Raw genomic sequence first — 56,987 nt, 5'->3', positions numbered from 1 at the left:
TGAGCCTGGCCTTCATGGGCTTCGCCGGCCTCGACAAGTACCGCTAACCCCCCGCCATTCCGTTCCCGGCCCCGCCATGCTCACCGCCCTTCTCGTGATGACCGCCGTCGCCCTGGTGCTCGGGGCGCTGCTCGGCTATGCCTCCCTCAAGTTCAAGGTCGAAGGCGATCCGCTAGTCGAAAAGATCGACGCCATCCTGCCGCAGACCCAGTGCGGCCAGTGCGGCTTTCCCGGCTGCCGCCCCTACGCCACCGCCATCGCGTCCGGCGAGGCGGACATCAACCAATGTCCGCCCGGTGGCGAGGAAGGCATCCGCAAACTCGCCGACCTGCTCGGCCGCGAGTTCAAGTCCTTGTCCGAAGAACACGGCGTCGAAAAGCCCAAGTCCGTCGCGGTGATCGACGAGAACACCTGCATCGGCTGCACCCTGTGCATCCAAGCTTGCCCGGTGGATGCCATCGTCGGCGCCGCCAAGCAGTTGCACACCGTCGTCGCCAGCGAATGCACCGGCTGCGAGCTGTGCGTTGCCCCGTGTCCGGTGGACTGCATCGCCATGGAGCCCATCGTCGACACCCTCGACACCTGGAAATGGCGCTACCCGGTCATCCAGATCAAGCAGGCCGCCTGATGCTGCGCAAACTCTTCAAGTTCCACGGCGGCGTCAAGCCGCAGACCCACAAGGCCGAATCCACCACCCAAGCGATCGCATCGATACCGCTGCCGGATCGGCTGGTGATCCCCCTGCACCAGGCGGTCGGCGGCCATCCGCGTCCTCTGGTGGCGCCCGGCGACAAGGTTTTCAAGGGCCAGCGCATCGGCGGTGCCGACGGCAGCCTGTCCTCCGCCGTGCATGCATCGACGTCCGGCATCGTGCGCGACGTGGCCCCGGCCCTGATGCCGCACACCTCGGGCCTCAGCACGCTATCGGTGATCATCGAACCCGACGGCGAAGACCGCTGGGGCGAGCTGGACAAGGTCAATTACCGCACGACGCCCCCCGACGAACTACGCGACTTCCTGCGCGACGCTGGCGTCGTTGGCCTCGGCGGCGCCGTCTTCCCCAGCTACGCCAAGCTCAAGCCCGGCAAGGAAGGCCGCCTCAAGACGCTGGTCATCAACGGCGCCGAGTGCGAGCCCTTCATCACCTGCGACGACCTGCTGATGCGCGAACGCGCCGCCGACATGCTGAAGGGCATCGTCGCCATGCGCCACATGCTGCAGGCCGAAGAAGTGCTCATCGGCATCGAGGACAACAAGCCGGAAGCGGTCGCCGCCGTGCAGGCCGCCATCGCCGCAAGCGGCCAGACCGGCATCGAGGCCGTCGCCATCCCCACCCGCTACCCCGCCGGTGGCGCCAAGCAGCTGATCCGCGTGCTCACCGGCATCGAGGTCCCCCACGGCCGCCGCTCCACCGATTTCGGCGTGCAGTGCTTCAACGTCGGCACCGCCTACAGCATCTTCGAAGCGCTGGAATTCGGCCGGCCGCTGATCTCCCGCGTCGTCACCGTGGCCGGTAACGTGGACCAGCCGCGCAATTACGAAGTCCTCATCGGCACGCCGATGGACCACGTGGTGCGCCAGTCCGGCCCACGTCCGGATACCGACCGCTACATCATGGGCGGCCCGATGATGGGCGTGCGCCTGCCGGCCTTCGACGTGCCGGTGGTCAAGGCCACCAACTGCATCCTGGTCGGCAGCCCGGCCCTGTTCCCGCCGCCGCCGCCCGAAATGCCGTGCATCCGCTGCGGCGAATGCGCCAAGGCCTGCCCGGCGGATCTCGCCCCCTTCGAGATGTACTGGTTCTCCCGCTCGAAGAACTTCGGCAAGGCCCAGGAATACCACCTCTTCGACTGCATCGAATGTGGCTGCTGCAGCTTCGTCTGTCCGTCCCACATTCCGCTGGTGGACTACTTCCGCTTCTCCAAGAGCGAGATCTGGGCACGCGAGCGCGACAAATCGGCCTCCGACGCCGCCCGTGACCGCTTCGAGTTCAAGAACTTCCGCCAGGAACGGGAAAAGCAGGAGAAGGCCGAGAAGCTCGCCGCCAAGGCCGCCGCGACCCGCGAGAAGGTCGCCGCCGACAGTCAGGCCGGTACGGCCAGCCCTGCCGCGGAAGCACCCGACACAGCCAAGCCGGCAGCCCCGTCTGCCGAGGACACCAAGCGCGCGCTGATCGCGGCCGCGATGGAGAAAGCCCGCCAGCAGAAGGCCCAGGTCGCGCCAAAGAATACCGAACAGCTCAGCGCCGAAACCCAGGCCGACATCGACGCGATCGAAGCCCGCCGGGCGGCTACAGCCACGCCTCCGACTCCGGACGCCTGATCCAGGCCACGCACACCGATGATCAACTCACCCTTCGTCCGCAAAACGGCCAGCGTCCAGCAAGTCATGCTGCAGGTGCTGCTGGCCCTCGTGCCCGGCATCGCCGCCTACGTGTGGTTCTTCGGCGCCGGCATCCTCGTGCAGCTCGCCCTCGCCTCCGCCGCCGCACTGGCCGGCGAAGCCGCCATGCTGGCGATCCGCGGCAAGCCCAAGGCGCTGTTCCTCAGCGACCTGTCGGCCATCGTCACCGCCTGGCTGATCGCCCTCACCTTCCCCCCCATCGTGCCCTGGTGGCTCACCGTCACCGCCACGCTGCTGGCCATCGTGGTCGTCAAGCAGCTATACGGCGGTCTCGGTCAGAACCCCTTCAACCCGGCCATGGCGGCCTTCTGCCTGATGATCGTCGCCTACCCGGCGCTGATGTCCCAATGGCCGGCCACCGGCCAGTTGGATTTCTCCAGCCAGCTGCAACTGATCTTCGGCGGCGCCCGTCAGGTGGACGCGATTACCGGCGCCACGCCCCTCGACGCGCTGCGCACCGCGCTGCGCGCCGCCGCCAATCCCGACTCCCAGCTTCACGGCCTGCGCGCGTCCCAGCTGATGGACGGCCCAGCCTACGGCATGCTCGGCGGTAAGGGCGGCGAATGGGTGGCCCTCGGCTTCCTGCTCGGCGGCCTGTGGCTGCTGCAGCGGCGCATCATCACCTGGCACATCCCCGGCGCCTTCTGCCTGGCGCTGGCGGCGTCGGCCGGCCTGCTGTGGGCGGTCCGCCCAGAGGGCTTCGCCTCGCCGGTCTTCCATCTGGCTTCCGGCGGCGCCATGCTGGGTGCCTTCTTCATCCTCACCGATCCGGTCTCCGGCGCCACCACGCCCCGCGGCAAACTACTGTTCGCCGCCGGCGCCGGCGTGCTGACCTTCGTGATCCGCGCCTTCGGCGCATACCCGGACGGAGTCGCCTTCGCCACGCTGCTGATGAACCTGTGCGTGCCGCTGATCGACATGAACACCCAGGCTCCGGTCTTCGGCCACAAGAAGGATTGAGCATGAGCCAGCCGACCATCCTGGGCCTGTCCACCCGCACCGCCGGCGTGATGATGGCCTTTACCGCCGCCTTCACGGCGCTGATGGCCTTCACCTACGAAGCCACCCACGAGCAGATCGCCGCCTCGGCCAACGACGAGAAGATGAAACTCGTCACCGAGGTGCTGGCGACCGATGCCTACGACAACACGCTGCTGGACGACTACGTGCAGCTCGGCCCGACCCACGAACTGGGTCTTGACCACGGCGGCCGCGTCTATCGGGCCCGCAAGGCTGGCGCCCCCGCCGGACTGCTGCTGGAGGCCACGGCGCCCGACGGCTACAGCGGCAACATCGACCTGATCATCGCGATCCGCCCGGATGGCAGCGTAAACGGTGTGCGCGTCGTGTCCCACCGGGAAACCCCCGGCCTCGGCGACTACATCGACCCGAAGAAGGACAAGGACAAGAAGTCCCCGTGGATCGGCCAGTTCTCCGGCCTGAGTCCCGCCGCGCAGCCTCTCGACGCCTGGAAGGTAAAGAAGGACGGCGGCCAGATCAACAGCCATGCCGGCGCCACCATCAGCGCCCGCGCGGTGACCAACGCCGTCGCCCGCGCCGCCCGCTATGCCGCCGCCAACCGGGACCGCCTGTTCGGCGCGGCCACCGGCGCATCCCTCTGATTAAGGAGCGACAACCATGGACTTGCGTGCTTATCGCGACATAGCCTGGAACGGCTGGTGGAAACAGAACCCCGGCGTCGTGCAGATCCTCGGCATGTGCCCGACGCTGGCCATCACCACCAACATCGTCAATGCCGTCAGCCTGGGCCTCGCCACCGTGCTGGTGATGGCCATGTCCAACCTGGCCTCCTCGCTGCTGCGCAACTTCATCCCCTACGAGATCCGCATCCCGGTGTTCATCCTGATCATCGCCGCGCTGACCACCGTGGTGGACCTGGCGATGAACGCCTACCTGCACTCCCTGTATCTGGTGCTTGGCATCTTCATCCCGCTGATCGTCACCAACTGCATCGTGCTGGCCCGCATCGAGGCCTTCGCCGCCAAGAACGAACCCCTGGCCTCCACGCTGGACGGCGCCGCGATGGGGCTCGGCGCGACGATGGTGCTCACCGTGCTCGGCGCGATGCGCGAACTGATCGGCAACGGTACGCTGTTCTCGGGCATCGAGATGGTCATTCCCGGCGCCCATGAAATCCAAGTCTTTGGCGGCGACTACCCGGGCTTCCTCACCTTCATCCTGCCGCCCGGCGCCTTCTTCGCGCTGGGCTGCCTGATCGCCGGCCGCAACTGGCTGGAGGCCCGCCGCCAGGCCCGCGCACGCAGCAATCCGCCGGCCCCGCAGGCGCCCGAACCCACTTCCGCCGAGCCTGCCTGATGCCCGACATGCGCCTGGCCGCCGTTGCCGAAGCCTTCCGCCGCCTGCGCGAAGCCAACCCGAACCCGACCACCGAGCTCGAATACGCGACGCCCTACCAGCTTCTGGTCGCCGTGGTCCTGTCCGCTCAGGCCACCGACAAGGGCGTCAACATCGCCACCCGCAAGCTCTTCGCACTGGCGCCAACACCGGAAGCCATGGCCGATCTGGGTGAAGAAGGCATCGCCGAGCAGATCAAGACCATCGGCCTGTTCCGCAACAAGGCCAAGAACACCCTGGCCCTGTCCCGCCAGCTGCTGGAGCGCCACGCCGGTGAAGTGCCCAACGACCGAGACGCCCTCGAAGCCCTGCCCGGTGTTGGCCGCAAAACCGCCAACGTGGTTCTCAACACCATCTTTGGTGAGCCGACGATGGCCGTGGATACCCACATCTTCCGCCTCGCCAACCGCACTGGCCTGGCGCCGGGCAAGGACGTGCTGGAAGTGGAGAAGCGCCTGCTGCGCCGTATCCCCAAGGAGTACATGCGCGACGCCCACCACTGGCTGATCCTCCACGGCCGCTACGTGTGCATCGCCCGCAAGCCCAAGTGCGGCGAGTGCATCATCCGCGACCTGTGCCTGTACCGCGACAAAACATAGGGGCGAATTCATTCGCCTCCACAGCAGATTCACCTCCAGTGAAATGCCCTTCCACATTCCAACACCCGAGGGCGGATGAGTCCGCCCCACAGCCCCAACAACACGCATACCACCATGTTCGATCCCTCCCGTAACCAGGCCCGACAGTTCTTCGTCAGTGCCTGGAGCAAGCACAAGAACCGCGAAGTTCTGACCCAGCTCGAGATCATCGCCGCCGACCTGGTGGCCCATCACCCGGAATACCACGGGCTGCTGGAAGACCCGGATGCGGTGATGAAGGACTTCAGCCCCGAGGACGGGCAGGTGAACCCTTTCCTGCACCTGTCCCTGCACCTGGCCATTGAAGAGCAGCTGTCCATCAACCAGCCGCCGGGCCTCCGCGAAGCCTTCGAGCAATGCCAGGCTCGCCACGGCGACCGTCACGCGGCGCTGCACGACGTGCTCGAATGTCTCGGCGAGACCATCTGGAAAGCCCAGCGCGACAAGGCGCCGCTGGACGCCCGCGCCTACGTGGAAGCGGTGCGCAAGCGCGCTACCCGCTGACGGACTACGGGCGGAAAGCGCACGCCCCCTCTTACCGTTGTGGGGGCGAATGAATTCGCCCCTACGGCAGTTCCTTCCACAGAAAGCCCCGCGAAAATCCGGGAGGGAAGCCTCCTTGGGACGCGGCACGAGGTCAAGCCATTTCAGGCGGCCCAGCGCAGGCACTGTCGACGCACGAGTTCGGGGAGCAGAGGATCGGCACGGTATTGCTCCCTCAGCCATGCCGCGTCGTTCCAGCGCGTGGCGGCATCGTGGGCCAGGGCGGCGCAGGCGGCCTGGGTGCCCAGCACTGCGGCGTGAGGCCCGATGCGGTTCACCAGCGCAACGATCGCATCGCCGAGCACATGGCGCTCGCCACTTTCAGGATCCACCCACACCCCCTCATAGCCGAAGCGGCAGGCCTGGAAGCGGTTGAAGGCATAAACGAGGTAGTCGTCCTCGGCGGGCGTGAAGGGCTTGTCCACCATCAGCCAGCGGGCGATGGTCTGGATCAGCGCGGCCAGACGCGCTGCCCGCTCCACGCTCAACGGCGTATCCAGCACCCGGACTTCAATCGTTCCGTACTCGGGCTTCGGGCGGATGTCCCAATAGAAGTCTTTCATGCTCTTCACAACCCCGGTCCGCGTCATCTTCTCGAAGTAGGCCTCGAAATCGGACCAAGTGAGCACGAAAGGGGCTCGACCAGATAGCGGAAAGGCGAAGATCGAGTTGAGCCGCGCCGAATCGAAGCCGGTATCGTGTCCCTGCACGAAAGGCGACGAGGCCGACAAGGCGATCAAGTGCGGGATGAAGCGCGACATACCGTGCAACAACTGCAGCGCCTCGTCGGGGCCCGGGCAGCCGATGTGCACGTGCTGCCCGAACACTGTGAACTGCTTGGCCAGGTAACCGTACAGATCGCTCAAGTGCTTGTAGCGGGCGCCATCGGTGATCCGCCGCTCCCCCCATAGCTGGAAGGGATGGGCGCCGCCGCCGCAGATGCCGATGTCGAGGCGGCGGGCGCCTTCCAGCAGGCCATCACGCAGGGCCGTGAGCTGCGCCAGCACGTCGCCGTAGTCCTCACAGATGCCGGTGGCAATCTCGATCATGCTCGACGTGATCTCGGGCTTCACGTCGCCGACGAAGCCCTGCTGCTCAAGCACCCGCAGCAGATCCGGCGCCGCCGCGACGAGGTCGAAATCATGGGTGCCCACCAACTGGAGCTCCAGCTCGACCCCCAGGGTCAGCGCACGGGAAGTGGAAAAGGCTTCAAGCGGCACGGGAGGCCTCCTTTCCGGCTGTGGTCTCGCCGCAATGGCGCAACGCCCACTGGGTCGCGATGGGACCGGCGATCTCCATGACCGCGGCGGCACCAGCCAGCGCGGCCGCCACGTGCCGGCCCAGGTCGGGGAAGGCCAGGTACAGGCTGGCGGTCAGCAGGAAGGCCGTGCCCGACATGGGAAGCAGCGCAATGCCCAAGGCCACCGACTGCCCCATCGACAAGCCCGACAAGCGCCCGAAGAGCACGCTGCCGCCGACCTTCGCCGCCGCCCGCAGGACAACGATCGTCACGCCGGCGATACCACCGCCGACGATCATGCGCCAGTCGGCCGCCATGCCGTTCACGACGAACAGCAGCACCACCAGCGCCCCGCCGGCCGTGCCAAAGTGGCGCGGCCACAAGCAGGGCCGCAGGTCGCGGCTGCGCAGCACCATCCCGGCCAACAACGGCACCAGGATAGGTGATGCACCGGTCAGGCGGACCAGCACCAGCGCCAGGAACAACAGGCCGATGAGCAGCAGCACGCTGTTCTCGTTGGCCAGGTCGAGACGCCGGCGCGCAACGCCAACCGCCGCCGCCAGCAACAGCGCCAGCACAAAGGTACTCACCAGATAGCGCAGCGGCGCCTGCAGGGACTGCAGTACGTGCTGCCCGTGGGCCTGCCCGAGCAGCGCGAGCAGCACCTGCACGGCGAGCACCGCATAGATCGTGTTGAGGGCCGACAGCATCAGCAGGCGCTCGGTGACCTGGCCGCGGGCGTTCAGCTCGGAAGCCACGCGCATCACCACCGCCGGCGAGCTGACCATGCACACCGCACCTACCGCAATTGAGCTGCCGACGCCGAGGCCGAGGTAGTGGCCGATGCCGAACACCATCACGAAGGTCATGCCGGCTTCGGCAAGGCTGGTGGCGATCAGCCACGGATTGTCACGCAGCCAGTGCAGGTGCACCCGGCTGCCGAGTTCGAACAACAAGACCGCCATCGCCACCTCCAGGCCATGGCGGAAACCCTCCGACAAGGCCAGCCCGCCAGCGTCGAAATGACTCGCCGAGGCAAACAGGCCAACCAGGGTATAGCCGACGATGCGCGGCCAGCCGAGCAGGCGGAACACCGCCTCACCTGCCAATGGTGCAATCACCAGCAACATGGCCAGCCAGAAGCTGGTATCGAGGGGAGCAATCCAACCGGGGAGAAAAGAAAGATCAGGCGCCATGCAATCTCCTTCCGGACAATCACACGGCCGGCATCAGACGCAGGCGCGGACCGTCGAAGAACGGCGAGTCATGAATCCCCACACCAGCCTTTTTGGCTGCGCTGGCGCGGGGGGCGTTCTTCGTAGAGGCAGCACGACACGCTAAGTTCCGGCTTGCGTACCCCAAATTGGGCTTCAAAGGGCGGACGCGCGCCCCGGATGCCGCAAGCTAGCCCCAGCCTATTCGTGACGCAGGGCTTCGATGGGGTCGAGACGCGCGGCCCGACGCGCCGGCACATAGCCGAACAGCACACCAATGGCCGCCGAGAAACCGAAGGACAACAGGTTGATGCCCGGGTTGAAGAGATAAGGCACGTGCATCAGCGCCGCACCTCCAATGGACGCCAGCGTGGCCAGCACGATGCCGACGATGCCGCCCATCGAGGCCAGCACTACCGCCTCGATGAGAAACTGCAGCAGCACTTCCCGCTCCAGCGCGCCGATGGCCAGGCGGATGCCGATCTCGCGGGTCCGCTCGGTGACCGACACCAGCATGATGTTCATGATGCCGATGCCGCCCACCAGCAGGCTCACCGCCGCCACCGCGCCGAGCAGGCCAGTCATCACCTTGGTGGTGCCGGACAGGGTCTCGGCGATCTGGCGGGTGTCCATCACCGCGAAGTCATCGTTGTCGCCCAGGCCGATATGACGGCGCTCACGCATCAGCCAGGTCACCTGCTCCTTGGCGGTGTCCATCGACGCATCGTCGCGCACCGACACCATCAGCGTCGCCACGTCCACCGAGCCGGTGAGGCGGCGCTGCACGGTGCGCAACGGCATCACCACCAGATCATCCTGGTCGTTGCCCATCGTAGACTGCCCCTTGGACGCCAGCAGGCCGATGACCTCGCAGGAGAATTGCTTGACGCGGATCTGCTGGCCGACCGGATCCTGTCCGCCGAACAGCTCGCGCCGGATGGTGTCGCCGATCACGCACACCGCCGCGCCAGCACGCTCCTCCGCCTCGTTGAAGATCCGCCCCCCCGCCATCTGCCACTTGCCTGTAGCAAACCAGTCGCGGCTGGTGCCAGTGACGCCGGACGACCAGTTGCGCGACATCGCCACCAGGGTGACGCTCTTGCTGCTCAGCGGCACCACCGCCGCCAGCCCGCTCACCTGATTGCGCAGGGCGTCCACGTCGGCCACCTTGAACTGGGCCGCGCCGGCCGAATCCCGGCCGGGGCCGAGGTGCTGGCCGGGGCGGATGATCAGCAGGTTGCTGCCCAGGCTGGCGATCTGGTCCGACACCGCCTGGGTTGCCCCGTTGCCAAGGGTGACCATGGTGATCACGGCCGACACACCGATGACGATGCCGAGGATGGTCAGGAAGGAACGCATCAGGTTGCGGCGGATCTCCCGCAGCGCGAGCAGCAGCGCATTCCAGATCATCGCGCCCCCTCCTCGGCTGGCGCCGCCGCTTTGCGCGTGTCGCTGGCGATGCGCCCATCGACGAGCCGCACGATGCGGTGGGCGTAGTCGGCCATGTCCGGCTCGTGGGTCACCATCAGCACCGTGATGCCCTGCTCCCGGTTGAGGCCGGCGAGCAGGTCCATGATCTCCCGACTGCGCTCGGTGTCGAGGTTGCCGGTGGGCTCATCGGCGAGCAACAGGGATGGCCCGGTGACCAGCGCTCGGGCGATCGCCACGCGCTGCTGCTGGCCGCCGGACAGCTCGGCTGGTGTGTGGTGCTCCCAGCCGGACAAGCCAACGGAGGCCAGTGCGGCGCGCGCCAGCTCATGCCGTCGGGCCGCTGGCTCGCCGCGGTAAAGCAGCGGCAGCTCCACGTTCTCCTGGGCCGAGGTACGCGCCAGCAGGTTGAAGCCCTGGAAGACGAAGCCCAGCGCATGGCGGCGCAGCATGGCCCGCTGATCGCGGTTCAGGCTCTCCACAGCAAGGCCACGGAAGCGGTAGCTACCGCCGCTGGGGGTATCGAGGCACCCTAGGATGTTCATCAGCGAGGACTTGCCTGAGCCACTGGGACCCATGATGGCGACGAAATCCCCCTCCTCAACGGTCAGATCTACGCCGCGCAAGGCCTGGAATGCCGCAGCCCCGCTGCCGAAGCTGCGAGTGACGCCGGAGAGGGCAATCAGCGGCTCGCTCATTTCTTGGCTGCCAGCGCCTCGGTGATCACGTCGGCGCCGGGCGGCAGCGCCGCATCCCCATCCACCGGACGGACCTCCGACACCTGGCCGTTGGTACCGAGCACGCTCACCTTCACGGCCTGCGGCTGGCCGTCCTTGAGCAGCCACAGGGTCTGGGTGCCGTCCTTGGTGGCGGCGTCCGACGCGGCCTTGGGGGGCGGTGCAGGGGGACGCGGCATGAGGCTGGCCAGCAGGCTGCGTTTCTGGGTTTCGTGCTGCACCGGCGGCGAGAAGCGCAGCGCGGTGTTGGGCACCAGCAGCACGTCCTGGCGACGGGCGGTGGTGATCTCGGCGGTGGCGGTCATGCCCGGGCGCAGCATTAGCTCATCATTCTTCACGGCGAGGATGGTGAGGTAGGACACCACCTGGTCCTTGGTCTGGGAGCCCCAGCCGACCCGCGTGACGGTCGCCGGGAAGTTCTGCCCCGGCCACGCATCGACATGGAAACGCGCGTCCTGCCCCTCCTTCACCTTGCCCACATCGGCCTCATCCACATCCACCTGCAGCTCCATGCGGCGCAAGTCCTCGGCCAACGTGAACAGCACCGGCGCGGTCATCGCCGCCGCCACGGTCTGGCCCGGTTCCACCTTGCGGGTCAGCACGATACCGTCGATCGGCGAATGGATGGTGGCCTTGGACAGGCTGATCTCGTAAGTGCTGAGCAGCGCCTTCGCCGACGCGACGGAGGCCTCGGCGGCCTTCTGGTCGGCCACGGCGCGCAGCGCAGCAGCCTCGCCGCTGTCCAGCTCGGCCTTGGACGGCACCTTGCCGCCGGACAGGCGTGCCACCTCGCGCAGGCGGGCCAGGCTCGCTACGGTTTCAGCCACCGTCGCCTGGGCCTGGCGCACCTTGGCCTCGGCGGCCGCCAGGTCGGCCTTCGACTGGCGCACCTGATCCTTGAGCTTGGAGGTATCGAGGCGGGCGATGACCTGCCCCTTCTTCACGTGGTCGTTCACATCCACCAGCACCGTCTCGATGATGCCGGACAGCTCGCTGCCCACATCCACCGAGTTGGTCGGCTGCAGGTTGCCGGTGGCCGACACGTTAATGACCAACTCACCCTTGCGGACCGGCTGGGTCCGGTAGCGCGGCCCTTCGTCGCCACCGTTGCCGAACAGGGCAATGCCAACCGCCAGCACCAGCACAGCTGCGGTGCCGCCAACCAGCAAGCGACGGCGCCCACCGAAGCGGCCCTGGCCGCTGCTGAGGACGAGTTCGCGGAGCGTATCCACGGACGGGGATTCGGGCTTGTTCATGTGTCTTTTCCGGATTGGGGCGCGGCCTCGCTACCGTCGGCGGACCAGCCGCCGCCGAGGGCCTTGTAGAGCTGGATCAGCGCCGTCACGCGCTCGGCCTCCGCCGAAGCCAGGCTGTCTTCGATGCTGAGCAGGCTGCGCTCGGTCGTCAGCACGGTCTGGAAGTCGATCAGGCCGGAAGCGTACTGGTAGCGCGCCAGCAGCGCCGCGTTGCGGGCCGCCTCGGCAGCCGAGGCCAGGGCTTCGCGCCGCTGGCGGCTGTTGGCCAGCGCAACGAGAGCGTTCTGGACGTCCTCCAGCGCGGTCAGCACGGCTTTCTCGTAGGCGGCCAGCTGCTGTTCGCGCACCGCGTCCTGCACCTCGACCTGGGCGCGCAGGCGACCGGCATCGAACAAGGGCCCGCTGACCGCTGCGGCCAGCGAGCGCGCCACCTGCCCGCCGCCGCTGAAGGTGGACAGGCCGAGGGCTTGCAGGCCGATGGAGCCCGACAGGCTGAAGGATGGATACAGCGCGGCCTCCGCCTGCCCGACGCGGGCTGTCTCGGCCGCCAGGCGCCGCTCGGCGGCGCGCACATCGGGGCGCTGGCGCAGCACCTCGGCGGGGATCAGCAGTCCGGTGGCCTCCGGCAGTTGCGGCAGCAGTCCGCTGCGCACGCCCTCCGCTACGACCAGCCGTTCATGCAGGCTGCCTGGTGTGTGCCCGGTGAGCAGCGCCAGTCGGTGCTCGGCCTCGGCGCGGCCGGTGTCCAGGCTTGGAATCACCGCGCGGGTGGTTTCCCGGTTGCTGCGCGCCTGTTCCACGTCGAGGCTACCAACCAACCCAGCCTGGGCGCGCCAGTCGGTGATCTGCAGGGTTTCCGACTGGCTGGCCAGATTGTCGCGGGCAATCGCCAAGCGCGCCTGGAAGGCCCGCAGCTCGACGTAGTTGAGAGCCACTTCGGCGGTCAGGCTCACCTGAGTGGCGTGCAGGTCGGCCAAGCCCGCGTCCAGATCTGCCTCGGCGGCCTCTAGCGCGCGGCGGGTGCCGCCGAAGACGTCTGGCTCCCACGCGGCGTCGAAGCCCGCTTCATACAGCGTGCGGGCAGCACCGAGGGCGGAGCTGCGGCTGGTTCCGGCAGACACATTTAGGGTCGGGAAGCGCCTGGCCGAGGCCAGGTCCCGGCTGCCCCGGGCGGCACGCAGCGCGGCACGGGCGCTCTTCAGGTCCGGATTGGCCTCCAGCGCCTCGTCCATCAACGCACTCAGCTGCGGGTCGGCCAGCTGGGTCCACCAGCGGGCCAGGGCTTGCGGATCGGCCTGCCGCATACCCTCCACCGGCACGGACTGCCAGACAGCCGGCACAACAGGCTGGGGCGCCCGGTAGTCCGGACCAACGCTGGCGCAGGCGGCCAGCAGGCAGGCCATTAGCACCGGCACGCGGCGCAGGGGTTCGATCGACATAAGGAGAGCGGAAGGGCGGCACACGCTGTGCAGCGACCGGCCGATCATTGCCTTTCTGCGGGTAAGCCGCGGTTAGCCCGCCGTAAAGCTGCGTTAAGGCGGCGCACCGAGAGTGGATTCCACCCCGCAAATGTAAAGCGGGCCGCTTGGGCCCGCTTTGATCGAACGCATATTCCGGGGGCGCGCCCCCGCAGGATCAGACCACCACGGTCTGGGCCTGGCCTTCGGCGCGTGCTTCGATGGTGCCCAGCTCGTACACCGTCTCGCCGGTGGCGCGCAGCTGCTCGGCTGCCGCGGCCGCGTCTTCCTTGGCAACGATGACAACCATGCCGATGCCGCAGTTGAAGACGCGATACATTTCCTGGGCGTCCACGTTGCCGGCCTGCTGCAGCCACTGGAACAGCGGCGGCAGGGTCCAAGCGTCCTTCTTGAGGACGGCGGTCAGGTTGTCGGCCAGCACGCGCGGCACGTTATCGAGCAGGCCGCCACCGGTGATGTGGGCCAGGCCCTTGACCAGGCCGTCACGCTTTTCCATCAGGGCCAGCAGGGACTTCACGTAGAGCCGAGTCGGCTCCATGATCACGTCCTTCATCTTGCGGCCGTGGAAATCGGCTTCCAGGTCGGGCTTGCTGACCTCGATGATCTTGCGGATCAGGGAGTAGCCGTTGGAGTGGGCGCCGCTGGAAGCGAGACCCAGCACCACGTCGCCCGGACGGATGGTGGAGCCGTCGATGATCTTGGACTTGTCCACGGCGCCGACCGCGAAACCGGCCAGGTCGTACTCGCCGTCCGGGTACATGCTCGGCATCTCGGCGGTTTCGCCACCGATCAGCGCACAGCCGGACAGCTCGCAGCCGCGGGCGATGCCCTCGACCACGGTAGCGGCGGTATCCACGTGCAGCTTGCCGCAGGCGAAGTAGTCGAGGAAGAACAGCGGCTCGGCGCCCTGCACGAGGATGTCATTGACGCTCATCGCGACCAGATCCTGGCCGACGGTGTCATGCTTGTTGAGCTGGAAGGCCAGCTTGAGCTTGGTGCCGACGCCGTCGGTGCCGGACACCAGCACCGGCTCCTTGAACTTCTTGGAGATCTCGAACAGGGCGCCGAAACCGCCGATGCCGCCCAGCACCTCCGGGCGCATGGTGCGCTTGGCAAAGGGCTTGATACGGTCGACCAGGGCATCGCCGGCATCGATATCCACACCGGCATCGCGATAAGTAAGGGAGCTCATGGGTTCTGTGATCTTCTTTCAAGAAAATTGCGGGGCGGCCCGGCAGGCATCCGGCACGGAAGGAATACGCTCTTCGGGTTGAGCGCCCCGCCGCGACCGGCTACATTACAGGCCTTGCGGCGCTAAAGACCGGTTTCACCCGCCCTGCGCACGCAAATAAACCCGAATTTTAGCCGAAATGTCGCCCGACCGCCCCTTTCAGGTGCGGTCCCGCGAGAGCGCCCCGTGAAGCAACTCACTCTCGATCTGCACTCCGACACCCCCCCGCTGCTGGAGAACTACGCCGCCGCGGCCAATGCCGACCTACTCGCCTCCCTCTACGAGGCGGTGCCCGTGTCGGACGTGCCCCAGCACCTGTTCCTGTGGGGCGACCCCGGCAGCGGGCGCAGCCACCTGCTGCGCAATGTCGTCAGCGCGGCGGCCCAGGCCGGCCGGCCTGCCTGCTACCTGCGCGCCGGCGACGTGGACAACTACCTGCCGGAAGCACCGGGCCTGCTGCTGGCCATCGATGACGTGGAAGCTCTTGGCCCCGAGGCGCAGATCGCCCTGTTTCGCGCCTTCAACGCCTCCCGCGGCCTGCGCATGACGCTGATCACCAGCGGCTGCGCGGCGCCAATGCACCTGCATGTGCGCGAAGACCTGCGCACGCGCATCGGCCAGTGCCTGATCTTCGAGGTCAAGGCCCTGACCGACGAGGACCGCCATGCGATCCTCGACGCCCAGGCGGCCACCCGCGGCCTGCGCCTCGAACCGGAAATCGTGCAATACCTGCTGCGCCACGGCCGCCGCGACCTGGCCAGCCTGCTGCGCACCCTTGACGCCCTCGACGCCGCCTCGCTGGAGCGCAAGCGCCCGATCACCCTCCCCCTGCTGCGGGAAATCCTGCAGCGGGACAGCACACTATAAGAACCTTCCTGAACAGAGCCCCCGATGGAACTCGTACTTTTCGACCTGGACAACACCCTGCTCGCCGGCGACTCGGACTTCGAGTGGGCCCAATACCTGATCTCCCGCGGCGTGCTCGACAAGGAAGTCTATGAAGCCCGCAATCAGGAGTTCTTCGACCAGTACAAGGCCGGCACGCTGGACATCTTCGAGTTCCTCGACTTCCAGCTGAAGCCGCTGGCCCGCCACAGCCGCGAACAGCTGGACGCCTGGCATCGCGAGTTCATGGACACGCGCATCCTGCCGATGATGACGCCCCAGTCGGTGGCGCTGGTTAACAAGCATCTGGACGCTGGCGCCATCGTCGCCATCGTGACCGCCACCAACAGCTTCGTGACCGGCCCGATCGCCCGCGCCTTCCGCATTCCGCACCTGGTGGCCACCATTCCGGCCCAGCAAGACGGCGCCTTCACCGGCAAGCCGCGTGGCACGCCGGCCTTCAAAGGCGGCAAGATCGAACGTGTGGAGGCCTGGCTCGAGAGCCTCGGCCTGTGCTGGGGCAGCTTCCAGCGCAGTTGGTTCTACAGCGACTCCCACAACGACCTGCCACTGCTCGGCAAGGTCAGCGACCCGGTGGCAGTCGATCCGGACGACACCCTCCGCGCCCACGCCAGCGCCCTCGGCTGGCCGGTGATCAGCCTGCGGAACTAAGCCTCGCGGTCTTCGCGCCGGCGGTCACAGGCCGTTGGTGCGGAACCACTCCAGCATCCGGACCCAGCCATTGGCGGCATCCGCCGCACGGAAACTGGGCCGGTAATCGGCATGAAAGGCGTGTCCGGCCTCCGGATAGACGGCGATCTCGGCCCGCTTGCCGGCGCTGGCGATCGCCTCACGCATCGCTTCCACATCCTCCTGCGGAATACTTGCGTCATTGCCGCCATACAAGCCCAGTACCGGCGCCTGCAAGGCGCCTGCAAGCTCGACGGGATGACGCGGCGTCATCGGTGAGGATTTGCCAGTCAGGCGGCCGTACCATGCTACTGCCGCCCTCAAGCAGGGATTGTGTGCCGCATACAACCAGGCAATCCGTCCGCCCCAGCAGAACCCGGTCAGGCTCAAGCGTTGCGGATCCCCCCCGTTCGTCGCGGCCCACGTGGCGCATGCATCGAGGTCGCTGAGCACCTGGGCATCGGCAACCTCGGCCACAATGTCCGTCATGATCTCCTGAACAGTGGGGATGCCCATCGGATCGCCATAACGCTGGAACAGATTGGGGGCAATGGCCTGATAACCCTGACGGGCCAGGCGACGACAGGTGTCACGGATGTACTCGTGGATGCCGAAGATTTCCTGCACCACCAGCACCGTCGGGAACGGGCCCTTGCCTGCAGGTTGCACCCAGTAGGCACGCACGGCGGTCTTGTCGACACCCCTGATATGAATGTCACCGGAAACCAGGCCATCCGCCGAGGTCTGGATCACGGATTGCCCGCTGCGCGGGCGCACGGCCAGCGCATAACCCGCGGCCAGCGCATTGTTCACAAAGACCTGGCGACTGAGAGGAAGTCCCGGCACCGGGCAGTCGAAATCCGAATCCTCGACCAGCATCCAATTCACCTCGTACTTGCACAAGGCGGCAAGGATACCCCATGCCCTGGGTGGAACAGAACGCTGCTCTGGAGTCTGGCCGAGCTCAGCCCCAGGCGACCATTCCGGTCACGCCGGGGGCCGGAGCGCGATCGCGCCAGTTCCCGACCGGCCGCTCCGCCCTACGGGGGGTGACCGCAGCCAACCGGCGCACGCCCGGGCGGGTCAGGTACTGACGGGAAAACGCCTCCATCAACGTCACCTGCTTGCCATGGACGTGGATCATTCCGGCGTCGGAGAGCTCCCGGAAAATACGGGACAGCGTCTCGGGCGTGAAGCCGAGACGCGCCGCCAGCACATGCTTCGGAATCTCCAGTTCCAGTTCGACCTGGCCGGCCTCGCAGCCGTGCTCCACAGCAAGGCGCGCCAGATAGGCCACGACCTTCGCACTGCCGCTCTGGAAGCAGTCCGCGGCAATATCCCGCTCGATCGACGACTGGCGCTCGGCCATCGCGCTCAGCATGCGGCGGGCGACTTCGGGCTCCTGCTCCATTGCCCGGAACACGCCATCCCGACCCACCGCCATCACGACCACCGGCGTCACCGTTTCCACGGTGGACACACAGGCCGCATCAGCGAACAGCTCGGCAACGCCAAACACCTGGCGCGGCGACAGGATCTCGATGACCTTTTCACCGCCCTCCGGTGAAGACACCACCGTCTTCAGGTGACCCGACATCACGTAATACAAGCCGCGGGGCCGGTCACCGGCAGCGTAGATGACTCGCCCCTTGGGCAGGCTGAGCACTTGCGAAGCCCGCGCCACCTCAGCTATCACGGTAAGGGGCAACCCGCGGAACAAGGCTATTTCACCCAGCATCAGGCTCAGGTCATCAAAACTGGTATGCATCACTCACCTCGCCAATCTCGTGTTGGGGGCGCCAGAAAAACAACTGCGCCTCGTTTGATATGAAGCGCAGTCTAGAAGCTGAATCCGGCCCAAAGTTTGATTTAGATCAGAGTCGCCAAGTCAGCACAAACGCGTAAATTACCTCCAAAGTGGTAATCAAAAAATAGACAAAAAATCAGATTACTTCATTGTTTTTAAAATGTTTTACTCCCCGATCCGGGCAGCAATGGGAAATTCGGCGGAAAGCCCGGCGGCATCATTCCCTACTACCATTTTCCAGCCGTCCCCCAAAACCGGCTGTCGCGCCCAAGGGCCCGGCGGCCCCACAATCCCGGCTATCGCCCTGAGCAGGAGTCCTCACCTTGAATCTCGCCCGTTCCGCCGCCAGCCCGGCGGGCGCTCCGTCCGTCGTCCGCCGCCTGGGCTTGTGGATTGCCGCGATCGCCTGTCTTGCCGTGGTGTCCATCGTCGCCTCAATCACCGTGGCGGAGCTGTCGTCCGGCGAAGCCCGGGCGATCAACCTGGCTGGCTCCCTGCGCATGCAGTCCTACGTCGTCGGCGCAGCGGCGGGCCGGCGCGACGACCCTGAGCGTCTCGCGGCGGCGCTCACCGAATTTGAAGCCCGGTACCGCAGCACCGACCTGACCCAGGTGCTTCCCTCCCGCGCCGATGATCCGGTGCGGCGCGCCTACACCATCGTGGGAACAACCTGGCAGCAGCACTTCCGCCCCGTCGCCCAGCGATCGGCGGCAGGCCATGCCAGCGACCGGGAGGTCCAGTCCGCCACCGAAGACATCGTTGGGCAGATAGATCGCCTGGTCGCCCTCGTAGAGCAGGGGCTGGAAGCCAAGCTCCAACTCCTGCGCATCGTCCAGGGCATTTCCCTGATCCTGTTGCTGATCATCGGGGCCAGCACGGTCTTCCAGTTGAAGCGGCACGTCGTGCTGCCACTGGCGCATCTGCTCGCCTCGGCGCGCATCGTCCGGCGTGGCGACTTCGGGGTGCGCGTTCCGCAACGGGAACAGGACGAACTGGGACAGCTCGGCGAAGCCTTCAACTACATGGTCGAGGATCTGTCCCAGCTCTATGCCCAGCTTGAAAACCGGGTTCAGGAGAAGACCGAAGAGCTGGCCCTCAGCAACCAGTCCCTGCGCCTCCTGTACCGTACCACCCGCGCCCTGTCCGAGAAGACCGCAACCCGGGAGACCCTGTTGCAGGTCCTGCAGGAGGTCGATGAGGTCATCGGCATCCGGGCGGTAGCCCTGTGCCTGAAGAAGGCCGAATACGTGGACGTCGTGCCGGTGGATGACAGCTTGACGCCGACCGCTATCGAAGCCCTGACCCGCGCCGCGGACGACGCGGCGGACGGACAGGTGCGCCGGCTGGGGCCGATACCGGGTCGCGCGCCGCTGATCTCGGTACCGCTTTTCGATGGCACCCTCAGCCACGGCGCAATGCTGCTGGCCCAGGCCGCCAACCAGGCGCTCGCGCCCTGGCAGATCGAGCTGCTGGAAGCCGTGGGACGCCATATGGGCGCGGCCCTCGCCACCAGCCAGCGCAACGAGGAACAGCACCGTCTGGCGCTGCTGGACGAACGCTCGGTGATCGCCCGCGAGCTCCACGACTCCCTCGCGCAATCCTTGTCCTACCTGAAGATCCAGGTCACGCGCCTGCAGACCATGCTGGGCCGCAGCCCAACCCCCGAGCCCGTCCATGAGGTGGTGCGGGAACTGCGTGACGGCCTCAACGAGGCCTACCGGCAACTGCGCGAGCTGCTCACCACCTTCCGCCTACGCATCGACGGGCGCGGCCTACCGGCCGCCATCGATGATGCGGTCCGCGACTTCCACCGGCGCACCGGCCTGACACCAGCGCTCGACAACCGCATCGGCGGCATCGCCCTCTCCCCCAGCCGGGAAATCCACGTGCTGCAGATCATCCGCGAAGCCCTATCCAACGTCGAACGCCACGCCGGCGCCGGACACGTGCGGGTCCGCCTTGAGAACGCAGCGGACGGACTCCTCCACGTCTGCATCGACGACGACGGCGTCGGCTTCGACCCCCAGGCCCTGCCCTTGCACCGCTACGGCCTGGTGATCATGCGCGACCGCGCCCAGAGCCTGGGCGGCGAACTCACCATCGCCCCCCGCGAAGGGGGTGGAACCCGCGTCGAGCTGCGCTTCCCCGCCACTCCCCCGATCAACGAGAACCAGGCCTCCGGCCAAGGAACGCTTCCATGACAACCCCTGCCCTCAGCTCCGTCATCATCATCGACGACCATCCCCTGTTCCGCAAAGGCGTGTCCCAGCTGATCGCTCTCAACAACGAACTGCACCTCATCGGCGAGGCCTCCAGCGGCGAAGACGGGCTTGAACTGGCCAAGGCCCTCGAACCCGACCTGATCCTGCTCGACCTGAACATGAAGGGCATGAACGGGATCGAGACCCTCAAGGCCCTGCGTGACGCCGATCTGGCGGCCCGCATCCTGATCCTGACCGTCTCCGATGCGGCCGACGACCTGGTGGCGGCCATCCGGGCCGGCGCCGACGGCTACCTGCTGAAGGACATGGAACCCGAGGAACTGCTGGCGCAAATCGTCGAGGCCCAGCGCGGCCGCATCGTCATCAGCCCGAGCCTCAATGGTTTGCTGGCCCGCTCCCTGCGCGAAGAAGCCCAGGCCGCCGAACGCAGCCTGGCGCCGCTGACCGAAAGGGAAAAGGACATCCTTGGCTGCCTGGCCAGCGGCCTGTCCAACAAGCTGATTGCCCGCGACCTCAACATTGCGGAAGGGACAGTCAAGGTACACATCAAGAACTTGTTGAAAAAGCTGAAGTTTCGCTCGCGACTGGAAGCCGCGGTATGGGCCATCGACCAGAATTTACGGTCCTGAGGAAATAGACTTCGGCCAGTGAGAAATAAGACCGCACGACGTCAGCCGATTCCATTCAAAATTAAGTCGTAGCTTGAAGGGCCAGCCGCCGGCCGATAGCAATCAACGGCTAGGCATGAGGTGGCCCGGGCGGCTCCCCGAATAGCGATCCCAGTGTGAAACATTGCATGACGCGCGCACGAAACCGCCTCTTGCGATATAAGGAATCGGCGACGGGAGCCGCTACCAGGTACATGAAAACAAACTGAATTCATGCCAGCTGGGGAACTTTGGTGGAATCCTTGCTGCGCGAGGACAGAAAAATGCCGACGGTAATTTCGGGATCAATATCAAGCCCCGCAAACAAGCTTTGGATCTCAAAGGGAATTCAGTCGATCACAATTTAAATGAGCTAGTCCATTTAAATAAACAAACGCAATATAAATAAAATGAAATCGCGCCTTGCCGGATTTACGCTGATCGAACTGCTTGTAGCCATCGCCATTCTCGGCATCCTCGCTTCGGTCGCCATCCCCTCCTACCAGAGCTACATGCGCAAGAGCCGCCGCGCCGACGCACTCGTCGCCCTCAGCCGCATCCAGCTCGCCGAGGAGAAGTGGCGCGCAAACAACCCGAGCTACGGCAGCCTGGCATCCATCGGCGTGTCCGCAAACTCGGATCAGGGCTACTACTCCCTGAGCGTCACCAACCCGTCGGCCACCAGCTACGTCGCCACCGCCAATGCGGTCAGCGGATCCTCGCAGGCGTCGGATACCGGCTGCACGTCCATGACGATCACCGTCAGCGGCGCGCTGTCCCCCACCTACTACGGTTCCGTCGTCACGGGCCAGCCCGGCCTGTACTACGGACCAAGCCAGACATGCTGGGCAAAATGAAAAACCTTCTCCGGCACCGCCAATCCGGTTTCACCCTCATCGAAATGATGGTGGTGATCGTCATCATCTCGATCATCGCGAGCGTCGCGATCCCGTCGTTCAGCAGCTTCTTTGACCGCTACCGGCTGCGCGGCGCTGCCGATGCCCTGTTCGGCGACCTCCAGGCCGCCCGCATGGAAGCCATCCGTAACAACAGCACCGTCTATGTCAATTTCGCGACCGGTGCAAACTGGTGCTATGGGATGAAGCTGGGCAGCAGCTGCGATTGCACCAAGCCCGCCAGCGATGCCAACTACTGCTCGCTGAAGCTGGTCAATGCCCAGACCAACACGGGGGTCACGATGGCCTCCAGTGCCTTCACGGCCGACCCGACCATCGACCCCCTGCAGGGTCTGGTGTCCCAGGCTGGCAGCGTCACCTTCCAATCCACCGCGGGCACCCAGGCGCAAGTCGGCCTCAGCCTGCTGGGCATGGTTTCGATCTGCACCCCCAGCGGTTCGAGCTCCGCAGGATATTCGTCATGCTGAAATCCGCCGCAGGCCAGCGGGGCATCTCGCTGACCGAACTCATGATCTCCCTGAGCATCGGCGTCCTGCTGATGCTCGGGCTGACGACCTTCATGAGCGGCACGGTGGTCAACAACACCAGCTCGATCAAGACCATCCAGTTCAACCAGGAGATGCGTGCCGCCATGACGCTGATGATCCGCGACCTCCGGCGCGCTGGCTACTGGGGCAGCCCGAACTACACCTCCGGCGCCCTGTCCGGCGTTGGCTACGGCACGGCTTATTCGAACCCCTTCGCGAACGTGGATACCGGCACCGCCGGCTGCATCCTCTACCGCTACGACAAGAACGGCAACGGCACCCTGGAGTCCGGCGAATACTTCGGCTTCCAGTTGAGCGGCACCGGCATCCAAATGCTCAACAACGGGACCAGTGGCAGCGCCTGCGGCGGCTCGAGCGGGTGGACCAACCTTACCAATCTGGCCAACCTGAAGATCACCGGCCTGACTTTTGCTGAAACCGATTCGTCCCCGGTCTACACCAACGGAACCTCTTCCGGGCCGAACATCAAGGTCCGCTACGTGACCATCACCCTCACGGCCCAATGCGCCACCGACAACAAGATCCAACAGACCCTGCAGGAAACGATCAGGCTCGGGAACGACTTGTTCAGCCCGAGCTGAGAGGCATGACGTCCATGATCCGCGCACATCAACCCAGCATGTTCCCGCGACGCCAGCGCGGCGTGGCGACCCTTTTCGTTTCGCTGGTCGCCCTGGTCCTGATCACCCTGGCAACCCTGTTTGCCAACCGGAACGCCATCTTCGAGCAGGTGACCTCGGCCAACCACTATCGCTACAGCCAGGCTTTCGAAGCGGCCGCCGGCGGCCTCGAATACGCCATCGCCTGGCTGGGCACCAATGGCAATCCGAACTGCAACGCAGACCCGGCGACCTGCCCTTATAACGTGCCGGTGGGTGGCACAGGAGCAGCTTGGGTCGTCGATACCACCACCCATCCGCCCTACAACCAGAAAAATACGGTTTCGGTCGCCGCCCAGACCTTCAACGGCTACACGGCGACGGTGACCCTGTGGCGCAACAGCGCCTCGCCCCTGCTTGTCGAAATCGTGTCCGTGGCCACGGGCGACGCGACCGCGACGGTCCGCCAGATCGTCAGCGTGAATGCCCTGATGTTCACCTCGCCCGCACTGCCGCCGGTGACCGTCAATGGCTGCATCAGCAACGTGACCGGCAACCCATCGATCAATGCCCAGAACGCCGTCTCCAACGCGATCGTTTCCTCCACCGGGCCAGTCGGCAGCGCGTGTATCGATCCGGGTCACTTCGCAATTACCGGTCAGACCGTGGCCAACGGCTTCAGCGGCTCGGCATGGGACCAGACCTTCTCCACCCCCAAGGATAAGATGCTGGCATTGGCCAAGCGTCAAACAGGCGGCGCGATCGCCGGCCCCATTTTCTACTACGACTACGTCGTCAATTCAGTCGGTAACGTCTGGAACCCGCCGGCTGGCTCAACCGGCTCCCCTACCTCGCCGGTGATCGTCATCTTCGACAACCCGCCTGGCAGCGACTGCCCCAAGCTCAACGGCAACATGACCCTCTACGGGATCGTCTATTGCAACAATGGTCTGGACATGCAGGGCTGGGGGAATACGAACATCTACGGATCGCTGGTTTCCGACAGCGCGATAACAAAATTTACAGCCAACACCACCATCAACTTCAACGCCGCGGCGGATAATCCGATCAACTACCCGGTGCAACCCATCATCTCGCGCGTCAGCGGATCGTGGCGCGACTTCTGAGCCAGGGCAGCCCCCACAAACAAGGCAGCGGATCATGAAAATCAGCACCCCCCCTGCAGTCCGCGGCTTCACCCTACTCGAAGTCCTGGTAGCACTCGTCGTCCTTGCCACAGGCCTCCTCGCGCTGGCCAAGTTCCAGGGCACGCTGATGCAGGACAACGCGCTGTCCAAGCAGCGGACCGAAGCCACCATGTATGCGCAGCAGAAGATCGAGATGCTGCGCTCCTACTCGCTGATGTCCACCTACACCGGCATGACGTCCGGCAGCGACACGATTACCGGCACCAGCTCGTCCTTCACCCGGACATGGACGATCACGCCGCATAGCACGTCCACCGCCCCGCAATACACGACCGTCGCGGTCACCATCACCTGGACCGACAACGGTGGGGGCAGCCAGTCCTATACGCTCAATACCAATATCGCCGCGAACGATCCGGTGAATACCGGGCAACTGATCGCCACGACCACGACCACCACCGTGCCGACGTCGACCACCAGCAGCACCTCATCGACGAGCTCCTCCTCGACGAGCAGCAGCACGACAAGCAGCACATCGACGTCCACCTCGAGCAGCACGACGACGACAACCACGACGACCAGCACCACAACCACCACCCAGTGCGTGACTACCATCTCCGGCAATACCGCAAAGAACAACGATTCGGTTTCGAGCAGCCCGGCTGGCACTTGCACCCACGACAACAAGACCTACAGCTGTAGCGTGACCGCTGCACGGGGCACGACGATCACCCTCACGGAACTGAACGGCTCGTCGGTACAGTCCACAAAGACCACAACCGCCAACTGCAGCACCGTCACCCTCAACATGTAAGCAGCTGCCGGCAAGCGGGTCTGTCCTCGCCGGACAGGCCCTGGCACCCCGGGCTTGCGATGGCATCCGTATTCCCTCAACCAGCCCATCCTGACGCATCCCGGCCCAGGCCGGATTCGCTTTTTGTCGACGTGCTGGTCGCGCTGCTGTTTGCGGGCCTGCTGGCGCCACTATTGCGCCTGGATCTGGTAAGCAGCCCGGCACTGCCAACCGGCGGCGACACCGCCTCCCACGTCCTTTACGCCTGGCTGTTCGACCAGGTCGTGTTACCGCGCGGACAACTGACCACCTGGATGCCCGAGGTGTTCGGCGGCTACCCGCTGCATGCCTACTATTTCCCGCTGCCTTTCGTGATCGCCAGCCTGCTCGGCAAGCTTGTCGGCCTGGCCGCCGGCCTGAAATGGGCCATCGTCCTGCCAGCCCTGCTGCTGCCCGGCACGGTGTTCCTGCTGTCACGACACGCATTCCGCCTCACGCCGCTGGCTGCGTTCGGTGGCGCACTGGGCGCGCTGTCCTTCCTCACCCATGAGCAGAACTCCATCTGGGGCGGCAACCTGCTAAGCCTGCTCGCCGGTGAGTTCGCCTACAGCTGGGGGCTGTGGCTGGCCTTCGTCACGCTGGCGGCATGGATGCGGGCCGTGCACGGCGGGCCGCGCGGCTGGATCCTTGCCGGCGCGCTGGAAGCCCTGACCACCCTCAGCCACGGCTACCCGCTGCTCGTTTGCGGGTTCGGGAGCTGGCTCCTGCTCATCGATGCCCCGCACCGTCGCACGGCGGCCCTCACCCTGCTCAAAGGACATGCCCTCGCCTTCCTGCTCGCGGGGGGCTGGCTATGGCCGCTGCTGGAAATGCATGGCTTCACCATCGCTAATGACGGCAGCAGCACCAACGCCCCGTGGACTAGCCTGATTCCCGCAAGCCTGTGGCCAGTCCTCGCCGGTGGCCTGCCGGCGCTTGCCGGGCTCCTGCGGCGGGTCCGCCGCACCAGCACGCCTCAGCTCCATGTCATCTTGTTCTTCATGCAGCTGGCGTTCCTCGCCGTCATTCTGTGGATGACGGCAGACCGCATCGGACTGGCAGATATCCGCTTCCTGCCGATGGCGTGGTTTTTCGGTGCAGTCGCCGCCGGCTGGGCGATCGGCGCCATCGCGAGCCACCTGCCGGTGCGCAGTCATGCCCTCGTGGCGGCCCTGCTGCTGGCCGGCCTCTTGGCCTGGCTGGCCCCACACGCTCGACAGGCAGCCGAATGGGCACGCTGGAACTTCAGCGGCACCACGGACAAACCCGGCTGGCAGGCGCTGGCTCCACTGCTCCCGGCCATGGCCGGCCATCCCGATTCTCCACGCCTGCTCTTCGAGCACGATCCAGCCAACATGGACCTGGGCTCCACCCGCAGCCTTGAGGCGCTCCCGATGCTGCTGGGCGGACGCCCGGTGCTCGAGGGGCTGTACATGGAGTCCGCACTCCTCAGCCCGGCGATATATCAGCTGCAATCGGAGGTCTCCGCCCGCCCCTCGTCACCGCTGGTCCGCTTCCCCAGCGGCCATCTGGACCCCGCCATGGCCGCCATCCATATGCGCATGCTGCGGGCCGATCAGGTTCTGCTCAGGAGCGCCGAAGCCAAGCGCAGCCTGCTCGACAGCGGCCTCTTCGAGACGGTGGCGGACAGCCCGCCCTTCCTGCTGCTGCGCCCCCGCTCCCTTGATAACCGGCTGATCGATGGCGACCCGCATCCATGGCAACTGAAACCCCGTGTGGACTGGATGCAGGACAGCCACGCCTGGTTCAGGTCGCGCTCGCGACTGAATACGGAGTGGCCCGTTTACATCGACGCCCCCGGGCCGGCGCTGCGCAGCGCATTCAGCCCTCGCCCGCAGCCGGCACAGATCAGCAACCTGCAGGTCGAGCGGGAACGTATCAGCTTCTCCACCTCCGCACCGGGACAAGCCCTCCTGATCCGGATGAGTTACCACCCCCGCTGGCAACTCGAAACCCGGGGCAGCGTGCACCTCGCCGCGCCAGGCTTCCTGCTTGTCGTGCCGGAGGAAACATCCGTACGGCTGGTCTTCGGCACCACTCCGGCAGGACACCTGGGAGAATGGGCCAGCGGACTGAGCCTGCTCGGCGCCGGCCTCCTCCTGCTCTTCAAGCGCCGCAAGGAAGGGTCCAGCCACCCCGCCGACAATCCACAGCCACGCTGGCGCATCCACCTCGCGCTGCTGGCGCTCATTCTAGGCATGGGCGTCTGGCTGTACACCAGCGCACCAGAGCGGATCTACGCAAGGGCGTGGTTGGCGATGAACGCGGAACGCCCCGCCGACGCCGCGCCGCTGTTCCTTGATGCGCACCAGCACCGCCGCAACGCCCCCGCCAGGGAAGAAGCGCTGTTCTGGGCAGCCAAGGCCTTCGAGCAGGCGGGCCAGCGCGACCAGGCCCGCGCTGGTTACCAGGAGCTCTTCGAAAACAGCCATGGATACTGGGTTCCAGAAAGCCTGTTCACCTACGCCCGCCTGATGCGGGAAGACGGCAAGCCGGAGCAGGCACGAACCGCCGAAGCACGGCTGCTGCAGGAATACCCCGACAATCCATGGAGCCGCCGACTCGTCACCGGAGAGGCCCGGTGAATGGTCACCCTGCCAGCGGCCGCGGCGCTCAGTCCGGCTTCCGGTAGACCAGCACCTTCAGGGCACGCTCGCTCGAAACATCTGCAAACGCGGGCGGATTGGTGAGCCGCCCGACAAACTGCAGCCACGGGGCGCTCTCCTGCATCCGCTCCTGCAGGAAGGCGACCCCCAGCTTCGGCGAGTTGAGGCACAGCAGGGCATGCCCGCCGGGCGCCAGCAGGTCCGGCAGGCGCCGCATCAAGCGGACGTAATCCTTCTCGGCGATGAAGCTGCCCTTCTGGTAGCTCGGCGGATCGAGGACGATCAGATCGTAGGGCCCACTCCGCCCGATCTTGCCCCATGAGCTGAAGATGTCGTGGGGCAGGAAGCGGGCACCTGCGGTGAGCCCATTGATGAGGTGGTTGCGCTTTCCGATGGCGAGGGCGCCATCACTCATGTCCACATTGACCACTTCCCCCGCACCGGCCTGCAAGGCCACCACGGAGAAGGCGCAGGTGTAGGCGAACAGGTTGAGCACCCGGCAGCCCGGACGGGCCGCCGCGTATTCACGAACCCAGCGCCGCCCCTCAGCCATATCGAGAAAGAAGCCATGATTGAGGCCCCGCAGCAGATGGACCCGGAAACGCGCGCCGTTTTCCGCCACATCATGGGGGTCGGGAACACTACCGGCCATCAGACGCGTTTCGGCCCGAGCCTCGAAGCGGTATTGATAAACCCAGTTCAAGGGCTGCCCGGGATTCAGCTCATCCCAGCGACAGCTCAGGGCCGCATGGACCGAAGCCAGCTCCTCATCGCTGGCAGGCAGGAAACTGGTCAGCAGCCAAACAGGCGGGTAGACATCCAGTGTCCAGTGCTCGCAGCCGGGGAACAAGCCCCCCCGCCCGTGGAAAACACGCCCGGCATCCCCCGGAATGGTGATTTCGGCGATGGCGTCGAGGAGTGCTTGCATCGGAAGAGGACGTGGAAAGAATCGGAAAGCCGGACAGACTCGCCGGGCGCTCGGTGTGCAGAAAAGCAAAAAGCCCTGAAGATCAGGGCTTTTTGCTTGAAAAAATGGCGGAAAGGGAGGGATTCGAACCCTCGATACGGAGAACCGTATACCGGATTTCGAGTCCGGCGCATTCGACCACTCTGCCACCTTTCCGCTCGAAGCCAACGATTATATAGCACTTCGCAGAAAAAGCCAGCTATTCGGCGACTTTTGTTTGTGCCGCAGTAAATTCCTCGTAAGCCCGTACAGCCTCTGCCGCGTACATCAGATTCGGACCGCCACCCATATAAGTGCAAATGGCCAGGGTCTCCATCAACTGTTCCCGGGTCACGCCAAGCCGGATCAAGGCCTTGACGTGGAAGCCGATACAACCATCACAGCGAGCGGCCACACCAATCGCAAGCGCAATGAGTTCTTTCTGCAGGGCACTCAACGCACCCGCCTTCATCGACTCCTTGGCCAGTGTGTTGAAGGCACTCATGGTTTCCGGGATTTCGGAACGCAGCGTGGCGAGCCCCTTGGAAAGATCGCCGGTAATCTGGGTAAAGGATTTGCTGCTCATGGTCGACCTCCGATATTTAGTACATTAACAATTACTAATATATAGGATATGACCTTCTATGAAAACCGGGCGGACTGTTGTCCGCCCGGTTCCTGACTTTACAGCGCGGCCTGCAGTACCGTCAGGCCACCCATGTAGGGCTGGAGCGCAGTCGGGATGCGGACCGAACCGTCAGCTTGCTGATAGTTCTCGAGGATCGCCACTAGCGTCCGCCCAACCGCAAGGCCCGAGCCGTTAAGGGTCGCCAGCGTTTCGTTCTTGCCCTGCGCGTTCTTGAAGCGAGCCTGCATGCGGCGGGCCTGGAAGCTCTCGAAGCAAGAGCAGGACGAGATTTCACGATAGGTGTTCTGGGCCGGCAGCCACACTTCCAGGTCATAGGTCTTGGCCGCGCCGAAGCCCATGTCACCGGTGCACAGCACGATCTTGCGGTACGGCAGCTCGAGCTTCTGAAGGATTGCCTCGGCATGGCCGGTCAGCTCCTCCAGCGCCGCCCAGGCGTTCTCGGGCTTCTCGATACGCACGAGCTCGACCTTGTCGAACTGGTGCTGACGGATCATCCCGCGGGTGTCGCGGCCATAGCTGCCGGCTTCGGAGCGGAAGCACGGCGTATGGCAGACGAACTTCAGCGGCAGAGTGTCGGCCGGCACGATCTCGTCGCGGACGATGTTGGTCACCGGCACTTCAGCAGTGGGGATCAGGTAGAACTTGCTGCCGTCGGCCTTCGGCACCGAAAACAGGTCTTCCTCGAACTTGGGCAGCTGGCCGGTGCCGTACATGCTGTCCGCGTTCACCAGGTAAGGCGCGTAGAGCTCAGTGTAGCCGTGCTCGCCGGAATGAGTGTCCACCATGAACTGCGCCAACGCCCGATGCAGGCGCGCCAGGCCACCCTTCATCAGCGTGAAGCGGGCGCCGGAGATCTTTACCGCGGTTTCGAAATCCAACCCTCCGAGGCGGGCACCGATGTCCACGTGGTCACGCACTTCGAAATCGAAGCTCGGCACCGTGCCCCAGCGGCTCACCTCGACGTTGTCCTCTTCAGACCGGCCGACCGGCACGCTCTCATGGGGCAAATTGGGCAAGCCGGCGATGAAGGCGTTGAAGCGCTCCAGCAACTCGGCGAGGGCCGCTTCGTTGGCCTTCAGTTCGTCACCGATGCCCGCCACTTCGGCCAACACCGCGGAGGCATCCTCACCTTTGCCCTTCAGCTGGCCAACCTGCTTGGACAGGGTGTTGCGACGGGCCTGGAGTTCCTGGGTGCGGGTCTGGCGCGCCTTGCGCTCATCCTCAAGGGCCTGGAAAGCGGCCACGTCGAGGGTCGTTCCGCGCGTCGCCAAACGCTCTGCAACAAAGTCCAGGCGGGTACGCAGCAATTGCACATCAAGCATGGGGATCCCTATTCAAATCAAAGCTAGCAGGTCTGGAAGACGGCCTCGGAAAATGCCGAACACAAGCTCCAGTTTTCAGTTATATTGCAGCGCAACATCAAGCGCTGCCCGTCGAAATACAAGACTCAATAGAAATCAAGAAGTTAATAGCTCGCTTCGAGCCAAAGTTTTCTTGATTTAACGAACCCACCGGTCACAATAAAAGAAAAGGCGTCCGAAGACGGCGCTGTTTTCCTGCGACCAAATCCATTGAAGGAGACACACCAATGTTGTCCATCCGTGACTGCCTGGATTACTGCGACCTGACCGACGAAGACGTTGCCATCATCGCCGAACACCACGACATTCCCGAGGTTGCGGCCGCTCAGATTGCCTGCGGCCTGGTGCAAACCCCCGAGGGTACGTTGATGCTGACCCAGTTCATGCGCGACTTGGTGGACGAAGCCGAGGAAAGCGGCGATCGCAGCCGGGCGCAACGTTTCCGTGCAGCCCGCGACCGTTTCATCGCCAGCCATCCCATCCAGCACTAAGCACCACTGTCGCCTGCGCGGGCCTCGTAGTCCCGATCCAGTTCGCGCAGGCGGGCCAGTTTCTCGGCTATCTTCGCCTCCATGCCCCGCTCGACCGGCACGTACCAGCCCGGTTTCGCCATTCCCTCCGGAAAGTAGTTCTCCCCAGCCGCATAGGCGCCGGGTTCGTCGTGGGCGTAGCGGTAGGCCTTGCCATAGCCCAGTTCCTTCATGAGCTTGGTAGGCGCATTGCGCAGGTGGATAGGCACCGGACGCGACACATCATCGGCCACAAATTTTCGCGCCGCATTATACGCCTTGTATACCGCGTTCGATTTGGCTGCGCAGGCGAGGAAAACCGCCGCCTGGGCCAGTGCCAGCTCCCCTTCCGGCGAACCTAAGCGCTCATACGTGGTGCAGGCATTGAGGCAGATTTCCAGCGCCCGGGGGTCGGCCAAGCCGATGTCCTCGATGGCCATGCGCACCAAGCGCCGCCCCATGTAGAGCGGCTCTGCGCCGCCGTCGAGCATGCGGCACAGCCAGTACAGCGCCGCATCCGGATCGGAGCCGCGCACCGACTTGTGCAGCGCCGAGATCTGGTCGTAAAAGGCTTCGCCGCCCTTGTCGAAACGGCGCAGGTTGCGGGACAAAGCTTCGTCGATGAAGACCGGCGTAACCGGATTGACGCCAGCCGTCGTGGCAGCCGTTTGCACCTGCTCGAGCAGGTTGAGCATTCGTCGCGCGTCACCATCGGCAAAGCCTGTCAGGCGATCTCGGGCGTCGTCCTCGAACTCCAGCTCCGGACACGCGAACGCCCGGGCCCGCTCGAAGAGTTCAGCCAGCTCGTCCGCGCCCAGGGGCTGCAGCACATATACCGCGGCCCGAGACAGCAGCGCCGAATTCACCTCGAAGGACGGATTCTCGGTGGTCGCCCCGACCAAGGTGACGAGCCCCTGCTCCACGTAAGGCAGGAAGGCATCCTGTTGGGCCTTGTTGAAGCGATGCACCTCGTCGACGAACAGGATGGTATGTCGCCCGCGGGTCCGCGCCACCTCTGCCTGGGCGATCGCCTCGCGGATGTCCTTCACTCCCGAGAACACGGCCGACAGCGCGGTGAACTCAGCGTCGAAGGATTTCGCCATCAGGCGTGCCAGGGTCGTCTTGCCGACACCGGGCGGTCCCCACAGGATCATCGAGTGGGGCTTGCCGGACTGGAAAGCCAACGCCAGCGGCTTTCCCGGCCCGAGCAGATGCTTCTGCCCGATGACCTCGGCGATCGTCTTGGGCCGCATGGCCTCCGCCAGCGGCAGGCGCGGCGGGTCAAGGGCGTCGAAAAGGTCAGCCATGACAGACTTGCGGACTCACTCGCCGACCAGGTCGGCGCCCTTCGGCGGCACGAAGCGGAACAGTCCGGCGTCCAGCGACGGATTGCGCTCCATGTGGCCGAAGTTCAGCGAGGTGGTCTGGCCGAAGTTGTCATTGAGAATCATCGCCTTCAGCTGCCCGCCAGCAAAACCCATGCGGATGCGCTCGAAGCTGCTGTCGCTGGCCTTCGGCGTCGCCTCGACCCATTCCAGGCCGTCGGCGCTGCCGGCGTCCTTCAGCACGAAGTTCTTGTCGAGGGCGTTGTCGCCGGCCAGGATCGCCGCCGGTGTGGTGCCCAGAGCCTGACCGAGCTTCTTGGTGGTGACCTGGTTGAGCTCTTGGTCGTAGGCCCACAGCTTGCTGCCGTCACCCACCAGCAGCTGGGCGTAGGGCTTTTCGTAAGTCCACCGGAACTTGCCGGGGCGCGCGAAGGCGAAAGTGCCGGCGGCCTGCTGGGGCTTGCGGCCGGACTTGGACATGACCTGCTGGGTGAAGCTGCCCTTCGCAGTGCGGGTGCCTTCCATGAACTGCTTCAGCTGGCCCAGCCCATCGGCCTGGGCCGAGCCGGCAGCCAGCGCAAGTGCGAGCCCTAGGGCACGCAGAGTAGTGGTACGGCGAATCATCATTCTCCTTCGCGGGCTGGGGCAACCACTTCCCGGTTGCCGTTGGAGCCCATCGGCGTGACCAGGCCGGAGCGTTCCATCTGTTCGATCAGGCGTGCCGCGCGGTTGTAGCCGATGCGCAAGTGACGCTGGACCAGGGAAATCGACGGGCGGCGGGTCTTGACGACGATCTCCACCGCCTGGTCGTAGAGCGGGTCGGCCTCGCTGCCCTCTCCACCTTCGCCACCGCCGAGCAGATCGCCGCCCTCCTCTTCGGAGGGCGTCAGCACGCCTTCGATGTAGTCCGGCTCGCCGGTGGCCTTGAGGAACTCGACCACCTTGTGGACCTCCTCATCCGCGACGAAGGCGCCGTGGGCACGGGTCGGCAGGCCGGTGCCCGGTGCCAGGTAGAGCATGTCGCCCATGCCCAGCAGGCTCTCCGCCCCCATCTGGTCGAGGATGGTGCGGGAGTCGATCTTGCTGGACACCTGGAAGGCCATGCGGGTCGGGATGTTGGCCTTGATGAGGCCGGTGATCACGTCCACGCTGGGGCGCTGGGTAGCGAGGATCAGGTGGATGCCGGCCGCCCGGGCCTTCTGCGCTAGGCGGGCGATCAGTTCTTCGATCTTCTTGCCGACCACCATCATCAGGTCGGCAAGTTCGTCGATGACAACGACGATGTAGGGCAGCTTCTCCAGGGGCTCAGGACTGTCCGGCGTGATCGAGAACGGGTTCTTCAGGGGCGCACCGGCCTTGATGGCTTCGGCCACCGCCTTGTTGTAGCCGGCCAGGTTGCGCACGCCGACCGCCGACATCAGCTTGTAGCGCTTCTCCATCTCCGCCACGCACCAGTTGAGCGCGTTGGCGGCGTGCTTCATGTCGGTGACGACCGGCGCCAGCAGATGGGGAATGCCCTCATAGATCGACAGTTCGAGCATCTTCGGATCGACGAGGATCAGGCGGACGTCGCTCGGCTCGGATTTGTAGAGCAGCGACAGGATCATCGCATTGATACCCACCGACTTGCCCGAACCGGTGGTACCCGCCACCAGCAGGTGCGGCGTCTTGGCAATGTCGGCCACCATCGGCTGACCGCTGATGTCCTTGCCCAGCGCCACGGTCAGCGGCGACGTCATGTCGTGGTACGCACGGGAACCGAGAATCTCCGACAGGCGCACGGTCTGGCGCTTGGGGTTAGGCAGCTCCAACGCCATGCAGGCTTTGCCCGGCACCGTCTCGACAACCCGGATGCTGACCAGCGACAGCGCCCGGGCCAGATCCTTGGCCAGGTTCACGACCTGGCTGCCCTTCACGCCGACAGCCGGCTCGATCTCGAAGCGGGTGATCACCGGCCCCGGATAAGCTGCCAGCACCTTCACCTCGACGCCGAAATCGGCCAGCTTGCGCTCGATCAGTCGGGAGGTGAATTCCAGCGTCTCGACGGAAGGCGGCTCGACATCGTGGGACGGCTCGTCGAGCAGCGACAGCGGCGGCAGCGCGCCACCCGGCAATTCGGTAAACAGATGCGGCTGGCGCTCCTTCTCGACCCGCTCCGACTTTTCGACCTTGACGACAGCCGGCTCGATGCGCACTGGGGGCGGCGGGGCAACCTCTTCCTTCTTGCGCTTGATCTCGACTACCTCTTCGCGCTTCTGCGCGACCTCGCGGCCGGCCCGGCGGTCTTCCCAGGTCTGGAAGCCGTTGGTGGCAAAGACCCACAGCCGCTCCAGGCCAGTGCCGAGGAGCTCGGAGGCCTCGACCCAGCTCACGCCGGAAAACAGGCTCAGGCCACCAGCGATGGTGCCGAGCAGCAGCAAGGTCCCACCCGTGAAGCCGAGGTACTGCAGAATCAGATTACCGAGTTCGATGCCGATTACCCCACCCGGCTCGAGGGGCAAAGTCGCCTTGATCGAATGGAAACGCATCGCCTCCAGCCCGCTGCTGGCAATCAATACCATCACGAAACCGCACACGACGATGAACAGGGAGCGCCGGTCGGCGCCGAACACCAGTTTCAAACGCCGGAAGCCAATTGCCAGCCCGAAGCCCAGGAAAGCCACCCACCACCAGGCGGACACCCCGAACAGGTACAGCAGCAGGTCTGACAACCACGCCCCGAAGCGCCCGCCTGGGTTGCTGACGCGTTCAACCTGCACCGCATGGGACCAGCCCGGATCGGCCTTCGAATAGCCGAAGAGGATCATCGAGAAATACAGGGCCAGCACGCCGAGAAACAGCCAGCGGGCTTCCTGCAACAGGCTGGCGATCTTTTCGGGCAGCGGAAGCGGGCGGGTGGAGGGAAGTTCTGACATGGGTCGGCGAGGGTCGGGCACTACGGAAGCGATACCAAAAAAGCAAAAGCGCGGCTCGTCACCGCGCTTTGATTATAAACCAGGGTCTCTGGTCGTCCCTTCCCTGTCCGTTTGCGAATACGTAAGGAAGGATTTCCTGACCAGTCACAAGTCGTAGATCTTCTCTCGCAGGATCACGCCACCATCGGTCTCCTCGATCAGACCACGCAGCCCAAGATCCTTCATGACCCGGCTGACCATCTCGCGGGAGGCCCCGATCATTTTGGCGATATCCTGCTTGGAGATTTTCTTCTTGACCACCTTCACGCCGTCGATCTCCTCAGACATCTCGAGAAGCAGGCGCGCCACCCGGCCATAGACATCCATCAGCGCGAGGCTTTCGATCTTGCGGTCGGCATCGCGCAGACGGCGGGTGAGGTTGCACATGACGTGCCAGGACAGCTCGAAGTTATCCTGCATCAGGCGCTTGAAATCCGTCTTGGCGATGGTCACCAGGTCGGACGGCGCCACCGCCACCACCGACGCGGAACGGGGGCTGTCGTCCAGCACCCCCATCTCGCCAAACATTTCGCCCTGCCCCAGGATGGTCAGGATCACTTCGCGACCATCCTCGTCGCTGACCATCACCTTAAGGTTGCCGGTCAGCACGAAGTACACGAAATCGGTGCGGTCGCCCTCATGAACCACCGCGGCTCCCCGTGGTACGCGCCGCATCATCGCCACGCGTGCCACAGTTGCCAGCCGGTCGTCGCTCAGGCCCTGGAAGATCGGGAAGGTCCTCAGGGCAATGGTGGACACGGAGCTGGTGACGGTCATAAAGCCTCTCCTCGGCGGGGCGCTAACTAATTTTTCGGCGACGTGACTAAATTGTCGTTCAACTACTGCAATTAAGTATAAATCAAACTGACGTCATATCACGCTCGGCGGTGATGCCAATCACCGCCTGCCTACCCACAAATCCCGACGCGGGCGGGAACCTCGGGCTTTATAATCGGTCTTCCTCGCCTCACAGACAAGAAAGACCCACGAAGATGGCTACCCGACACATCAAGCTCCTGATCCTCGGCTCCGGCCCAGCCGGCTACAGTGCCGCAGTCTATGCAGCCCGCGCCAACCTGAACCCTGTGCTGATCACCGGCATTGCCCAAGGCGGCCAGCTGATGACCACCACTGAAGTGGATAACTGGCCCGCCGACGCGGATGGGGTGCAGGGCCCGGAGCTGATGGCCCGTTTCGAGAAGCACGCGCTGCGCTTCAACACCGAAATGATCTTCGACCACATCCACACCACCCATCTGGCGGAAAAGCCGATCCGCCTGGTCGGCGATGCGGGCGAGTACACCTGTGACGCGCTGATCGTCGCCACCGGCGCCAGCGCACAGTACCTCGGCCTGCCGTCCGAGGAGGCCTTCTCCGGCAAGGGCGTGTCGGCCTGCGCCACCTGTGACGGCTTCTTCTACCGCAACCAGGAAGTCGCCGTGGTCGGCGGCGGCAACACCGCCGTCGAGGAGGCGCTGTACCTGGCCAACATCGCCAGCAAGGTCACCCTCGTGCACCGCCGCGACAAGTTCAAGGCTGAGCGCATCCTGGTGGACAAGGTTTATGAGAAGGTCGCAGCCGGCAAGATCGAGCTGGCCCTCGACTCCACGCTGGATGAAGTGCTGGGCGACAACACCGGCGTCACCGGTATGCGCATCAAGAGCGTCAAGACCGGCGAAACCCGCGACATCGCACTGAAGGGCGTGTTCATCGCCATCGGCCACAAGCCCAACACCGACATCTTCGAAGGCCAGCTGGAGATGGAGAACGGCTACATCGTCACCAAGGGCGGCCGCGAGGGCAATGCCACTGCCACCAGCGTGCCGGGCGTGTTCGCCGCCGGCGACGTGCAGGACCACATCTACCGCCAGGCCGTCACCAGTGCCGGCACCGGCTGCATGGCCGCGCTCGACGCCGAGCGCTACCTGGACAGCCTGGGCCTGGCCGGCTAATAACGCCGCAAGGGCACCCGAACGGACCGGGGCAACCCGGTCCGTTTCCATTTGATCCCCGCTTTTCACGATCATGTCCAAGGACAAGCGCCCCGCCGGGCTGGACGCCCTCAAGGCGATCCGGCACCAGGTACCGAACAGCACGCTGAAGACGGTCATTGCCCGTCCGGCCGCAGCACCGACACGCCCGGCGAAAGCGGAGTGCCCGCCCGAAGACGACGCGACTCTCTTCCGCAAGCAGGTCGGCGCACTGCAGCCCGTGCGCGGCCAGGATCGGGCCGAAATCGCCAAGCCCAAGCCCGCCCCCCGACCACGCCCACAGATCATCGAGCCGGAACCCGAGGCGCCTCGCCGCCATCGACGCATCGACGAGAACGACCCCTCAGCAGTGTTTCGCGCCGCCCTCGGCGACATCGCCCCGATCAAGGACTTCAACCGTGTTGACCTGAGCGGCCAGCGCCAGCAGGCCAATCCGCAGGTCAGGGCCCTTGATGGCTGGGAAGCCCCCGAAGCCGTGGTCGACGAGCGCGCATTACACGACCCCGCCGAACTGTTCCGCCACATCGCCGGCAAGGTGGCTCCGCTGAAGGACAAGAATCTCGCCGCGGTAGACAAACCAACGCCCGCCCCGCTACCCCGCAAGCGCGAGGAAGACGAGCGGGAGGTCCTGCGCGAAGCACTGGAAACCCCGCTGAGCTTCGAAGACCGCCTCGACATGGGCGACGAAGCCGCCTACCTGCGGGTCGGCCTGCCGCGCCGGATCCTCACGGACCTGCGCCGCGGACGCTGGGTCGTGCAAGGCGAGCTGGACCTGCACGGCCTGACCCGCGACGAAGCCCGCGCGGCGCTGGCCCACTTCATCGCCCAGGCCCTGCTGCAGGGTCGCCGCTGCCTGCGGGTGATCCACGGCAAGGGCCACGGCTCGCCGGGCCGGATACCCGTCCTCAAGCACCTGTCCCGCGGCTGGCTGGCGCAGCGGGAAGACATCCTCGCCTTCTGCCAGGCCCGCCCTCACGACGGTGGCGACGGCGCGCTGCTGGTACTACTGCAGGCAGGCGGTTCTCCGCGCGGCTAACCCTACGCCGGCGCGGCCCTCCGCCCGCCAGAATTTTCACCTTATATTTCAGTATCTTCTAATACTCCCCCGTGAATCCGGCCATTTGGTCAGGTTCACGGGCCGGTCTTTGGCGATTCTTGCCCGCGGTCAATTTTTTTCCGCGTCCGCCCCCCTACAGTGCGCTGCGACAGATTGCCGCAGGGGCAGAGCGTCGCAGCCCGCACCTCTCCCCGCTTCGTCTGGACATGCAGCCCGCATTCCGCGGCCCGCTCGCACTCAGCTTAGGGACATACGGAGACCACCAACAATGAGTATCGAAGACATCAAGCACGACGACGCCAGCACTGTTCCGGCGCGCCGCCGGTTCCTGAACTCCGCCGCCCTCGCCGGCCTGGCCGGTGCCGGCCTGTCCGTCGGGCTGTCCGCCTGCAAGCAGGAGGCCTCCGCCCCGGCCGGCACGCCGGCTGCCGCTCCGGCCGCCCACGGCGCTGGCGAATACGGCAAGTACGAAGTGCCCCCCGGCCAGCTCGATGAGTACTATTCCTTCTCCAGCGGCGGCCACTCCGGCGAAGTGCGCATCTACGGCATGCCCTCCGGCCGCCTGTTCAAGCGCATCCCGGTCTTCAACATGGACTGCCTGGTCGGCTGGGGGATCACCAACGAATCCAAGGCCATCATCGGCACCAAGCCGGACGGCAGCCTCAAGTACCACACCGGCGACACCCACCACGTTCACCAGTCCTACACGGACGGCATGTACGACGGTAAATACATGTTCGTGAACGACAAGATCCATGGCCGCCTGGCCCGTATCCGCATGGATACGATGGAAACCGACAAGATCATCGAACTGCCGAACATCCAGGGCTTCCACGGCACTTTCCCTGACAAGCGCGATCCGGTGGACGAGAAGATCAACCACACCACCCGCGTGTTCTGCGGCGCCGAGTTCTCCATTCCGTTGCCCAATGACGGCAACGGCATGAACGACCCGACCAAGTACCACTCCCTGTTCACCTGCGTGGACGCAGAGTCCATGGAAGTGCGCTGGCAAGCCCTGATCGACGGCAACTGCGACCTCGTCGCAACCTCCTTCGACGGCAAGCTGGCTGCCACCAACCAGTACAACACCGAGATGGGCGCCCACTATCAGGACATGATGTCCTCCGAGCGCGACGCCTGCCTGTTCTTCAACGTCGCCCGCATCGAGGACGCGGTGAAGGCCGGCAAGACCCGGACCTACGGCAGCTCCAAGGTGCCCGTGGTGGACTGCACCAAGGCCGCCAACCAGGACCCGAAGACCGCCCTCACCTGCTACGTGCCGATCCCCAAGAACCCCCACGGCGTCAATGCCAGCCCGGACGGTAAGTATTTCGTGTGTTCCGGCAAGCTGTCGCCGACGGCCACCGTCATTCAGCTCGATCTGGTGCTGAAGTGGTTCGATGGCGACCTGAAGGATGCCCGCGACGCGGTGGTTGCTGAACCGGAAATCGGCCTCGGCCCCCTGCACACCGGCTTCGACAACAAGGGCAATGCCTACACCACCCTGTTCCTCGATAGCCAGATCGTGAAGTGGAACGTGGAAGCGGCCATCCAGTCCTTCAAGGGCGACAAGAACGCCAAGGTCGTGGTCGACCGCGTGGACGTGCAATACCAACCGGGCCACGGCTTCACCTCGATGGGCGAAACCAAGGCGCCGGACGGCAAGTACTTCCTGTCCGACAACAAGTTCTCCAAGGACCGCTTCCTGCCCGTTGGTCCGCTTCATCCGGAAACCGCCCAGCTCATCGACATCAGCGGCGACAAGATGAAGGTGGTGGCCGACCACGCCGTGTATTCCGAGCCGCACGACTCCATCATCGTCAAGCGTGATCTGATCAAGACCCGTCAGGTATACAACCTGGACGACTTCCCCAACGCGATCAAGGATCCGAAGGAATCTGGCGTCGAGCGCAAGGGCAACAAGGTCACGGTCAAGATGGTGTCCCAGGCACCGGCCTTCAGCCTGCCGGAATTCACCGTCAAGAAGGGCGACGAAGTCACCATCATCCTCACCAACCTGGACAAGGTCGAAGACTTGACCCACGGCTTTGCGATTCCGAAGTACGACATCAACTTCATCGTGAATCCGCTGGAAACCAAGTCCGTCACCTTCAAGGCTGACAAGCCGGGCGTGTACTGGTGCTACTGCACGAACTTCTGCCACGCCCTGCACCTCGAAATGCGCAGCCGCATGATCGTGGAGAAGTAAGCTCTTCTCCAGCAAACCGTTCCTTATCGAAGAAGCAACTTGGGGAGACGTCCGCGTCTCCCCTTTTTTTGCCAGCGGGCTGTGGCTGTGGGGGCGAATTCATTCGCCCTCTTCACGTCGTTCAAGCGCCGCGGGCGAATGAATTCGCCCCCACAGGTCATCACACCGTCCCCCTGCGTCAGTGCACCAGGGCAAATTGACTCAGCTTAAGGCGCCCGCCGCCACACATCCTCACAATCTGCCGACATCCTGATCGATCGGAGTCACCGATGTTCGCCCTGCGTGCCCTGCGCCGCCTTCTCCCTGCCCTGGCCGGACTCGTCCTTGCCAGCGCAGCCCATGCTGACACCTACGAGGTCAAGCTTCCGCCCGAACTGGGCACCTCGCCGAAGATGTGCGACTACGCGCCGTGCGCGGAAGTCATGCCCGGCGCCACCAGTTTCTCGGAACGCAAAGGCCAGCCGCCCTTCGTCGAAGCCTACAAGGATGAAGGCGGCCAGAAGAAGCTCCTCGGCTATGTGATGCTGTCCACCGACATTACCGACACCCCGGCCTACTCCGGCAAGCCGGTAGTGACGCTGATCGGCATGGACACCGCCGGCAAGTTCGTCGGCGTAAAGATCCTCAAGCACTCCGAGCCGATCCTGCTGCTCGGCATTCCCGAATCCCTGCTGATCAAGTTCAACAATCAGTACCTGGGCAAGTTCGTCGGCGACAACATCGAGATCGGCAAGTCTCGCCCCGACGAGAACATCATCGGCCTCGACGCGATCACCGGCGCCACCGTCACCGTCATCGCCCAGAACCAGGTGATGATGACCTCCGGCACCACGGTTGCAAAACAGGTCGGCATCCTGAAACCGGTGATCCGCCCGCAGGCCAAGTTTCCGCCCGCCTCGGGCACGCCGTCGTGGAGCGATCTTGTTGCCGACGGCAGCGTACAGCGCCTCACCGTGAAGCCCGAGGAAGTCGGCCTGAAGGGCGACGGCCCGTATATGGATTTGTGGTTCGGCTACCTCAACCAGCCGACCATCGGCCAGGCCATCCTCGGCAAGGACGGCTACGCCAGCCTGATGAGCCGCCTGAAGGACGGCGAGCACGCCATCTTCATCATCAAGCCCGCCGGCATGGATTCCTTCAAAGGCTCCGGCTTCGTGCGCGGTGGCATCTACGACCGCGTGCAGGTGCGCCAGGACAAGGACGCCTTCACCTTCCGCGACCTGGACTACGTCAACCTATGGAGCGTCGCCGCCCCCGGCGCCCCGGCCTTCAGCGAATCAGCGATCTTCATTATCCGCGGCAAGGGCTTCTCCGCTGCCTATCCGTGGCGGCTGGTCTTCCTCGGCAACAAGATCGACAAGGAAACCTCCGCCAAGACCTTCGCCAACTTCGACAAGGAATACTGGCTGGCCGACAAATACGTGGAGGGCGGCCGCCCAGTGGTGGTCAAACCGGACCCGACCTGGCTGAAGGTGTGGAAGGAACGCGCCGTCGAAATCGCCGGTTTCATCGTCTTCCTGCTCGCCATCTCCGCCGCCTATGCCAGCCGCGACAAGCTGGTGCGGCGCGCCAACCGCCAGCGCCGCTGGCCAGTCAATGCGTTCAAGTACACGGGCTGGGTGATCTCCATCGGCTTCGTCGGCTTCTCGGCCATGGCCCAGCCGTCCATCACCCAGGTGCTCACCTGGTTCCACAGCCTGCTGTTCCAGTGGAAGTGGGAGCTGTTCCTGTCCGACCCGCTGATCTTCGTGTTCTGGGTCTTCATCATCGTCACTGTCTTCATCTGGGGACGCGGTTTCTTCTGCGGCTGGCTGTGCCCCTTCGGCTCCCTGTCGGAACTGCTGTTCCGCCTCGGCCGGCTGGTCGGTCTCAAGCGCTTCCAGTTCCAGTTGCCCAAGCCCCTGCACGACAAGCTCAAGTGGGTGAAGTACGTGGTCTTCTTCGGGCTGCTGGCGGTGTCCTTCTTCAGCATGGGCCTGGCCGAGAAGCTCGCCGAGGTGGAGCCCTTCAAGACCACCTTCCTGGTCGGCATCACCAACCGCAGCTGGCCCTACAGCCTGTTCGCGGCCGGCCTGCTGGGCCTGTCGATCTTCATCGAGCGGCCGTTCTGCAAGTACCTGTGTCCCCTCGGGGCCTCGCTGGCGATGCCGACCACCTTCCGCTGGTTCGGCCTCAAGCGCAAGGACGAATGCACCTCGTGCAAGGCCTGCGCCAAGGGCTGTGGCTCCCAGGCCATCGACGCCAAGGGCAACATCGACCAGCGTGAATGCATGCTGTGCCTCGACTGCATGGTGCTCTACTACGACGACCACGCCTGCCCGCCGCTGGCCCAGGAGCGCAAGCGCCGCACCAAAGCCGGCCAGCCGCTCACCCCGATCAACGGCAAGGGCTACTTCATCCCCATCCATCAAGTGCCGGTCGAACCGAAGAAGGAAGGAGCCACGGCATGACCATCGCCGACCGCAACGAACTACGCCAGCCCGCCTACGGCGAAGCCCACGGCCTGCCCTGGCTCGTCGCGGAGGTCCGCGACCACCTGTGGCCCTGGGCCGGCAAGGGCCAGCCGGCCCGCAAGGCGATTCAGGGTGCCGGCTTCGCGCTGGCCATCGCCGCCACGCTGGCCTGGGTGATGGCAGCCCTCGGCCGCCTGGAAGCTGGCGCCATCATCGGCTGGTGGTTTGGCTGGAGCGTCTTCGAGGTGCTGGTCCGCCTCGACGCCAAGCCCTACGTGAAGGAAGGCCCCTGGTGGGGCCGCCTGTACCGCCGCGCGACGACCATGGACATGATCTGCTACGTGAGCTTCAAGAACCTGCTGATCGGCGCCGTACTGTTCATCGCGCTGAAGACATCGGGCGTGCTGATCGTGTAAGCCCCGTGTCGAATTTGACAGCCGGACTGAGCCCCATCCTCAGTCCGGCCGCATTGGGACTATCCTGAAAGAAAAAGTCCGTGTTTCATGCGCGGGCGAACGAATTCGCCCCGACTCAGGAGCTGAACAGCGGCAGCACTTGACGATGGCAGAGCCGTCGAAATGGATGTCCGAGGGAACGCATCGATAATGAGTCTTTGCCTGCAGATGCTGCGGGCAGGACTCATCGTTGTCGCCGTACTCTTCAGCGGGTCGGCACATGCGGCGCCGTCTTCCGCCGCCATCCTCGTCTATCACCGCTTCGGCCCGCAGGTGGCCGACAGCATGACGACCCGCACCGAGGTTTTCGTCGCTCAGCTCGCCGAACTCCGGCGAGCCGGTTACACCATCGTCCCCCTCACCACCATCGTTGATGGCCTGGCCGGCCGTGTGTCGCTGCCACCCAAGGCGGCCGCCATCACTGTCGACGACGGACACCGCACGGTTTACACCGACTTGCTGCCGATCATCCGCCGGGAGCACCTGCCCGTCACGCTCTTCATCTACCCGTCGGCCATCTCCAACGCCAGTTATGCAATGACCTGGGAGCAACTGCAGGAGCTGCTCGCCACCGGCAGCGTGAGCATCCAGTCGCACACCTGGTGGCACCCGGACTTCCGGATCGAGCGGCGGCGGCTGGACCCCGCAGCCTACCGGCAGTTCGTCCGCAAGCAGCTCGACACCCCCCGTCAGATTCTGCAGAGCCGGCTCGGCGTCGATGCGGTCTACCTTGCCTGGCCCTTCGGTATCGTGGATGCCGAACTGGAAGATGCCGCCAGGGCCGCCGGCTACCGGGCGGCCTTCACCCTCGGCGAGCGCCGCGCCACCGCCCTTGATTCGCCGCTGGCCTTGCCGCGCTACCTGATCGTCGACCGGAGCGGCGTCAGCGGGCTGCTCCACAACCTGAAGGTTCTGCAAGCGGAGCACGACCATGAAAAGCATCTGCAAGTACGCACTGATCGTCCTCGCCCTGCTGCTCCTCGCTACCGAGGTTCAGGCGTGTACCGGTCTGGTCATCGATGCAGGCAGCGGCAAACCCCTGGCCGGGGCGCTGGTCACCCGCGGCAAGGATGTGCTGACCACGGGAGCCGACGGCCGCTACGCCTTTCCCGGCACCTGCGCCACGGTGGCTGCCCGCGCCATCGGCTACAGTCGTGCATCGGTCATGCCCCCCGACGGGGAGTCTGCACCGACGATGCGGCTTGCCACCATCCGCCCCAAAGCCCTGTACCTGTCCTTCTGGGGCATCGGTCACCAAGGCCTGCGCGACGCCGCCCTCGACCTGATCGAACGCACCGAACTCAATGCCCTGGTGATCGACGTTAAGGGCGACCGGGGTGGCATCCCCTACCCAACCACCGTCGCGATGGCCGACGCCGTCGGCGCGCGCCACACGACGACCGTCGCGGACATGGGCAAGCTGCTCGCCCAGCTTCGGGAAAAGCACATCTACCTGATCGCCCGCATCGTCGTCTTCAAGGACGACCCCTTCGCCAAGGCCCATCCTGAATGGGCTGTCCGGACCGCTGGCGGTGCGCTCTTCCACGACCGGGAAGAACTGGCCTGGATCGACCCCTCGCGCCAGGAGGCCTGGAACTACAGCCTGGATCTGGCAGTGGACGCGGCCCGCCTGGGCTTCGACGAGATCCAGTTCGATTACGTGCGTTTTCCCGATACGCCGGGGCTGGTCTTCTCCGTCGCCAACACGGAGGCCAATCGCATTGCGGCCATTTCCGGCTTCCTGGCAGCAGCCCGACAGCGCCTCCTGCCGTACAACGTCTTCGTGGCGGCCGATATCTTCGGCTATGTGTTCTGGAACACCAACGACACCCAGATCGGACAGAAGCTCGAAGTGCTGATCAACCGCCTCGACTACCTGTCACCGATGCTCTATCCGTCAGGCTTCAAGTTCGGCATTCCGGGCTATCCGAACCCGGTCGCCAACCCTTACGAGATCGTCTACCTCACGCTCAAGCATGGTCTGGAGCGCAGCGGCATCGCCCCGTTGAGGCTGCGCCCCTGGATCCAGGGCTTCCGCGACTATGCCTTCGACCACCGCGCCTTCGACGGTCCGGAGATCCGCCAGCAAATCGACGCAGCGGAAAAGCTCGGCACCAACGGCTGGATGCTTTGGAATCCCCGCAACACCTACTCCGCCGACGGACTCGGCAAGAAATGAAGAAGCTCACGTCGCCACCTCACGGGCCGAGACTAAAAGCCCCTCGTCGTAGGGGCGAATTCATTCGCCCACGGACTTCGACTAAGCGACTGCGGGCGAATGAATTCGCCCGCACAATGCTTGGACGACTCTGGCTGCTGCTTGTGCTGACCCTGTCCTTAAGCGCCTTCGCCGGCCAACTCGACGAACGCCGGCTCAATGCGCTCATTACCCCCATCGTCGAGGCTGAGATCGCTGCCAGGCACATTCCCGGCGCGGTGGTGCTGGTCGGTGAAGGCAGGACGGTGGTCTACCGCCGTGCCTTCGGCCAGCGTGCACTGATACCGGCCCCCGAGCCGATGACCGTCGACACGGTCTTCGACCTGGCCTCCCTGACCAAGGCCGTCGCCACCGCGCCCGCCGTGCTGCAACTCGTCGAGCGCGGCCTGCTCAGCCTCGACGCCCCCGTCGCCCGTTACTGGCCCCGGTTCGCCGCCCAAGGCAAGGAGGCGATCACCGTCCGCCAACTGCTGTCCCACACTTCAGGACTGCCCGCCGGCCTGGACATACGCCATGCCCAGGGCCCGGAGGAGCTGCTGGCCCGCATCGCGGCGCTCAAGCCGGGCGGACGCGCGGGTGGCGACCCAGTGTACAGCGACGTCAATTTCATCGTGCTCGGCGAGCTTGTACGCCGCATCTCCGGCCTGCCCCTCGACGAATACAGCTGGCGTCGGCTGTTCCAGCCCCTCGGCATGCACGACACCGGTTTCCTGCCGCCGGCAGCCCGACTGCCACGCATCGCACCGACCACCTGGAGCGGCGGGGAGGTACGCCGTGGTGTCGTACACGACCCCCTCGCCGCCCGCCTCTGCGGCGTCGCCGGCAATGCGGGCCTGTTCGGCACCGCCGACGATCTCGGGCGCTTTGCCCACGCCGTACTCGACAACGATCCCATCCTGCTGAAGCCCGCCTCGCTCCGGGGCTTCTTCATCCCCCAGACCTACCCGGCCGCCTCGCCGCGCAGCCTGGGCTGGCGCCCACAGGCTCCGCTGGCCGCCAACCGGGCCGCGCTGCCGCCTTTCGGCGCCATCAGCCACCTGGGCTATACCGGCACCGGGCTGTGGATCGATCCCCTGTCCGGCGTCTATGTGGTGATCCTCAGCAATCGCGTGCATCCAGACGGCGGTGGAGACGCCGCACCGCTGCGGGCGCGGATCATCGATGCCGTCGCCGCATCCCTGCCGGCCTTGCCGGCGGAGCGCATCGCCTCGGCCTACCCCGAACTGGGCGAGCGGGTGGAACCCTACATCACCAAGGCCGTCCCGCAGCGGGTCAAGACCGGCATCGACGTGCTCGAAGCGGACGCCTTCGCGCCCCTGCGCGGCCTGCGCATCGGCCTGCTGACCAACCGTAGCGGCGTGGATGCCAGCGGGCGGCGGAGCATCGACGTGCTGGCCCGGGCCCCCGGGGCCACGCTTGCCGTCCTGTTCAGCCCCGAGCATGGACTCACCGCCGACCGGGAAGGCCGCATCCGCGACGACAGCGACAGCCTCAGCGGCCTGCCGGTGCGCAGCCTGTACGGCGCCACCCGGCGACCGACACCAACGATGCTCGACGGCCTCGACGCCGTCGTGGTGGACCTGCAAGACGCCGGCACCCGCTTCTACACCTACGCCAGCACCCTCGCCCACCTGATGGAGACCGCTGCCGCGCAGGGCGTGCGCGTCATCGTGCTGGACCGCCCCAACCCGCTGCGCGCCGACCGGGTTCAGGGCCCGCTGCTCGACGCGGAGCGCCGCGGCTTCACCGGCTACTGGCCGCTGCCGCTGCGCCACGGTCTGACCCTCGGCGAGTTCGCGCGCCTGTTCCGGGCCGAGGCCAAGGTGGACGTGCAGTTGCAGATCGTTCCGATGCAGGGCTACCGCCGCGACATGTGGTACGACGATACCGGCCTGCCCTGGCTGCCGCCGTCGCCCAACCTGACCAGCCTCGCTGCAGTGGAGCGCTATCCCGGCGTCGGCATCGTCGAGGGCGCCGAAGTATCGGTCGGCCGCGGCACACCGACGCCCTTTGAGGTGGTTGGCGCGCCGTGGATCGACGGTCCGCGGCTGGCGAACGAATTGAATGCCCTGCAACTACCCGGCGTGCGTTTTGGCGCCACGCGCTTCCAGCCGGCGGCAGGCCCTTATGCCGGGGAAAACTGCAATGGCGTCCGGATCATCGTCGATGACCGCGACGCCGTTGACATGCCGACCCTCGGCGTAGCCCTCGCCGCGAGCCTGCACCGCCTCGATCCCGGCCACTTCACGCTGGACCGGATCCTCGGCAACCTGGGCAGCCGTGCCACCCTCGAGGCAATCCGCGCCGGCACGCCGCCCGCCGCCATCGCCGCCGCCTGGCACGACGAACTGGCCACTTATCTCGCCCGCCGGGCGGCCTTCCTGCTTTACGAATAAGCCGGCGCGTACCGCGGCGAACAGCTCAGGACTTGCGCTCCAGCTCGTCGTAAGCCGACAAAGTAACCCCCGCACCGGCCAGCGCCTCGCGCAGGTGCTTGACCTCCTGCTTGGTGAACTCGTTGCCGTGGTGCGGGTGATGAATGAAGAACTCGTGCCGGTTGAGCACGATGCGGAAGCGCGCACCGTGATTCGGCTCGACGTCCGCCCCCAGGTGATTCAACAAGGACTCCACTTCACGCCACTGGATGTTGCTGCTGAGCGGGTCGCGGAAGATCGCCTCCAGCACGTTCCGATGCTTGTGACTCATGGTCTGCTCCTCCCGTTGTCAATAACGGCATTCTTGCACCATCACCGTGCCAATGGCAGCGCTGTGGCGCAGCAGACACACCAGCCAACAGACGGGAGGTGTCACTCTGCAAGGAATGAAGAGCAGCCGTGATGTAAATGACAAGCGTCACTGCCAACCCGGCGATAATGCGAAGCTTGGTCAGCCCAGCATGAACCGACAACAGACCATGAATATTTCCTCCGACCAACACCCAGAGCACTCCGCCCAATCGATGACGGCCGGTTCTCAACTAGTACGAAAAGGCCCTGCGCTTCGCCAAGGAAGCCGCGGAGAGTGCCCGCCGGGCCAAGAACATGTTCAGCACCAACTTCAGCCACGCGCTGCACACGCCGCTGAACGGGATCATCGGCATGACCGACATCGCGGACATCGAGGCCGAGCGGAGACAGCCCCACAACGCCCGCAACCAGCGACGACATACGCCCCGACTGAATTACCGCATTGACGACCATGCGTAGACTCCGCTTTCCCCGCCTCGGCATGCGGGTGTGGCTGCTTGTGCTGGCCACCCTCGGCGTGATCCCCTTCTTCCTGTTCTCCGTCTATACCGTCTTCGAAATGAATGCGGCCCGGCACAAGGCGATGGAGGTTGGCCTGCAGCAACGCACCGAGGCCGCCGCCAGCGCCGCCAATGAACGCCTGAAGATGGCCCTCGGCCAGCTCAACGGCATCGCCACCTCCGCCTCGGCACAAAACGGGGACCTGAAGGGCATTTACGATCACGCCAAACGGGTCATCAATCTGAACCCGGATGCCACCTCGATCACCTTGCTCGCCGCGGACGGGCACAGCCTGTTCTCCACCTCAAGCCCCTTCGACACCCCGGCACCACAGGTGGGCAGCCACGCGGATGTGGAACGCGTGTTCGCAACCGGCAAGCCCGTCGTCTCTGGCGCGCTGAAGAACCCAGCCTCCGGCCGCTTTGAAATTGCCCTGAGCGTGCCGGTCATCCTGAATGGCCGCCCCGTCTCATGCCTGCGCATGAATCTCGCCGCGGAATCCTTCAACCGGCTCCTCGTCGACCAGCGTTTCCCCGGAGACTGGACCGGCGTCATCGTCGATGAACAAGGTCTGGTGCTGGCCCGCTCCCGGGTTCCAGACGAATTCATCGGCAAGAGGATCTCACCTACCGTGCAGCGGGCCCTGGACGAAGGCCAGCATGGCGTCTTCGAGGCCTCCACGCTGGACGGCGTGCGGGTCAACACCACGGTCACCTATGTGTCGGACTGGGGCTGGCGGGTCATCGTCGGCGCCCCGGTGGACGCGCTCAACCCCACCTTCTACAACCCGTTGCGCAAGCTGCTGCTGGTCGGCCTCGGCTGTGCCGCCTTCGGGGCGCTTGGCGCCCTGTGGCTCGCCCGTACCCTGACCCGGCAGATTGCCATGCTTGCCGAAGTTCCGCGTGCATTGCAGCGGGGCGACGCCGTTCCCGCCCCCCGGACCTTCGTGCGCGAACTCCACGACATGCACGCCAGCCTGATCGAAGTGGAACAACGCGAGCAGCGCATGAGCATCGATCTGCTGAACGCCACGGTACGCCATGAAGAGCTGGCCGACATCCTCGACAACGCCGGGGTCGGCATCTCGCTGATCAAGGACCGGCGGATCCTGTGGGCCAACCGGAAGATGGGGGAGATCTTCGGCTACACGCCCGCCGAAATGGAGAACCAGCCGACGCGCCTGTTCTACCGGAACGACGAGGACTACACCGGACTCGGCGAGACATCCTATCCGGCACTGGCCCAGGGGCAGCAACACACGCTGGAACTTCGCATGCACCACCGCAACGGAACGCCCCTGTGGATCAGGCTGTCCGGCCGGCCGCTGGTCGGCGCGCCGTCCGAACACGACAGCATCTGGATCCTCGAAGACATCAACGAGCAGCGCGCCAGTGACCAGGCACGCCAACGCCAGCTCGCCGGCCTGAAGGCCCTCAATGAACTGGGGGTCCTCCACTACGACGCCCTGGAAGAGGAGCTACGGGCCATGCTGCGGATCGGCGTCACCCAGTTCGGGCTCGACATCGGCATCATCAGCCGCATCGACGGAGACATCTACAAGGTGGTGTCCCAGGTCTCGCCGCCGGACACGCTGCAGGACGGCCAGGAATTCAGTCTCCCCGACACCTGCTGTGACATCACGCTGAGCCGCGGCGACGGCGTGCTGGCCATTCCCCACATGGGCAGCTCACCCCATGCCGACCACCCCTGCTACGAGGCCTTCAAACTCGAGGCCTATATCGGCGCCCCGGTCCATGTCGCCGGACGACTGTATGGAACGGTGAACTTCAGCTCACCGTCACCTTACGGACGGGAGTTCGACGAGCGGGACGAGGAGTTCATGCTGCTCATCAGCCGCTGGATCGGTGCCGCCATCGAAAGGCGCCAGGCTCAGGAACAGGTCGCAGAGACCGACGAGAAGCTCCGGGGCCTGTTCACGATGGCGCCGGTCGGCATTGCGCTGACCGACATGAATGGCCACTTCCTCGAGTTCAACGAAGCCTTCCGGCACATCTCCGGCTATTCGGAACCCGAACTGAAGGCCATCGACTACTGGGACCTGACGCCCGAGAAATACCGTGCCGCCGAAATGCAGCAGCTGGAATCCCTCGAGCGCACCGGCCAGTACGGCCCCTACGAAAAGGAATACCGGCGCAAGGACGGCAGCCTGGTCTCCATCCGGCTGAACGGCGTCACCATCAAGAGCGCCGACGGGAGCCGCTTCATCTGGTCCTTGGTCGAGGACATCACCGATGAAGTCCAGCGCGACGCCGAACTCACCCGCCACCGCGAACACCTGGAAGAGCTCGTCGCCGAGCGCACCACCGCGCTGTCCATCGCCAAGGAAGCGGCCGAGGCCGCCAGCCGCGCCAAGAGCACCTTCCTGAGCAACATGAGCCACGAAATCCGCACCCCGATGAACGCCATCATCGGCTTCTCCCACATGCTCGCCCGCAGCAGCCTGAACCCTGTCCAGCGCCACCGGGTCGACCGGATCTCGACCGCCGCCAACCACCTGCTAGGACTGCTCAACGACATCCTCGACCTATCGAAGATCGAAGCCGAGCGCCTGACCCTCGAAGCCATGCCCGGCAACCTGGCCAGCGTCCTGCATACCGTCGAGGACCTTCTCAGCGACAAGGCCACGGAAAAAGCCTTGCGCTTCGAGCTGTCCATCGATCCGGAACTCGAAGGCCTGACGCTGATCTTCGATCCCTTGCGTCTGCAGCAGGTGCTGATCAACCTGATCGGCAACGGGATCAAGTTCACAGAGCAAGGGGCTGTAACGGTATCGGTCACGGTCGAGGACCAGACCCCCGCCGATCTCTGCGTCAGCTTTCAGGTCGTCGATAGCGGCATCGGCATCGCCGCCGACCAGCTTCCACGCCTGCTCTCCCCCTTCGAGCAGGCGGACGGTTCGACCACCCGCAAATACGGCGGATCCGGCCTCGGGCTGTCGATCACCCGGCAACTGATCCAGCTGATGGGTGGCCAACTGGAAGTGGACAGCAGCATCGGCACCGGCAGCCGCTTCGCCTTCTCGCTCCGCCTCGCCCGCTCCCATGCCGGCACCGCCCCGCTCCCCGCACAAGCCGCCCACCGGGAAGCCCAATCCGCGGAGCCGCGCGCCGCCGACGGACTCCGCGGGGCGCACGTCCTGCTGGTCGAAGACGATCTGGTGAATCAGGAGATCACCCGCGAACTGCTGTGCGACGCGGGGATCAACGTCGAGGTTGCGGACGACGGCCGCATCGCGCTCGACATGGCCCACGGCACCCGCTACGACCTGATCCTGATGGACATGCAGATGCCCAACATGGACGGCCTGAGCGCCTCGCGGGCCTTGCGTCACTTCGATCTGCACCGGCATACGCCCATCGTGGCGCTGACTGCCAACGCCTTCGCCGAAGACCGGCAGAGCTGCCTGGAGGCGGGAATGAACGATTACCTCAGCAAGCCATTCAATCCCGTCGATTTTTACCGGGTTCTCCAGAAGTGGCTGCATCCGGCACCACAGACCGGCCTGTCGCCCTCTCCTCCCTGAAGCGCGCCGGTTTGCCCGGCGCCTTCCCCGCAGCCTCAGAGCGTTCTGACCTGATCCGCCTTCACAGTGACGTGCAGCCCGTCAACCTGATCGAACAAGGCTGTCGGCACCTCGTAGAAGAACTGGTTTTCGTACCGGCACGCCGCGTAAGGCAGGAAGGCAGAGGTCTGCGGCCCCCCAGTTGCGTCAGGCTCAGGCCCTTGGGCTTGGCAAGCGCCAGATCGATGTATGTCGTGTTATCGGCCAATGTGGGCACGATGCAGGTCTCCATGGAAGATCTGCGACAAGAACGGGGCTTTTCCCCGTGCATGTACCAATCACGCAGGTTCGATACCACGGGATTCGGGCTTACCCAAGCCGCAACGTAAGTCCATATCCCGGCGCTAATAGTGCACATCAGCTTCCGACGCAGCCGCGATGCCGCAAAGCCCCTAGACTCGGGCGCACACAACAAAGCTCCAGGAGGCAGACATGGCTTACCAGATCAAATCGATCCTCTACGCGTCGGACCTGACCCCGCGCTCCCCGGCAGTCTTCCGCCACGCGGTGGGACTGGCCTCCAAGTTCGAAGCCAAGCTCCACGCAATGACCGTTTCCCTACCGGCCACGGGCTTGCCGTACATGGAATTCATGTCCGAAGAGAAATTCGACCAGATGCGAGCCGCCGGCCAGAGCAAGGACGAGGATCTGCTGCGCCAGCGCATCGCGGTCTTCAGCGAAGCCCATCCGGAAATGGACGTGGCCAACGTACTGACCAGCATCCGCGCCGTCGAGGGCGATCCGGCCCGCTGCATCCTCGACATGGCCAAGCACGTTCTCGCCGACATGATCGTCATGGGCTCCCGCGGCCATAGTGCCATTGGCGAGCTCATCCTCGGCTCCGTCGCCCACAAGGTGACGATGAAGGCCGATGTACCGGTCATCCTCGTGCCGATCGACCGCTGAAAACAAACGCGCCTCCTCCAGCCTGGCGCTGGAGGAGGCGCACTGGCCGGTCTGCGCTTACAGAGGGCGCAGGCCGGTATGGACGACCGTCCCCACGTGCTCGCCGCGCAGCGCGGCAGTGAGCCGGCCCGGCACCAGGCCATTGACGATTTGCACCCGCTCCAGGTGGCGGGCGTTGGCCATCACCTCGAGCAGTGCCCGGTCGAAAGGCAGGGTTTCCTGCGTGGCGAGCTCGGCAGCGCTCGTCTCACGCAGCAGTTCAGCCTGTGCCCCGTCGGCCCCGTTCGGATCGGCGGTGTAGACACCATCCACGTCCTCCACGATGGTCAGCCCCGCCGCACCGAGGGCATCGGCCAGCAGGAAGGCGCCGGTGTCGGCACGGTGCACCGGAATACGCGAACCCGGGAACTCGTGGTGGTGATACGGGGGGAACGCGCTGCCCACTACCGCACGAGCGGCGGCCAAGTGGATCGCCAGCTGGCTCGCAATGGTCGGGTGCTCCACGTAGGACACCCCTTCCGGTGCAAGCAGCGAGGCCAGGATGTGGCCGTTCTGCCCCGCCTCGCTGGCCGCCAGGGGTGCCAGGGAACCGACCGGCAGGCCCAGGTCGAGGCCGACGCCATACAGGTGGCGGGCACGGATGCCAGCGCCGGTGAGAATCAGCAGACGGTGCTCGGGTAGCACCTTGCGCAGTTCCTCGACGATCGGCAGGATCGCCTCGGCGCCGCGGTCCATGATCGCGCGGCCGCCGATCTTGACGACCTGCAGCCACGGCAGCAGGCGGATCGGGCGAACACCCGCGACGGGACGGACGAGATCGCCGTCGAGAAGGGTCTGACGCGCCAGCGGCGAGGCCAGGTGTTTGGTGGTATTGGTGGTTTCAGCCATGGCGGTGGTTCTCAGCTCGCGGTGATGAGGGTGCCGACGTGCTCGCCTGCGAGCGCGCGGGTCAGATTGCCGGGGACGAGGCCGTTCACAACCTGCACCTGGCGGACGTAGCGGGCGTCCTTCAGCAGGTCGAGGACCGGGAACTCGAGGATCGAATCGTGCAGCCTGGCCGCCTTCATCTCGTCGACCGAGATCTTCGGAATGAACTTGGCGTCCTTCGAGGTCTTCGGATTGGCGGTGTACAGGCCGTCCTCGTCCTTCACGTAAATCATCGACTTGCAGCCGAACTGCTCGGCCACCAGGAAACAACCCGCATCGGTACGGTACGGCGGAATCACACCCTCGACCCCCGGACGGATCCACAGCTTGTACGGCGGCATGCCGCTGAAGACGACGCCATGCACCTCGGCAAGGAACAGTGGCACCGCCGACATGCCGGCGCTATCGACCATCGAGATACCGTGCTGAGCCAAGAGCTGCCCCAGCATCGCCGCGTTCTGGTCCGCCACCGAAGCACCCAGCTGCGCCAGAACGCCAGCCGGCAGGTTGAGCCCCGCGGCGATCGAATAAAGGTGGCGCGCACGCGTGCCGGCACCCGTACCGATCAGCAGCTTGTGGGCCTTGCGGGCCGCGACAATCTCCTCTACCAACGGATACACCGCGGAGCGGCCGCGGTCGATCACGCTCTGGCCACCGATCTTGATTACCGTTGCATCCGGCAGGATGCGGAATTCCGGCGCCTGGTCCGCCGCCGCTAGAAGCTGCGCGTCGGTCAGCGAGCGCTGCATGAGGAGTTCTTCAAGCTCCGCTGTCGTATTGCTCATAGGGATCCTTTCAAAATGGGAAAAGCACTTTCAGACGCATTCGAAATAAAACAGAAAACTATGGAGATGAACCGGAGAATTTACGAATGGCGCAGAAGCGCTCCAGATGAAAAGGATAGGAATAGCGCTGTATAGATTCAACCGTACAGCATGAATAACGATTTAATTTCAAAAAACCGCACCAAACAGATGCGCCCCCGAAAAACAATTCCCCATAAAAGAGCATCACCGCTCTTTATAGCAATGACAGCAGCGTTGATGGAAAACCATATCTTTATGTTTACCAGAGTTATCCCCACACTTACAAATACCTTCAATTTAAAGCCGCAAACAGAAAAGCCATTCAGCACAAGACCAAAAAAGCCGTGAAATAAAGGCGCGAATCCATTCTTTTAGTGAATCGAAACGACACCAGCAGTACCTACAGCGCCCCCTCACCAACGGACAATCCGGTCCATAATGCGCAGGCCCGCATCATGGAGACCGCAGATGAAACCCGCCCATCTCGCCTTATCCGGCCTTGCCGCGCTGTTGTTTGCCGTCTCTACTGCAGCCCACGCCTGGGGCGCCGCCGGGCACAGAACCGTCGGCGCCATTGCCGACGCCCTGCTCACCGACAAAGCCCGGGCGCAGGTCAGCACGCTGCTTGCCGACGACCTGCTGGCCGACGGTCATACGGCTTCGGGGCGCAACACCCTCGCTGCTGTCTCCGTCTGGGCTGATGAAATCCGCTCGACAGCCGCCAACCGCCCGTCATGGCATTACATCGACATCACCGCCTGTGACGCCTCCGTGCCGGACTGCCCCCAGCAGCAATGTGCGCCAGGCAGGATCAGGCAGCTGAGCGACGTGTTCAGCGACACAAGCCGCCCGGCCCGCGAGCGCGCCGAAGCCCTCAAATGGATCGTCCATCTCGTCGGTGACCTGCATCAGCCGCTGCATGCGGCCAGCAATGTCTACGCCGATGACGTCACCGACCAGCACGGCAGCCACACGGACCGGGGCGGCAATAACGTCCAGGTCGCCCTGTCCGGCACCACCACAAAGGGCGCGCGCAACCTGCACGGAGTTTGGGACAAGGAGTTCGTCAACCTGGCCTTCGGCGTTGCCGTCAGCAACCAGCAGCAGGCTCCGGCACCAGTGCTGAAGCGCCTGCTCCAGTCCGCCCGAAGGCTGGACGTCGACACGCTCGCCTTCGCGCCGGAAGCCTGGGCGCTGGAGAGCAACCACCTCGCCCGCAACCGCGCCTACCGCTTCAACGGATTCGCCTGTTACGAGCCGGTGGACGCGCTCATCGTCCTGTCGCCGACCTACATTTCCAATGCCAGAACGGTGGTGCGCCAGCAACTTCCCCTCGCGGGTGCGCGGCTGGCGAATCTCCTCAACACGGTATTGGGACGCTGATCACGCCCTTTCCCGTTTTGTTCAAAACAACGCCAAGGATCGACAAGAAAGCCCAGGCCCATCGCTCATAGATTTGTCTCCAGCACGCAAGGACTCCGCCCCACGCAGAGCCGGCGTGCCGCCTCCCGGGCCGGTACAGGGCCGGTGGCCATTTCCACAACGACAAGGCAATGGAGACAAGAAAATGAGTACGCAAGACACCCCGCAGAGCGTCATTAGCCCTCAACCCCAAGCCGAACATCTCGACGCGTTGGTGATCGGCGCCGGCGTCGCCGGCCTGTACCAGCTGCATCGCCTGCGCGAGATGGGCCTCAAGGTGCGCGCCTATGAAACCGGCAGTGGCGTCGGCGGCACCTGGTACTGGAACCGCTACCCCGGAGCCCGCTTCGACTCCCAGGCCGAGATCTACCAATACTGGTTCTCCGAAGAGCTGTACAAGTCGTGGCAGCCGTCCGAACGCTTCCCCGCCCAACCGGAGACCGAGCGCTGGCTCAACCACGTGGCCGACACGCTCGATCTGAAGAAGGACATCCAGTTT

50 protein-coding genes, 1 tRNA gene and 1 pseudogene (2 of these 52 only partly in view) are annotated in these 56,987 nt (G+C 65.0%); 32 read left to right on the top strand and 20 right to left on the bottom strand.

Annotation, left to right across the window (positions count from 1 at the left end; all coding sequences use genetic code 11):
- The 8 genes from rsxA to ACE3RX_RS01920 form a co-directional block, all read left to right on the top strand.
- Positions 1-47, top strand: the final stretch of a protein-coding gene (gene rsxA, locus ACE3RX_RS01955; RefSeq protein WP_374479734.1) for an electron transport complex subunit RsxA. It extends 538 nt beyond the left edge of the window; the window shows 47 of its 585 coding nt (coding positions 539-585); its start codon lies beyond the left edge, outside the window; its stop codon occupies positions 45-47.
- 29 nt (positions 48-76) lie between these two features.
- Entirely contained in the window at positions 77-628 is a 552-nt protein-coding gene (gene rsxB, locus ACE3RX_RS01950; RefSeq protein WP_374479732.1) for an electron transport complex subunit RsxB, read from the top strand.
- Entirely contained in the window at positions 628-2,322 is a 1,695-nt protein-coding gene (gene rsxC, locus ACE3RX_RS01945) for an electron transport complex subunit RsxC (RefSeq protein ID WP_374479730.1), read from the top strand. Before rsxB ends, rsxC begins: the two co-directional genes overlap by 1 nt.
- An 18-nt stretch (positions 2,323-2,340) precedes the next feature.
- Positions 2,341-3,363: an RnfABCDGE type electron transport complex subunit D gene (locus ACE3RX_RS01940; protein WP_374479728.1), complete on the top strand. Its 1,023-nt coding sequence runs from the start codon at positions 2,341-2,343 to the stop codon at positions 3,361-3,363.
- Positions 3,364-3,365: 2 nt separating this feature from the next.
- Complete coding sequence (rsxG, locus tag ACE3RX_RS01935) at positions 3,366-4,025, top strand: electron transport complex subunit RsxG (RefSeq protein WP_374479726.1); 660 nt, start codon at positions 3,366-3,368, stop codon at positions 4,023-4,025.
- A 16-nt stretch (positions 4,026-4,041) separates the two neighbouring features.
- The gene (locus ACE3RX_RS01930; RefSeq protein ID WP_374479724.1) at positions 4,042-4,740 is read left to right on the top strand and encodes an electron transport complex subunit E; all 699 of its coding nucleotides are present in this window, start codon (positions 4,042-4,044) and stop codon (positions 4,738-4,740) included.
- A gap of 8 nt (positions 4,741-4,748) precedes the next feature.
- Positions 4,749-5,378 carry an endonuclease III gene (nth, locus tag ACE3RX_RS01925; protein ID WP_374479908.1) on the top strand — a complete coding sequence of 210 codons (630 nt, stop codon included), beginning with the start codon at positions 4,749-4,751 and terminating at the stop codon, positions 5,376-5,378.
- Between the two features lie 114 nt (positions 5,379-5,492).
- Positions 5,493-5,921 carry a DUF1841 family protein gene (locus ACE3RX_RS01920; protein WP_374479722.1) on the top strand — a complete coding sequence of 143 codons (429 nt, stop codon included), beginning with the start codon at positions 5,493-5,495 and terminating at the stop codon, positions 5,919-5,921.
- A gap of 143 nt (positions 5,922-6,064) precedes the next feature.
- Here ACE3RX_RS01920 and ACE3RX_RS01915 read toward each other — a convergent pair whose 3' ends face one another.
- The 7 genes from ACE3RX_RS01915 to purM all read right to left on the bottom strand — a co-directional run bounded on the left by ACE3RX_RS01915 (position 6,065) and on the right by purM (position 14,505).
- Positions 6,065-7,180, bottom strand: a complete 1,116-nt coding sequence (locus ACE3RX_RS01915; protein WP_374479720.1) for a YbdK family carboxylate-amine ligase — start codon at positions 7,178-7,180, stop codon at positions 6,065-6,067.
- Positions 7,170-8,396, bottom strand: coding sequence for a cation:proton antiporter (locus ACE3RX_RS01910; protein ID WP_374479718.1), 1,227 nt, complete (start codon positions 8,394-8,396; stop codon positions 7,170-7,172). The genes ACE3RX_RS01915 and ACE3RX_RS01910 overlap by 11 nt, the downstream gene beginning before the upstream one ends.
- A 219-nt stretch (positions 8,397-8,615) precedes the next feature.
- Positions 8,616-9,824, bottom strand: coding sequence for an ABC transporter permease (locus tag ACE3RX_RS01905; RefSeq protein WP_374479716.1), 1,209 nt, complete (start codon positions 9,822-9,824; stop codon positions 8,616-8,618).
- A complete protein-coding gene (locus ACE3RX_RS01900) occupies positions 9,821-10,540 on the bottom strand; it encodes an ABC transporter ATP-binding protein (protein ID WP_374479714.1) in 720 nt (239 codons plus the stop codon). Before ACE3RX_RS01900 ends, ACE3RX_RS01905 begins: the two co-directional genes overlap by 4 nt.
- Positions 10,537-11,835 carry an efflux RND transporter periplasmic adaptor subunit gene (locus tag ACE3RX_RS01895; protein ID WP_374479712.1) on the bottom strand — a complete coding sequence of 433 codons (1,299 nt, stop codon included), beginning with the start codon at positions 11,833-11,835 and terminating at the stop codon, positions 10,537-10,539. Before ACE3RX_RS01895 ends, ACE3RX_RS01900 begins: the two co-directional genes overlap by 4 nt.
- Positions 11,832-13,274 (bottom strand): efflux transporter outer membrane subunit, encoded by a 1,443-nt coding sequence (locus ACE3RX_RS01890; protein WP_374479710.1) that lies wholly within the window; start codon positions 13,272-13,274, stop codon positions 11,832-11,834. The genes ACE3RX_RS01895 and ACE3RX_RS01890 overlap by 4 nt, the downstream gene beginning before the upstream one ends.
- Before the next feature lie 196 nt (positions 13,275-13,470).
- Positions 13,471-14,505, bottom strand: a complete 1,035-nt coding sequence (purM, locus tag ACE3RX_RS01885; RefSeq protein ID WP_374479708.1) for a phosphoribosylformylglycinamidine cyclo-ligase — start codon at positions 14,503-14,505, stop codon at positions 13,471-13,473.
- A gap of 225 nt (positions 14,506-14,730) precedes the next feature.
- Here purM and hda point away from each other — a divergent pair, with 225 nt between their 5' ends.
- Both hda and ACE3RX_RS01875 read left to right on the top strand, forming a co-directional pair.
- Positions 14,731-15,411 carry a DnaA regulatory inactivator Hda gene (hda, locus tag ACE3RX_RS01880; RefSeq protein WP_374479706.1) on the top strand — a complete coding sequence of 227 codons (681 nt, stop codon included), beginning with the start codon at positions 14,731-14,733 and terminating at the stop codon, positions 15,409-15,411.
- Between the two features lie 24 nt (positions 15,412-15,435).
- Complete coding sequence (locus ACE3RX_RS01875) at positions 15,436-16,101, top strand: HAD family hydrolase (protein WP_374479704.1); 666 nt, start codon at positions 15,436-15,438, stop codon at positions 16,099-16,101.
- A gap of 24 nt (positions 16,102-16,125) precedes the next feature.
- Here the strand turns inward: ACE3RX_RS01875 and ACE3RX_RS01870 are convergent, their stop codons facing one another.
- Positions 16,126-16,998, bottom strand: a complete 873-nt coding sequence (locus ACE3RX_RS01870) for a dienelactone hydrolase family protein (protein ID WP_374479702.1) — start codon at positions 16,996-16,998, stop codon at positions 16,126-16,128.
- 85 nt (positions 16,999-17,083) lie between these two features.
- Complete coding sequence (locus ACE3RX_RS01865) at positions 17,084-17,887, bottom strand: Crp/Fnr family transcriptional regulator (RefSeq protein ID WP_374479700.1); 804 nt, start codon at positions 17,885-17,887, stop codon at positions 17,084-17,086.
- 362 nt (positions 17,888-18,249) lie between these two features.
- On the opposite strand from ACE3RX_RS01865, the gene ACE3RX_RS01860 reads away from it, so the two are divergent.
- From ACE3RX_RS01860 to ACE3RX_RS01825, 8 genes are all read left to right on the top strand, one after another.
- Positions 18,250-20,127: an ATP-binding protein gene (locus ACE3RX_RS01860; RefSeq protein WP_374479698.1), complete on the top strand. Its 1,878-nt coding sequence runs from the start codon at positions 18,250-18,252 to the stop codon at positions 20,125-20,127.
- Positions 20,124-20,777 carry a two-component system response regulator NarL gene (gene narL, locus ACE3RX_RS01855; protein WP_374479696.1) on the top strand — a complete coding sequence of 218 codons (654 nt, stop codon included), beginning with the start codon at positions 20,124-20,126 and terminating at the stop codon, positions 20,775-20,777. The genes ACE3RX_RS01860 and narL overlap by 4 nt, the downstream gene beginning before the upstream one ends.
- A gap of 428 nt (positions 20,778-21,205) precedes the next feature.
- A complete protein-coding gene (locus ACE3RX_RS01850) occupies positions 21,206-21,652 on the top strand; it encodes a type IV pilin protein (RefSeq protein WP_374479694.1) in 447 nt (148 codons plus the stop codon).
- Positions 21,649-22,179 carry a GspH/FimT family pseudopilin gene (locus ACE3RX_RS01845; RefSeq protein ID WP_374479692.1) on the top strand — a complete coding sequence of 177 codons (531 nt, stop codon included), beginning with the start codon at positions 21,649-21,651 and terminating at the stop codon, positions 22,177-22,179. Before ACE3RX_RS01850 ends, ACE3RX_RS01845 begins: the two co-directional genes overlap by 4 nt.
- Positions 22,173-22,841: a PilW family protein gene (locus ACE3RX_RS01840; RefSeq protein WP_374479691.1), complete on the top strand. Its 669-nt coding sequence runs from the start codon at positions 22,173-22,175 to the stop codon at positions 22,839-22,841. Before ACE3RX_RS01845 ends, ACE3RX_RS01840 begins: the two co-directional genes overlap by 7 nt.
- Positions 22,842-22,846: 5 nt before the next feature.
- Positions 22,847-23,986 (top strand): hypothetical protein, encoded by a 1,140-nt coding sequence (locus tag ACE3RX_RS01835; protein WP_374479689.1) that lies wholly within the window; start codon positions 22,847-22,849, stop codon positions 23,984-23,986.
- Between the two features lie 34 nt (positions 23,987-24,020).
- Entirely contained in the window at positions 24,021-24,821 is an 801-nt protein-coding gene (locus tag ACE3RX_RS01830; RefSeq protein ID WP_374479687.1) for a prepilin-type N-terminal cleavage/methylation domain-containing protein, read from the top strand.
- A 131-nt stretch (positions 24,822-24,952) separates the two neighbouring features.
- Entirely contained in the window at positions 24,953-27,445 is a 2,493-nt protein-coding gene (locus ACE3RX_RS01825; protein WP_374479685.1) for a 6-pyruvoyl-tetrahydropterin synthase-related protein, read from the top strand.
- A gap of 28 nt (positions 27,446-27,473) precedes the next feature.
- On the opposite strand, the gene ACE3RX_RS01820 is transcribed toward ACE3RX_RS01825, so the two are convergent.
- The 4 genes from ACE3RX_RS01820 to serS form a co-directional block, all read right to left on the bottom strand.
- Positions 27,474-28,394: a class I SAM-dependent methyltransferase gene (locus ACE3RX_RS01820; protein WP_374479683.1), complete on the bottom strand. Its 921-nt coding sequence runs from the start codon at positions 28,392-28,394 to the stop codon at positions 27,474-27,476.
- Positions 28,395-28,499: 105 nt separating this feature from the next.
- A tRNA-Ser gene (locus ACE3RX_RS01815) sits at positions 28,500-28,589 on the bottom strand.
- 43 nt (positions 28,590-28,632) lie between these two features.
- Positions 28,633-28,998 carry a carboxymuconolactone decarboxylase family protein gene (locus ACE3RX_RS01810; protein WP_374479681.1) on the bottom strand — a complete coding sequence of 122 codons (366 nt, stop codon included), beginning with the start codon at positions 28,996-28,998 and terminating at the stop codon, positions 28,633-28,635.
- 98 nt (positions 28,999-29,096) lie between these two features.
- Positions 29,097-30,383 (bottom strand): serine--tRNA ligase, encoded by a 1,287-nt coding sequence (serS, locus tag ACE3RX_RS01805; protein ID WP_374479679.1) that lies wholly within the window; start codon positions 30,381-30,383, stop codon positions 29,097-29,099.
- A gap of 266 nt (positions 30,384-30,649) precedes the next feature.
- Between serS and ACE3RX_RS01800 the strand changes: the two genes are divergently transcribed.
- Positions 30,650-30,913 (top strand): hypothetical protein, encoded by a 264-nt coding sequence (locus ACE3RX_RS01800; protein WP_374479677.1) that lies wholly within the window; start codon positions 30,650-30,652, stop codon positions 30,911-30,913.
- Here ACE3RX_RS01800 and ACE3RX_RS01795 read toward each other — a convergent pair.
- The 4 genes from ACE3RX_RS01795 to ACE3RX_RS01780 form a co-directional block, all read right to left on the bottom strand.
- Positions 30,910-32,238 (bottom strand): replication-associated recombination protein A, encoded by a 1,329-nt coding sequence (locus ACE3RX_RS01795; RefSeq protein WP_374479675.1) that lies wholly within the window; start codon positions 32,236-32,238, stop codon positions 30,910-30,912. The genes ACE3RX_RS01800 and ACE3RX_RS01795 overlap by 4 nt on opposite strands.
- Before the next feature lie 15 nt (positions 32,239-32,253).
- Positions 32,254-32,880, bottom strand: a complete 627-nt coding sequence (gene lolA / locus ACE3RX_RS01790) for an outer membrane lipoprotein chaperone LolA (RefSeq protein ID WP_374479673.1) — start codon at positions 32,878-32,880, stop codon at positions 32,254-32,256.
- Entirely contained in the window at positions 32,880-35,171 is a 2,292-nt protein-coding gene (locus ACE3RX_RS01785) for a DNA translocase FtsK (protein ID WP_374479671.1), read from the bottom strand. Before ACE3RX_RS01785 ends, lolA begins: the two co-directional genes overlap by 1 nt.
- Before the next feature lie 144 nt (positions 35,172-35,315).
- Positions 35,316-35,987, bottom strand: a complete 672-nt coding sequence (locus ACE3RX_RS01780) for a Crp/Fnr family transcriptional regulator (RefSeq protein WP_079437520.1) — start codon at positions 35,985-35,987, stop codon at positions 35,316-35,318.
- Positions 35,988-36,202: 215 nt separating this feature from the next.
- Here ACE3RX_RS01780 and trxB point away from each other — a divergent pair, with 215 nt between their 5' ends.
- The 8 genes and pseudogenes from trxB to ACE3RX_RS01740 all read left to right on the top strand — a co-directional run bounded on the left by trxB (position 36,203) and on the right by ACE3RX_RS01740 (position 47,992).
- Entirely contained in the window at positions 36,203-37,162 is a 960-nt protein-coding gene (gene trxB / locus ACE3RX_RS01775) for a thioredoxin-disulfide reductase (protein ID WP_374479669.1), read from the top strand.
- Positions 37,163-37,235: 73 nt separating this feature from the next.
- On the top strand, positions 37,236-38,237 hold the full coding sequence (locus ACE3RX_RS01770) for a Smr/MutS family protein (protein WP_374479666.1): 1,002 nt from the start codon (positions 37,236-37,238) through the stop codon (positions 38,235-38,237).
- Positions 38,238-38,526: 289 nt separating this feature from the next.
- The gene (nosZ, locus tag ACE3RX_RS01765) at positions 38,527-40,470 is read left to right on the top strand and encodes a TAT-dependent nitrous-oxide reductase (protein ID WP_374479664.1); all 1,944 of its coding nucleotides are present in this window, start codon (positions 38,527-38,529) and stop codon (positions 40,468-40,470) included.
- A gap of 269 nt (positions 40,471-40,739) precedes the next feature.
- Complete coding sequence (locus ACE3RX_RS01760; protein WP_374479662.1) at positions 40,740-42,920, top strand: 4Fe-4S binding protein; 2,181 nt, start codon at positions 40,740-40,742, stop codon at positions 42,918-42,920.
- Positions 42,917-43,339: a transcription regulator gene (locus ACE3RX_RS01755; RefSeq protein WP_374479660.1), complete on the top strand. Its 423-nt coding sequence runs from the start codon at positions 42,917-42,919 to the stop codon at positions 43,337-43,339. Before ACE3RX_RS01760 ends, ACE3RX_RS01755 begins: the two co-directional genes overlap by 4 nt.
- A gap of 162 nt (positions 43,340-43,501) precedes the next feature.
- Positions 43,502-44,116: pseudogene (locus ACE3RX_RS01750) on the top strand (polysaccharide deacetylase family protein); the annotation flags it as partial.
- 193 nt (positions 44,117-44,309) lie between these two features.
- Positions 44,310-45,557 carry a putative glycoside hydrolase gene (locus ACE3RX_RS01745; protein ID WP_374479658.1) on the top strand — a complete coding sequence of 416 codons (1,248 nt, stop codon included), beginning with the start codon at positions 44,310-44,312 and terminating at the stop codon, positions 45,555-45,557.
- Between the two features lie 116 nt (positions 45,558-45,673).
- Positions 45,674-47,992 (top strand): exo-beta-N-acetylmuramidase NamZ domain-containing protein, encoded by a 2,319-nt coding sequence (locus ACE3RX_RS01740; protein WP_374479656.1) that lies wholly within the window; start codon positions 45,674-45,676, stop codon positions 47,990-47,992.
- Positions 47,993-48,017: 25 nt separating this feature from the next.
- Here the strand turns inward: ACE3RX_RS01740 and ACE3RX_RS01735 are convergent, their stop codons facing one another.
- The gene (locus ACE3RX_RS01735) at positions 48,018-48,302 is read right to left on the bottom strand and encodes a type II toxin-antitoxin system HicA family toxin (RefSeq protein WP_374479654.1); all 285 of its coding nucleotides are present in this window, start codon (positions 48,300-48,302) and stop codon (positions 48,018-48,020) included.
- Between the two features lie 335 nt (positions 48,303-48,637).
- Here ACE3RX_RS01735 and ACE3RX_RS01730 point away from each other — a divergent pair, with 335 nt between their 5' ends.
- From ACE3RX_RS01730 to ACE3RX_RS01720, 3 genes are all read left to right on the top strand, one after another.
- Positions 48,638-48,802, top strand: a complete 165-nt coding sequence (locus ACE3RX_RS01730) for a hypothetical protein (protein ID WP_374479652.1) — start codon at positions 48,638-48,640, stop codon at positions 48,800-48,802.
- A complete protein-coding gene (locus ACE3RX_RS01725; RefSeq protein ID WP_374479650.1) occupies positions 48,795-52,388 on the top strand; it encodes a PAS domain S-box protein in 3,594 nt (1,197 codons plus the stop codon). Before ACE3RX_RS01730 ends, ACE3RX_RS01725 begins: the two co-directional genes overlap by 8 nt.
- Positions 52,389-52,859: 471 nt before the next feature.
- Positions 52,860-53,333, top strand: coding sequence for a universal stress protein (locus ACE3RX_RS01720; protein ID WP_374479648.1), 474 nt, complete (start codon positions 52,860-52,862; stop codon positions 53,331-53,333).
- Positions 53,334-53,390: 57 nt separating this feature from the next.
- Here the strand turns inward: ACE3RX_RS01720 and ACE3RX_RS01715 are convergent, their stop codons facing one another.
- Positions 53,391-54,221 carry a hypothetical protein gene (locus ACE3RX_RS01715; RefSeq protein WP_374479646.1) on the bottom strand — a complete coding sequence of 277 codons (831 nt, stop codon included), beginning with the start codon at positions 54,219-54,221 and terminating at the stop codon, positions 53,391-53,393.
- An 11-nt stretch (positions 54,222-54,232) separates the two neighbouring features.
- Complete coding sequence (locus ACE3RX_RS01710) at positions 54,233-55,045, bottom strand: hypothetical protein (protein ID WP_374479644.1); 813 nt, start codon at positions 55,043-55,045, stop codon at positions 54,233-54,235.
- Between the two features lie 489 nt (positions 55,046-55,534).
- Here ACE3RX_RS01710 and ACE3RX_RS01705 point away from each other — a divergent pair, with 489 nt between their 5' ends.
- Both ACE3RX_RS01705 and ACE3RX_RS01700 read left to right on the top strand, forming a co-directional pair.
- On the top strand, positions 55,535-56,449 hold the full coding sequence (locus ACE3RX_RS01705) for a S1/P1 nuclease (protein ID WP_374479642.1): 915 nt from the start codon (positions 55,535-55,537) through the stop codon (positions 56,447-56,449).
- A 184-nt stretch (positions 56,450-56,633) separates the two neighbouring features.
- Positions 56,634-56,987: the start of a flavin-containing monooxygenase gene (locus tag ACE3RX_RS01700; RefSeq protein ID WP_374479640.1), read on the top strand. 1,296 nt of this gene lie beyond the right edge of the window; 354 of the gene's 1,650 nt are visible here — the first part of the coding sequence; its start codon is at positions 56,634-56,636; its stop codon lies off the right edge, out of view.

The sequence above is a fragment of the Zoogloea sp. genome, from assembly GCF_041914405.1.
In the GTDB taxonomy this organism is placed as follows: domain Bacteria; phylum Pseudomonadota; class Gammaproteobacteria; order Burkholderiales; family Rhodocyclaceae; genus Zoogloea.
This window is presented reverse-complemented; position numbering and strand designations above follow the sequence as displayed.

Excerpts from the sequence above, each read along its gene's own strand:
- rsxB (WP_374479732.1), top strand. The coding sequence starts at position 77 with ATGCTCACCGCCCTTCTCGTGATGACCGCCGTCGCCCTGGTGCTCGGG.
- rsxC (WP_374479730.1), top strand. The coding sequence starts at position 628 with ATGCTGCGCAAACTCTTCAAGTTCCACGGCGGCGTCAAGCCGCAGACC.
- ACE3RX_RS01940 (WP_374479728.1), top strand. The coding sequence starts at position 2,341 with ATGATCAACTCACCCTTCGTCCGCAAAACGGCCAGCGTCCAGCAAGTC.
- rsxG (WP_374479726.1), top strand. The coding sequence starts at position 3,366 with ATGAGCCAGCCGACCATCCTGGGCCTGTCCACCCGCACCGCCGGCGTG.
- ACE3RX_RS01930 (WP_374479724.1), top strand. The coding sequence starts at position 4,042 with ATGGACTTGCGTGCTTATCGCGACATAGCCTGGAACGGCTGGTGGAAA.
- nth (WP_374479908.1), top strand. The coding sequence starts at position 4,749 with ATGCGCCTGGCCGCCGTTGCCGAAGCCTTCCGCCGCCTGCGCGAAGCC.
- ACE3RX_RS01920 (WP_374479722.1), top strand. The coding sequence starts at position 5,493 with ATGTTCGATCCCTCCCGTAACCAGGCCCGACAGTTCTTCGTCAGTGCC.
- ACE3RX_RS01910 (WP_374479718.1), bottom strand. The coding sequence starts at position 8,396 with ATGGCGCCTGATCTTTCTTTTCTCCCCGGTTGGATTGCTCCCCTCGAT.
- ACE3RX_RS01905 (WP_374479716.1), bottom strand. The coding sequence starts at position 9,824 with ATGATCTGGAATGCGCTGCTGCTCGCGCTGCGGGAGATCCGCCGCAAC.
- ACE3RX_RS01900 (WP_374479714.1), bottom strand. The coding sequence starts at position 10,540 with ATGAGCGAGCCGCTGATTGCCCTCTCCGGCGTCACTCGCAGCTTCGGC.
- ACE3RX_RS01895 (WP_374479712.1), bottom strand. The coding sequence starts at position 11,835 with ATGAACAAGCCCGAATCCCCGTCCGTGGATACGCTCCGCGAACTCGTC.
- ACE3RX_RS01890 (WP_374479710.1), bottom strand. The coding sequence starts at position 13,274 with ATGTCGATCGAACCCCTGCGCCGCGTGCCGGTGCTAATGGCCTGCCTG.
- purM (WP_374479708.1), bottom strand. The coding sequence starts at position 14,505 with ATGAGCTCCCTTACTTATCGCGATGCCGGTGTGGATATCGATGCCGGC.
- ACE3RX_RS01875 (WP_374479704.1), top strand. The coding sequence starts at position 15,436 with ATGGAACTCGTACTTTTCGACCTGGACAACACCCTGCTCGCCGGCGAC.
- ACE3RX_RS01870 (WP_374479702.1), bottom strand. The coding sequence starts at position 16,998 with ATGCTGGTCGAGGATTCGGATTTCGACTGCCCGGTGCCGGGACTTCCT.
- ACE3RX_RS01865 (WP_374479700.1), bottom strand. The coding sequence starts at position 17,887 with ATGCATACCAGTTTTGATGACCTGAGCCTGATGCTGGGTGAAATAGCC.
- narL (WP_374479696.1), top strand. The coding sequence starts at position 20,124 with ATGACAACCCCTGCCCTCAGCTCCGTCATCATCATCGACGACCATCCC.
- ACE3RX_RS01850 (WP_374479694.1), top strand. The coding sequence starts at position 21,206 with ATGAAATCGCGCCTTGCCGGATTTACGCTGATCGAACTGCTTGTAGCC.
- ACE3RX_RS01845 (WP_374479692.1), top strand. The coding sequence starts at position 21,649 with ATGAAAAACCTTCTCCGGCACCGCCAATCCGGTTTCACCCTCATCGAA.
- ACE3RX_RS01840 (WP_374479691.1), top strand. The coding sequence starts at position 22,173 with ATGCTGAAATCCGCCGCAGGCCAGCGGGGCATCTCGCTGACCGAACTC.
- ACE3RX_RS01835 (WP_374479689.1), top strand. The coding sequence starts at position 22,847 with ATGACGTCCATGATCCGCGCACATCAACCCAGCATGTTCCCGCGACGC.
- ACE3RX_RS01830 (WP_374479687.1), top strand. The coding sequence starts at position 24,021 with ATGAAAATCAGCACCCCCCCTGCAGTCCGCGGCTTCACCCTACTCGAA.
- ACE3RX_RS01820 (WP_374479683.1), bottom strand. The coding sequence starts at position 28,394 with ATGCAAGCACTCCTCGACGCCATCGCCGAAATCACCATTCCGGGGGAT.
- ACE3RX_RS01810 (WP_374479681.1), bottom strand. The coding sequence starts at position 28,998 with ATGAGCAGCAAATCCTTTACCCAGATTACCGGCGATCTTTCCAAGGGG.
- serS (WP_374479679.1), bottom strand. The coding sequence starts at position 30,383 with ATGCTTGATGTGCAATTGCTGCGTACCCGCCTGGACTTTGTTGCAGAG.
- ACE3RX_RS01800 (WP_374479677.1), top strand. The coding sequence starts at position 30,650 with ATGTTGTCCATCCGTGACTGCCTGGATTACTGCGACCTGACCGACGAA.
- ACE3RX_RS01795 (WP_374479675.1), bottom strand. The coding sequence starts at position 32,238 with ATGGCTGACCTTTTCGACGCCCTTGACCCGCCGCGCCTGCCGCTGGCG.
- lolA (WP_374479673.1), bottom strand. The coding sequence starts at position 32,880 with ATGATTCGCCGTACCACTACTCTGCGTGCCCTAGGGCTCGCACTTGCG.
- ACE3RX_RS01785 (WP_374479671.1), bottom strand. The coding sequence starts at position 35,171 with ATGTCAGAACTTCCCTCCACCCGCCCGCTTCCGCTGCCCGAAAAGATC.
- ACE3RX_RS01780 (WP_079437520.1), bottom strand. The coding sequence starts at position 35,987 with ATGACCGTCACCAGCTCCGTGTCCACCATTGCCCTGAGGACCTTCCCG.
- trxB (WP_374479669.1), top strand. The coding sequence starts at position 36,203 with ATGGCTACCCGACACATCAAGCTCCTGATCCTCGGCTCCGGCCCAGCC.
- ACE3RX_RS01770 (WP_374479666.1), top strand. The coding sequence starts at position 37,236 with ATGTCCAAGGACAAGCGCCCCGCCGGGCTGGACGCCCTCAAGGCGATC.
- nosZ (WP_374479664.1), top strand. The coding sequence starts at position 38,527 with ATGAGTATCGAAGACATCAAGCACGACGACGCCAGCACTGTTCCGGCG.
- ACE3RX_RS01760 (WP_374479662.1), top strand. The coding sequence starts at position 40,740 with ATGTTCGCCCTGCGTGCCCTGCGCCGCCTTCTCCCTGCCCTGGCCGGA.
- ACE3RX_RS01755 (WP_374479660.1), top strand. The coding sequence starts at position 42,917 with ATGACCATCGCCGACCGCAACGAACTACGCCAGCCCGCCTACGGCGAA.
- ACE3RX_RS01745 (WP_374479658.1), top strand. The coding sequence starts at position 44,310 with ATGAAAAGCATCTGCAAGTACGCACTGATCGTCCTCGCCCTGCTGCTC.
- ACE3RX_RS01740 (WP_374479656.1), top strand. The coding sequence starts at position 45,674 with ATGCTTGGACGACTCTGGCTGCTGCTTGTGCTGACCCTGTCCTTAAGC.
- ACE3RX_RS01735 (WP_374479654.1), bottom strand. The coding sequence starts at position 48,302 with ATGAGTCACAAGCATCGGAACGTGCTGGAGGCGATCTTCCGCGACCCG.
- ACE3RX_RS01730 (WP_374479652.1), top strand. The coding sequence starts at position 48,638 with ATGTTCAGCACCAACTTCAGCCACGCGCTGCACACGCCGCTGAACGGG.
- ACE3RX_RS01725 (WP_374479650.1), top strand. The coding sequence starts at position 48,795 with ATGCGTAGACTCCGCTTTCCCCGCCTCGGCATGCGGGTGTGGCTGCTT.
- ACE3RX_RS01720 (WP_374479648.1), top strand. The coding sequence starts at position 52,860 with ATGGCTTACCAGATCAAATCGATCCTCTACGCGTCGGACCTGACCCCG.
- ACE3RX_RS01715 (WP_374479646.1), bottom strand. The coding sequence starts at position 54,221 with ATGGCTGAAACCACCAATACCACCAAACACCTGGCCTCGCCGCTGGCG.
- ACE3RX_RS01710 (WP_374479644.1), bottom strand. The coding sequence starts at position 55,045 with ATGAGCAATACGACAGCGGAGCTTGAAGAACTCCTCATGCAGCGCTCG.
- ACE3RX_RS01705 (WP_374479642.1), top strand. The coding sequence starts at position 55,535 with ATGAAACCCGCCCATCTCGCCTTATCCGGCCTTGCCGCGCTGTTGTTT.